Source organism: Pseudomonas sp. BS-2016, assembly GCF_001806145.1.
Classification (GTDB): domain Bacteria; phylum Pseudomonadota; class Gammaproteobacteria; order Pseudomonadales; family Pseudomonadaceae; genus Aquipseudomonas; species Aquipseudomonas lundensis.
The window spans coordinates 1-55,180 of record NZ_MLCT01000030.1; the positions used below are offsets into that span (position 1 = coordinate 1).

The window sequence follows — 55,180 nt, forward strand, 5'->3', positions numbered from 1 at the left end:
TTTTGCTCGGCAATCTGCTGGCCGTAGGCGTTTGCCTGCCACTCCCATGCGGCCCACGCGCTGCCAGCCATGAGGCAGAGCATCAGCAGCAGTGCCCCGCCCCACTTCACCGCATCGAGCTTCACGCCAACACCTTGAGGGCTCGGGCGTACAGCGCCTGACGATCGGCCGCGCCGCTCTGCCCGCCATTGATGCGCCGAGTGATGGTGTCGAACTGGCCAGCATCGGCAAAAGTGTTGAGCCTCCTACTCGCCCAAAACCACGCTGCCGACATGCACGCATGCTGCGGTTTTTCCAGCAGCTCGGGCTGGTTGATAAGGTCCAGTTCCAGCGCTTCACCGCACGCTTTGTAGTTGGCACGTCCGGTGATTTGGATCAGGCCACGGCCGCGGTATTTAGAACCGTCACCCGGCTGAGTGTTGCCAAGATCAGCGCGGCCTTCGTAGCGGGCCTGGGCAGCTGTAGGCCCCCAGATTTCTTTGACGTATTTGAGCTGGCCCGATTCGTGACCAATTTGGGCGATGAAGGCGGCGACACGCTTCAGGCCTACGATCTGGTAACGGTTCATCGCTGTGTTCAGGACAGGTGCAAAAACGCCGGCAACATGGCCGGCGTTCGGGAGGATCTGCAGCAGTTGCTGCGTGGTGATGGGCATGGCTTTCTCCGGGCAAAAAAATACCCGCACTCGGCGGGGTTCGGGATAACGGCCGGGCTTACTCTGGCGCCACCGGCCAATCAATGGCGTCTGGGTACCCAATCTGTTCAAACACACGATTAAGCGCCACGCGGTATTTCTTCCAGGCTTTGAGCCGGACGGCGTCTTCTTCTGAGGCTTCGTCGATATCGACAGCATCCTGAAGYGGGGCGATAGCGTAGTCGGCAATGGCGCGCAAGTGAGCGTATTCGCGCTGGGCCTCTTGGGCTGGATCCATGTCAGGCATCTGCTCCGGGGGTGGCATGGATGAGACTGGGAGCTCATCGACGGCCACATGCAAGGTAATGCTGTGACTCAGATCGGTAGGCTTTTCGTCCAGGGTCACACAGACGCGCAGCACCTGCTCGTCATAGGAGATGGCCACGGTTTTATCCACGTCCATCTGGTTGACGACATAGCCCCACCCCTCTGGCGCCCTGGCCATGCCCTGCGTTCCGATCAGTTGGTAAATACCAGGGCTTTCTCGCTTCGATTCGATGGTGCTCACGCCCAGCGATGTGATGTCGATGATTTCACCGGTGGAGCCGAGAATGTTGATTGCTGCACGAGTCGTCATTTAAATAGCCTTCAGTGTGCCGTCGGCGGCGCGGGTGGTGTTACCAGAGTGGTAGAACTCAACCCATGGGGAGAACGAGCCACCATATTGATTGCGCATCATGTATCGAGGATTTGGAGACGATGAAATCGCCTCTTGCGTCTGGTACCCGGGCGCGGCTGTTGTGAGCCGGACATGCGGGAACACACCAGCGGGCACGTTCTGACCCCCGTTGGAGTAGAGATAGATCCCTGAGCGCCCCAACAAATTCGCGTCACCCGATGCAGACTGGGCCAAGGAGTTACCACCGTTCCAGCCCAGGGCACCGACCTGCAACACTTTACCTGCCCCGTAATCCTCGGGAGAGCTTGTGAGGTTTGCAGTCGCTGCGGTCCCCAGCCCCAGGGCTGTACGAGCACCCGCTGCAGAGTTTGAGCCCGTGCCGCCATTGGCAATCGGAGCAATGCTTACGCTGGACAAAGGCCCCAACCCTGCCAAGGTCGCGCCCCATTGCTGAACGATCGCCCTCACCTGGTCAGCCAGGTCTTTGACATACCCCTGCATGGGCGCGAGCGCATAGCCGCCGGCAGCGACGGTGGGCCCTTGATAGTTTGGAGAAATCGACAAGGCCGTATCGCTGGCGATGTTGGTGACCTCATACCACGCACCATCCGGGCCGCGAAACGCATCACCCGTTCGTGCGTTCGCAATAAAAGCCGTGCCCGTTCCGATAATGGCGTTGCTGTTGTTGGTGGTTTTAACAGTCCCGGCTTTATACCAAGGCATAGGCTACTTCCTTAATCATTGTAGTAACGCTCAATTGGAAACTTACATACCGGTATCGAAAAGGCCGAGCCTGCTGTGCCTTGAAATAGACCGATATCGGTACGATTTAAGTTAGTTAATATTTTAATCACAGGGGCGCCGCCCTCCCTGATCCTTAGCCCCGCATAATCCACCGACCCCATGAACCATGCATTACCCCGATCCACACTGGATATACTGATAAAGTCATCGTGAGCCAAAGGTAGGTTGCTATTAAAAACAGCTACCAGCCCGTAGGCGACTTGGGGAGGCACATAGGTCCAGTTCTTCGTAAACTTACCGAACCTCACTACCCTGTCACTGGATGTATAGACTACCCCCTCTTGAGCGTCGTATATCTCAAGCCCATACTCATCAACACTCTTTTTATCAGAGTATTTACACGATACATATTCAAGGTTGAAATTTTGCACCACCCCACCGCCAAGAGCCGCACTCACTACGCTAAAGCCTGTCCAGTTACCGGGACTTCCGAGCACCCTTGTATAAAACGATAACGCCGGGTGGGATGCGGAAATGCACCTGACAAATATTTGAGGCGGCTCTTGTGTCTGGATCGGTTTTACAAATGTAACTGCCCCATACCCCTCACCATCTGAGTAGCGAGACAGTATCTGGAAATTCCCTCTCTCAGAAAACACTAAGGTTTTATAATCGCTGCTGATTACAACGGAACCGCCGTTATTTGTCGCAGACAGGCCGTAGCTCATTAAATAACCCTCACCACTTCGACAACACTTTCAACCACTTCGGACTTCCACTTGAATATCCAATCCCCCTTGTAGTCTACTTCAAAGTAATTGCCATACGTGATGATCCCTATCTGAGTTCCACCGAGGTCTTTGTAAGTCGGCACACACCCCCAGTACGCCTGCCCCGCACCTTGTGGGTACGGGGAGTACGCTTTGGGTGTAATGGTCACGAAGCATGTGGCGGGATCATAGCCATCCACATTAATGAGGATGTAATCACCCCTAATGCCAAGCCCACCACTTCGACTTGCAGGGATGGTCATGGTGGCCAGTCTCTGAATGGTGAAATCCTCCATCCCCAGCGTCTGCACGCCTTTCGCATCGAGCACTTCTAACCCATAAATCATGACTTCAGCCTCCGGCCTTCAGTAGCGTTAGATTCCCTGCCCGCAGACGAACGCTGTCATCTTCATCCTGCACAAGCAGTCCGTTGTTATTGAGCGTCGTAGAGCCGCCTGCTCCAGGGCTGCGCAGGGTCAGCATTCCTTGTGGAATATTGATTTCCAGCAACGGCAAGCCCTTGGCATTCAAAGCGCTGGATCGCAGCGTCATCCCCAGCACCAGGTTCTGAATGAACGCCGTATCAATCATGGCGTAGTTGATGAACACCTGACCGCCCTGCACCACGAACGGCGCTCTAAGCTGCCCGGTGACTTCGTCGATAATGGCGAAGCGTTGCGCAAAGGCCAGAATCTCCGAGGTGTCCCCATCAGAGCCCAGCGCAAGGCCCGCCATGACCTTGCGCCCGCCCACGATGGTTTCGGCCTTGATCGTGGTTTGGGCCGATACCCGCCCATTCACATCGACCACGGCCTTGCTGACCTGCTCCACGGAAGCCGTGGTTTGATTGAGGTTGACTTGCAGTTGCTCGGTTTTCATCGCCAAGGCTTCTTCCGCCGTGGCGCGCACCTTTTTCTCCAGCGCGAAGTTGGCTGTTGAGCTCCAGGCTTCCAAAGCACCCGCCAAATCCCCCTCGCCTGTGTCACTTCGCGCGTCTGCTCGTAGTGATTCCAGGCTGCTGGCCGTTGCTACAACCGCCCCATCTATACGAGATACTTCACCGCTGAGTGTTTCCAGCGCCTGAGTGTTACCCGCCACGCCTGAACCGACATCGCTCAGCTCGCCTTTCAGTTCCGTGATGCGCTTGGCAGCGACTGAATCATTGGTGGCCACGACCTTTTCAAGGCTCGAAAGCCCGGCCTTGTTCTCCCCGACCTGCGCACCGAACGTGGTCACACGCTCGGAAATCGCCTCGTCTTCAGTGGCCCGCACACGCTTTTCAACGGCCAACTCAGCCGTGGATTGCCAGCTCTTGAGGGCGTCAGCCAGCTCGCCCTCGCCCGTGTCGCCCCGCGCCGCTGCCCGCAAGGCTTCCAGCGATGACACAGACGCCGTGACCTTGCCGTCGAGATCTTTGATGCTGGTGGTGTTCTGGTTGACCTGAAAGGCCAGGCCATTGGCGGTTTCGAGGATCTCGCCGATGTCCTTCCAGTAGGCCGGGTTGGGCGGCGGCGTATCGAGCGGTACGTCCTGCAGCGCTTGATAGATGTGACGTCCTTCGCGGGCGTTTTCGCCGACCTTGTAGGTCAGCTTTGGATCGTAGATGAAGGTGTCGACCAGGCCTTCGACCTTGTCGCCCAGCTCTTTGACCTGCCCTGCCAACTCCTTGACCGAACCCGGCCCATCACCGGTGATGAGCTCAATGTCCTTCTTCAACTCCGGGTAAAGCGCGCCCGTGCCGATTTKCCCCGCAAAGTACTTCTCGTACTCCGTCTGGTCCGAACTCGGCTGGCCATTGACCCCGAACTTCTCCGGAAACCACGGCCCGACATTGCCGGTGCGGTCCACCAGCCGCGCCCAGAAAAACAGGCTGGTCCCGGGCACGATGTTTTGCAGTTCGTGCCGGGCCTGTGGGTAGGCGTAGTCGCCAAGCTTTATTGCGGACTGCAGGTCATTGGCCTTGTTCTGCCAGATCTCAGTGCGCTGGGTGTCTTCGGCGCCAGGTGGGAAACCCCAGTTCAGACGGATGCCGTAGACCAGGCTTTCKGTGGTCAGGTGTGTGACAGCGGGTGGTAGCCCAACTTTGCCTGTGAGCATCACCTCCGGGCTCGCGCCCCAGATCGAGGCTACGTCCATGGCGTTAACTGAGCTGACGCGCGCCACATAGCGCCCGCTGTAAATGCCTTCGACTTCAGCACCGAGATTGCCAGTGCGAGGCAGGCGTATCCAGTTGCCGCTGTCTTTGCGCCATTCGACGTTGTAGGCAACGGCGCCCGGGACGGCCTCCCAGGTGATGCGCATGCTGGTGACGGCGATCCCTTGCGACACCACGCTGCGCGACTCCAGCTTAATGCCCGTTGGAGGCGCCATTACGCTGGGCGGAATGATGCTGGTGGGCTGCGGATCGATCCGTGCGCCCGTGTCGATAGCCGTGTATTTCAAGGGCTCATGTTGGGTTGCGGCGATCTTGAACTGGTGTAGCCCTTGCGGCTCGATGGTCTGCACCCGAAACCGCATCACAGCCAAGTCAGCGCTTTCTACCGACCAGCTGCACTCAGGTTCAGGCTGCTCGGAATAGTCAGCCATAACGGTGACCAAGCGGCCCGAGACCGACTTGACGATTCGCCCTTCGGATTTGCCGCTGGGCAAGTTGAGGATCAGCCGATCTTCCTCATGCACTTCGGCATCGATGTCCAAGGTGATAACCCGCTTGGTCGCGGCACTGATGCGTCCACCGTTCGGGCGCCCCGAGAACATCTCGTCCGCCACGCAGATGATCTGCCCCGGCTCAATGTTGCGGCCTTCCATGCCGGTGGTGAAGGTGACAGACCATTCTTCGTACTGCTCGGATTTCAGTGCCCAAATACCGTGGCGAATGGCTTCGCCTTCGACCGTGCAGCCAAAGCGCGAGATATCGAGCATGCGGTGGCCAAGTGCACCGATTAAGTCGTCGTTGGTCACCGGTGCCGGTTGCGTTTTGAACTCGTTTTCCGGGTTGTCCCATGCCACCTTGGCGCGTGTGTGACGGTCCGGCAGTGCAGCGGCAACGTATTCAAATTCACCGATAATGTTGGAGCGGGTGAACACGTAGCCGTCTTCGTTGCCGGGGATGTCTGCCACCATCGTGACCTGAGAGCCGTTCCAGCAGCTGCTGCCCCGGAACACACTGGCCAAGTCAGACAGCAGTGCGTAGCCCTCGATAGAATCCTGAATGTAGACGTTGGTGGTCATGCGCGGCTGTAAGCCGCCTTTGCCATCGGGCACCATCACGTCGCAGTAGCGGCCAATCTCGTACAACGTCCAGTGATCGACCATGTCGGCGGTGATGCGCCGACCCAGCCCGTAGCGGCGATGCAACAGCAGGTCACGCCAGACCCATACCGGGTTGTTGGTGTAGGCCAGCTTGAACGTGCCGTTCCAGTCGCCTGTGTAGGTGCGGGTTGTCGGGTCATAGTTGGTGGGCACCTGTACGATGCGCCCGCGCATCAGGGCGCTGAACTTCGGCGTGTCCTGGAACTGCTTGGCATCAAATTGCAAACCGCCTAATGCCAAGTTCGGGTAGCGCAGCTTTTTGTCGATGACTTCGGTGAAGCCTTTAATTCGCATCAGGTCCGCCCAGTTCGAATCATTACGATTGGGGGTGAGCCTGCGCACGCGTACCAGCGCGCTGTTGAACCCTTCCGGCAGGTCGATGCGATGCGTACGCTCGTATTCAGTGGTGCCTTTATCGTTCAGCGTGGCAGAGAGCACGGTCTGATAGCTGCCGCCGTCGACGGAGAGGTCAATGGCGTAATCAATGCGATAGCCGACCTGATCGCTGTTGGTTTTGACCTCCCAAATCTGCGGCCATGAGAGGCGAATACGCACAGCCGACAGTTGCTGGTCGGTAATGGCGCGCGTCCAGGCGTTGTCTGACTTCAGCTCGACCGGCAGACCTTGCGAGGCTTCGTTCTCGATGGACGGAAAGCCTGCGATGTGTTCCTGATCGACCGTGCCGGCGCGAAAATCCCACACGGTGCCGGGGAAGTTTTCACTGCCATCCGGCGAAACCAAAGGCGTGCCGTTGAGCTTGATTGACCTTTTGCCATCGACCGGCCCGACAATTGGCCCTTCGCTCAGCGCGTACAACATCTTTACCGTGGCGACCGAGAGCGCAGTATCAGGCGCCTTATACGGGGTATAGGGCTTGGATTCGCCGCCCTTCGCGCCTGTAACGCGGGCAGCAGGAATCCGGCGCCGACGCTTTGCAGCGGGCGCTGTTGCAGACTTTGCCATAGTTTTTCCTTACTGCTGATCTTCCGAGAAGACGCCAGCCGAGATGAGGGCGCCGCCAATGTCGCGCTCGCCGTAAAGCAGTGGTTTGCAGCGGCCTTGAGCCATGGTGGTGACAGCGCCGCCGAACGCATAAGAAGGCCGGTTTCCGTCGCCCTCCTTGTCCAAGATGCCCGCCGGAGATGGCGACATACTCATGGCGATACCGCCGATCATCAGGCCTGCACCTGCTGCTACCAGGTAGTACTGCTGAGTGACGGCGCCAATGACCACCAGCGCGAGGCCTGCAATCGTGGCGAACAGGCCACCTCCCTTGCTGCCGATCACGATGGGCGCAATGCGGATGGGTTCGACCGTGTCCTGACGCATTCCAATTTCGCTTTCGCTGAGATTTTTCTTGCCGCGAAAAATGGCGTAATTCAAGCCGCGCTCTTCGGAAAACCGCAAGAACCGCTTAAAGCCCGGGATTTTCACGCACAGGGCGTGGATCGCCTCGGCGCCAGAGGCCACGGCTAAGTGGTGCACGCGCCCGAACCGGGAACCCAATACACCGTAAAGCATCACCAGCACCACCAGCGGTTGCGGGCGGATCATGGTTTTCATGGCCATCAGGCAACCTCCGGCATGCGTTGGTGCCGAAGAATCAGCACGGTGTAATCGGCCCACATGCTGCCGTACACATCGCGGGTGGATTTTTTGTTGTAGCGGTGGTGCAGGAAGGTACCAGGGGCCGGGTGAACATCCGGCTCGCTGGCCAGCAGGCCGTCATCCAGGTAAATGCCTGCGTGATTGGGTGCGTCAGCGTTGATCTGCATGACGATCATGTCGCCCTTGCGCGGCACCGACACAGGATAGAACCCGGCGTCTTCGTAGTACTTCTCGTAGAGGCTTTCGCCGTCATTCCACCAGCCATCCCGGCGCGGATAGTTCGGCAGTTCAATGCCGTGCTCGCGCTCGTAATAGTCCCGGCACAGGGCGTAGCAGTCGAGCAGGCCGTGGCCAAATTCGCGCCCAATCAGCGGCGCCTGATAGCCGCAGGGCTTGAACTCGAAGTACTCGCCCGACGGCCAACTGACGATGCCCCACGGTTTTTCGTGCAGCTCGCAGCTGACCCGATCGGTCATGCTCGGAAACGGTGGCACGTCCGGGTGGCTGTGAATGATCATCGTCACATCGCCGCGATCTTCGGCATCGCATTTGTCGGCCGGGTTGATGATGAAGTGTTCGCTGGGTGTTTTGGCATCGTTGCGACACGGGATGTATTTCAGGCGACCCGCCTCGCGAATCACCACCCCGCAGCTTTCTTTGGGAAATTCAGCGGCCGCGTGGGCCTGAATCTGTTTGAGCATCGTTTTGTTCATGGGTTACCTATCCAATAAGCGAAGCGCCCGGAGCACCACCAAATGGCAGCGGGTTTCCTTTCCCATGTCGCATCTCACAGGCACTCGGGAGTCCGTTGCAGCGATCCAGCGCAGGGTCAGTTACCGGATTGCCGTCGAGGTCGAACATCTTGATGCCGGTGTAATTGCAGTCCGGCCCGCGATACTCGCCCCAGAGGCACCACTCGCAGCGGTTCATGATCAGGCCACCGGGGAGCTTCTGCCCTTTCACGGCAGTGGGCGGCGCCAGCGAGAACACCACCTCTTGGCGGCCCAGGCTGGTGACCTGGTTGATGTAGGAGATATCCAGCTTTTCCATGCTGCTGGCCCCCGGGTTGCCCTCGGGAAAGTTCGCCGCATCGAGGTACTTGCCGTAGGTCTGACGCACCGTGAGCTTGACCCCGCTCATGCCCTGAAACTGGCGACACAGCGCGGTGATCGTGCCGTCGATGTTACTGATCTTGAGCATCGGGGTTGACGAGTTGCCCTCCACGCTGCGCCCAAAGCCGCCCGTTTCGTAGGGTCTGGGCACGTAGGCTTCACCCTTCCAGATAATCGGTGTCGACTGCTGATGCGCGTGAAACCGCAGAATGCCCATGCCGCGCGCTTCGCCATCCAGTTCGATTAGCTGGATCAGCGCGCCCGGCTCCAGCTTCTGGTTGTCCAAGGTGATCATGGGTTGAATACCTGCTGAAATTTGGTTGAAAGCACGAAAGTCCCGCCTCCAGCCGGCTTCAAGTTCCAGCCTCCCGACGTGATAAACATGCCAGGGTCATGCAGCGGGGGCGTCCACTTAAAATGAGTAACGCCCTTGTGCCGCCTGAAGAACTCAAGAATCGGCTTGATGTAATCCTCGCGCCCCATAAATGAAACAGGCCAAGAAGTTGATAAGTTGTTAATGCCGACCGATATGCGCTGGCTGTAACCGTTGTTGAATTTCGACTCAAGAATGCTCGGCTCTTCATCGCCCGAGCTGCCAAGTTGGGCGCGCCATGTAAAAGCCTCAGCCATTACTGATTCCTCCGGTTGCTAGGGTCGAGAAGTCCGTTTTGCCCCTTCTCTTGCTGGATGACACTGCGGGCGATCTTTGGCATTTCGGATCGAACAGTTGCCAAAACAGCAATACCCATCTGCTCGTAGCCTTCCGTTGCGCTAACAGATCCGCCTGAGCCATCACCGCCGACATAGATTTTTATTTCTGGTGCCGCCATTGCTGCGCTTGATCCGCGCACAACCGAAGCCGATACCGGCGATGTAACTGCAGACACGTCTCCCTTTCGCAGCGCCTCAACCGCAGCAACACCGCCGAACCGCTGAATGTCTTTTTGACTCCAGACAACTTCGCCTTTGTGCACAACGCCCGCTTCCTCGTGCACCCCTCCTGGTCCGGTATATCCGCCACCAGAAAAGCCGACACCCGCAATCGAGGCAACGTTCGCTGCTGCCACAACACCAGCGGAGACAGCTAAAGCCATGCCGAGTGGGTAAGGCTGGACAGCCAAGGCGTTCTGCACTGCAACAAACCCCTGCATGGTTGCTTGAGCAATAGCCGCCGCCTTGCCAACCGCCGCCAGCTTTTTGTTGCCTGACTGGCTCAGCGTTGCCATATTTCCGAAGAAGTCAGCGCTTGAAGTGATGATCGCCGCGTTTTTAGCGCCTTCGATTTTCGTTAGGCTTTCGCGTGATTGCTTATGGATATTGGCGACACGCTCGGCGTAGGTGGCTTCGTTGACACCTTTAAGATCCAGGTAAGCGCGCTGCTTCTCCAGCTCCATAGTGCGCCACGCGTCTACCTTGGCCGCCTCGTCATTCAGGCGCTTTATCTCGCCGTAAGCTCCACCTGCCGAGGTATCGAGCCCGCCAAGCTGCGGGGCTTCAGAGACGCCCTCCACCGTCCCTGGCTTCAGAGATGCTTTAAGGTTTACGTCGCGTATCTTGATCATGGTTTCAAGGCGCTTGGCGGCCTCGAAGTTGCCTTGACGCTCGTACTCGACCAACTGCGCGGCATCATCAATGCTCGACTTGAGCGTGTTGGCTGCCCGCAGCTGCCCGGTCAGGGTCAGTAGCTGAACCTGATCATTTTGCGCCTCGTTCATTGCCTTGGTGCTGGCCAGGACTGCCGCGTAATCACGCGAAGCCTGCCCCATGGCTACGCCGTACTGCTCTTGCGTGATTTTTCCTTTCGATAGCGCAAGCTGTAGTTTTTCTTGAGCCTCAGTTAAATCACGCACCGCCTGAGCTGCTGGATCTGCCTTCTTGTACAGCTCATCGAAGGCAGTCATGGCCGCGTTTAGCGCGCTTTTACCACTGTCACCTTTCGGGGTTTTCGTCTTGTTTGGCGTGGTGCCGGCAGTGATCTGGGCTGCAGCCTCATCTGCCAGCTGCTGCGGAGTTTTTCGGGGAGCAACGGGCGCTGCTGGTGCAATACCACCATTGGTCAGCAGCCCATAACCGCTAAGGTTTTGCTGCGTCACCGGCTTTTGCAATAGGGCTGCGTAAGAGGCGGCAGCCACCTTCTCGATAGCCGTGATCTGTCGCTTCGAGCTGTCTTCGGCAGATTTGGCCGCTTCTGTGTCAGCCTTCTTCTTGGCTGCTGCAAGATCCTCGGCTGCTTGCATGGCGGTATAGCTCGCCACTAGCAGAGCCTTCAGGCGCTCCTGCTCAGCCTTATTGCCGTCCCGCACCGCATCTTGATACTTGCCCAGCAAATCCGTCTGCGTAGCAATGCGCTTTGCTTCTTCGATTTGCGCGGGCGCCGCCCCCATCTTGCGAGCGGTGTATTCGGCTTCGGCAGCAGCGTTAGCGCCTATCAGGTCGCGAGCCTTGGTGAGCTGCTCGATGTACTTGTCCCAGGCGGCGGCACCAACGGCTTGCTTACCACTTGCTGCTGTTTGGGAAGCTGCCAAAGCGTTCGTATTATTATCGAGCGATTTTGAGGCTGTTGATGCTTGCGCCAGTTTTTCAGCCAGCGATTCAGACATTTCGGAGCTTGATTGATACGCTGCGGCCGTGCGTGTAAGGCCGCTAACTTGCTCATCAGCAAGGCCGGCAGTCGTTCTTGCCCACTCTGTGACGCTATCAATAGTGCGCTTTCCTTCGCGCACCTCTTGAATCATTAACTTGAACTGCTCGCGATATCCGTTGGCGCTATAACCAATCTGCAAAAATGCCTCAGATCCGTCATAACCATATTTCTTAAGCGCACTTGCAGCTTTTTCAGATTCGGCAGATTGTTTCTCAGTCCAGTTAAGCAGCTCATTTCGGCGCTGCGCTGCGTCAAGTTCATTCAGTTTTTCGATGGACTCGTCGAGCGCCAGATTCTGGTCGATGAGCGACTGCGTGCCCGAATCAGCCGAACTGCTGAAGTAGATGTAACCAGCGGCGGCGGCGGCGAGGCCAAGCGTTACTAAGCCCATTGGCCCGCCAATTGCCGCCATAGCCGCAGCCCGAACCGAAGCCCCTCGCGCCATTGAAGCAGTAAGCGCGTTCTCGGCTGCAGTTTGAGCAACCTTCGCTTCGGTAACGGCCAGCGTGGCCATGCGGTTTGCAGTCGCAGCCGCTATCTGAGCCTGAAGTGCAAATGTTTCTGCGTTTGTTCCTCGGGCAGCCAGCAATTCTACGTTTGCACGCGCCAACTTGGCGCCCGTCATTTGCTGCTCTGCCATAGCGCGGCGCGTTACTATTTGCGCTGCTTGCTGCTCAGCAACAGCCGCTATGCGCGTAGCTTCTGTTTGGCGCAGTGTTGCAACTGAATCAGCGGCTCTCGCCTTGGCCGACAAAGCCAACGAACTAACCAGGCCAACACCTAGCTTTGCTGCATATGCCCCAGTGATAGCCATGAGCACATCGACATTTGACGCTACCGCTTTTAGGCCTGAACCGCCGACCGCGACAAGACTGCCAATGCCTGATGCAACCCTTTGTATTCCGTCAATTACCTTTGGGTCAGCAAGTGATGTTGCCAGAGCATCAACAGAGCTGATTAGAGGATCAATATCCACCTGCCCAACCGCTGCAAGGAAATTGTTCTTTAGCGCGGTTGATGCCTGCTCGAAACGGCGCGGCATTCGATCCAGCTCTTCATTGAGCGAGGACAGCGAGCGCAGCAGAGCGTTAGTTACAACCTCGGCGGTGATCTTGCCCTCGACAGCCATGGCTCGAATCTGACCGTTGGTAACACCGAGATAGTCAGCAAGTGCGCGTGTGATGCGCGGACCTTGCTCCATTACGGAGTTTAATTCCTCACCGCGCAAAGCACCGGCCGCCAAGCCTTGCGAAAGCTGAATAGCTGCGTTAGACGCCTCCTGCGCAGTGGCGCCAGAAACAACAAACGCCTTGTTGATAGCATCAGTTACGTTAAGCAGCTGCTCTTGGCTGTATCCGACACCCTTCGTTGCGTTGGCAAGGCGCGTATATAGGGCCACGGTCGACTCAAGCGAGCTGCCTGTATTGTTGGCCATGCCGAGCAGTTCGCTGAATGCCTGTGAAGCTGCTCCAGTGGAAGCACTGACGAGAGCCAGCGAACCCTGCATCGACTTGAAGGCGTCGGTCAGGCGGACGATCTCCCGCGCAACCTGACCAGCACCCAGAGCTGCGAATGCACTACCCGCGGCGCGAGCAGCATTGCCTGCGCCATTCATTGAGCGGGTTGTCTGATCACCAACGACATTCAAGTTATTGAGGGTGATCCGTAATTGCTCACCATTCCGCTGGGCCAGCCTGGAATCGATGATTACATCTAAGCGGCTGGACTGCTGAGCCATTACTTTTCTCCAACCATAAAAAAACCCGCCAAATGGCGGGTTTTTAATTTGCTAAATGAATGCTTTATCTCCCTGCCGCTGCCTGCCCAGATACTGGAGCCTTGCCGCAAGAAGCGCAGTACATGCTGCCTTTGAGTATCATCGCATTGCAGTGCGGACATGGAATGGATCGACGCTTAATAGATTGCTCTCGCTCTATTTTCAGCCTCTCATCCTCTGCGAGCTTGGCCTCGGCTCTGATCTTTGACGCCTTGTCCCTCACAGCCAGCTCTGCAAGTGTTGCCGAGAAGTCAGCCTGCGGCCTTTGAACTGGAGCTACAGCCTTGGCGGCGCGCGCCCTAGCATTGGCCTGCCAAACGCTGTAGACGACTGCGCCAACGACGACAAGAGCCGCCACAGTAATGACAATGGCCCCATATGCACCGACCAGGACCACAACGAAAGCAAAAAACCACGGCGCCACGACGATGGCTATAACGGCCAGAAGCGCGACGATAATCAGGTTCATGCTTAACCCCTCCTTGTATGTACCCATACGCTACCACTAGAGGGGCGGGGCCAGCCCTACTTTTTCGGCGGCTTGTCAGCTTCCAGCGCCCATTTGGCGCGGAACTCATCATCGATAGCAAAGATGACAGCATCGAACTCACGCCGATCAATGCTCGACTGGTGAACGCTCAGGTATTCGCTGATCATCCCGACAGAGATAGGCATTGGCGAGCAGGACGCGCCTACAAACTGCCGACCACGACCGATGACGTAATAGGCCTCAATGATCTCTGACGTGACCCAGCTCATTGCGGGCGGATCGGGGATTTCGACATTCAGCCTTTCGCGGACTTGACGCTTTCTTTCGTTTTCCGCACCCGCCCACTCCGCGGCCCAACGGTAGGCGGCAACGGCTTTTCCACTGATTCAGCGATCTGCTCCTGCTGCCGCAATGCGATAGCGTTGCCGGTGCTCAGGACGAGCAAGTAAATCTCCGGCATCTGCTCGATCAGCAGGCGACCACGCTCCGGGGTGTACGGTGCGGGCGTGTCTGGGTCTTCCGCCTCGGCCACGCCTTCCCAGTCAAGGATGAGGTGCTTACAGGCCAGGTCGATAAACAGCATGTCCGGATCAGGAATGTCGTAGTCAGTCTTTTTCAGGATGTCGAAGTCGCCCGTGCCGACACCCAACTGACGCGCTGCAGCATCCAAGTGACGCTGGATCTGTCGGAAATCGCTGCTGTAACCAGGACGCGCCGTCGAACCAATCAGCAAACGCAAACCCGGCGCTGGCTCAATCCATCGCGTACTGATGGTGTCCATCACGTCTTTTTTCTTGAGAATAAATGCCATGTCGATCCTTCGCCGCCCAGTTGCAGGCGGCTACCCGTGGTTAATTTTGTACTTGGCTGGTCGGCGGACTAAGCACCGGCTGCCTTGCGAGTGATCGTTGGGGGGATGCGCCGCGCGGAGACGTTCAGGGTCACCTCGACCACATCAGTTGCTGAGCCGTCCGGCCAGTCACCGTTAACTTCCATTTCTGGCAAGGTGATGGTGTAGCTGCCTTCGCCATTCTCAATGGTGAAGCTCAGGGCGATGGCGCCGCCCGTTTGCTGCTTGATCCACAGCGCGTAAGAGGCGGCAGACCAGGCAATTGTGACGGAGCCATTCGCGGTGAAGGTTGTCGGGATCACGTTGCCAATGTAGGCGCCGTTATTGATGCAGCGCTGGGTCTGTACGTTGTTATCGAACGTCAGATCCATTGCACTGATGCAGGTGCCACTGCCGGGCGTTGCTTCAACGCCATCCAGGGTCAAGGAGGTGAAGTCCTTGAAGTTGAAGCGTTCGGTGCCTACTTCCGGAGCTGCTGCTGAGAAGTAAGGCGTAGCGTCAACCTTGCCAGCCCAGCCCGTGGCCGTCAGGTTCACAGCGACGGTAATGTCGTCGTCGGTGCCGAACGTGAAGCCCATGCTGCCGACCTGTGCGCCGCGCGCAATTGAGGACACCAGCACGTCACTTGCAAATGACGCAACCGAGTAGCTGATGCGCTCATCACCCATGGTCAGCGTATCGCCCGCCCAGCGGCTACCAAAGCAGGATTCGAGGAAGTCATCAATTGCGCCGCCGTAGCGCCACTTCATGCCGATTTCGCCCGCAACATCAACGGTGGTCGCGGTAGTGCCTTGGCTCATCCGGTTTTGCGAGATCTCATTGTTCTCGGCGGTGTTTTGTTTAGGTCCGAGACCGTAAGAGGTTCGGATCAATTCCTTCCAGCCCATGGCCGGGGTCACGCCCTGCGTCACCTCTTCGACGTAGGCCGTTCTGTTCTTGGCGCCTGAACTCATTGGGTGCTTCTCCTATCAATAGGCGTAAAAAAACCGCCTAGTGGCGGGCATGTGTATGGGTTGCCTTTCGGCGAGACTGAATTGGGCCTAGTAGGCCCGGTAAGGAATTTGAATGTTGACCTGATACCAACCGTTTCCGTCATCGCCAACCGTCGTAGCCGAGGCCGCGTAGCAGTCAAAGCCAGCTTCACTGAAGAACTCGAAGTGCTGGACGAGCGCGTCTGCGGCCCGGGTGATGGCCAGAGTGCCCTTATAACTCGGGACAAACAGTTGAACGACGATCAACCCTGTACGGCGCACCTTCGGGCTTAAGCCAATTTCAGGGGTTGAGGACAGCGCAGGAATGTCAGCCAATCGCGCCCATATCGCCCGTCTAGCAGGATTGAAGGGCTTCGGCGAGTTGGGGTAATCAACATCACTTGCAGGGATTCCAGTCCATTGAGTCATTCGCGTGGTGATGATGTTGCGGATCTGCTCAAAGGTCATTATTTGAACGCCTGTGATACGCCGTGGAATGAGGCTGCGTAGATTCCGCCTGGAGGCGCCTGCTTAGAGTGACCATCTTCAAGCCTTTGCGCGTAAGGGAGGTTGTTCTGAATGAATACCGTCGTATAAGGCTCAAGGCCGCTCATTGCAGCTGCGCCGCGGGAGATAGTCCCTGCACCAGAGGCATCAGTCTCAACCGTGGACGCATAAACGGGGCTGACGATGCTTACGATATTGTTGTTTCGGAACCGACCGGTATCAACAGGAGAACGCAGCACGATCTCTTGAAGCATTGCGAGGGCAATAGTTCGAACTCGCTTCGTTAGGTCTTCTTCAACTACGTCAGCAAATAGGCTGGGCGGCACACTCCAGCTTCCACGTATGGCCATTAGGTTGCCCTCAGCTGAATACGAAACGTCGCGGACGCCGGGTCAACCTGAACCGACTTCACCAGGTAGCTGACCAACTGAGTGCGGTCTGCCAGATCCGGAGCATTGATCGTATGGCCTTCGGCCGGGCGGTCAGTCACCTCGTTGGTGAGCGCCGTCAGCTTCAGGTCGCTCGACAAGATATTGATATTGTCGATGCGTCTGGTTTCGTACTTGCCCAGCACGCCGCGCCCGGTGTAAGTCGCCTCGACGCTGGTGTCCGTCTCGGTCACAGGGTCCCATGCGCCGGGCACTGTGTAGGTGCCCGTGAATGGCAGTACCGCGTCTGCCAAGTCTGTGCTGAATGCTTCGGCCAGATCTGCCTGTAGTTCGTCGCGCAGCCCCATGTCAGCCCCTCACGATCTTGGTCTGCCCATTGTTACCACTCAAGTAGTGGGACAGCAGCGCCATGGCGAACGACTCGCCGGCACTGATTTTGCGAGACGATGCCGAGTAAGACTTGCTGCTCGACACGCCATCAGCATCAACCGACTTGCTCAGCACGCCGGTCTCAACACTGCCGTAAATGTTGCCTGCTGCGGCCTCGCGGGCGATCTCTGCACCTGCCTGGATCACGTCACCCGGGACCGGGTCGAATTCAGGCAAGCCGAGATTGGTTAACCAGGTATTAGCCATCAGCACCGCGCGCGCTTTCTGGTCTTCTGGCACCCAGGTAGCCCCGAGCAGTTCGTTAACCTGCGCAACGGTGATGTAAATGGTCATTACTTGGCCTCGTCCAGTAGCTTTTTCAGCTCATCGAGGGTGGCTTCTGCGGTGAACTCGATGCTCTTGGCAGTCAGCGCAGACTTGACCGCTTCGACTTCTGCGGAGTGTGCGGCCTGCTTCTCTGCTTCGGTTTTCGGCTTGCTGCCACCGCTGGACTTGCCAGCTTTGATCGGCTCGGGATTCTTGTAATCAGCCGGCGCAAACTGGGCATCAATGATCTTGTAGCCCTTCTGGCGCAGCTCAGCTTTACGCTCAGCAGTGACAGGGTGTTTCTCGTAAATGACTTTCTCGCCCATGACGGACTCCTTGCAGATAGTTCAGGCGACCCGAAGGCCGCCCGCTCGATTACTTGGCAGCGTCGCCAATCGTGATTACACCCGCCGAGCCCTTGATGCTGTTCGCAACCAGATCCCAGTTGGTGCCCGTGGCCAGCTCAGCGCTGGTCGGAGATTTTCCACCGTTGGCGGTGTCCCAGGTGAAGCCCTTGAGGCCCAGGCCGAACGTGTAATCAGCCTGCATGGTGGTTTCGATGCGCTCCTTACCGTTGGAGGTTTCGATGTTGGTAATCAGGTCGGAACCGTCCATCACCACCGCCGCGCCGTCAGCCAGGCTCAACACCTTCTGCTTGTCAGGAGTGCCCGCCTCGAACAAAGCGGCCGCATCCGTAACGATCACGGCCTTGCCGAGAATATCGACCACCTGCACGCCGCTGAAGCTGAACAGGCGCTCAGCGTTGGCCAGGTTCTGACCCAGCAACTTGTGGTACATGGCGCCGGTCATAACCTGGGCGACAAGGCGCTGCGAAGCATCACCGAACAGCGCGTGCGCGTTGTTGATAGCGATGTAGTTCAAGCCGCCAGTGGCGGAAACGTCGTTGGTAGCGCCCGGCTGGTTGCCGATGGCAGCGACCAGGGCGGCGATGGCGGTGTTCAACTGATCCGACATGATGGCTTCGGACAGGTTGCGGCTGATTACTTCCAGCGCTTCTTCGGGGTTCTTCTGAACCCACGACAGTTGCGAAGGCTCCCACAGGATCGGGCCAAACCCGCCTGCGATCTTCACAGAGTCGTACTGCTTCTGAGCAAGCGGCGTTGCTGCCTGAGTGCCGTTGGCAGCGTAACGGTCTACACGACGTTGCGCGCCGTGCAGGCCAGCCCAGAAGGACTCTTGCAGGAAGTCGCCGTCGATACCTTGGGTAGTCAAGCGGATGGTGCCTGCGGAGGCAGCGTTGAACTTCGCAACGTCCTGCGTCAGGGTTTCGATGGTGACTTTCTTCAGGTAATCGTTGAATACCTTCATGTTCGACAGGGACATGGTGACTCCTTAACTGGTTGCGGTCATGGCCTTGATAGCGGCGACTCGGTCTTCTTTGCCCCCGCCAAAATTGCCCTTGGTGTTTTGGTTGTTGCCACCGCCGTTCTGAGCGCCGCCGCCATTGGCTCCGGAGCTCTTCAGGATGTGGTCGCGGTGCGGGTACTGCGAGACGAGTGTTTCGATAGCTTCGTCGAAGTCGGCCAGCTCACCAGGGCGTGCGCGACTGAAAATCTTCTGACCTTGGGCGTCGTAAGCGACCACCTTGCCGTCTTCAACTTTCAGGTTTTGCCCGAACGTGGCTTGAACCATGTCAGCCGGAACAGCCAGCTTGTCGGCGATGAACTTCGAGCGGGAGAAGCTGCCGCCGATCTTCTCGGCATACAGCTGCTGCTCGAAGGTCTGCGCCTTGCCGGTCACTTCGTCCAACTGGAGCTGGAAGGCTTTACTGATTTCGGCTTTAACCTTCTCGATTTCACCGGCATCCACCAGTGTTTTGGCGTCGAGATTGGCTACGGTTGCCAGGGCTTTTTTGGCTGCGGCCGGATCGTCGATGCCTTCAAAAGCCTTTACGGCCTTCTCAGCATTATCGGCGCGCTCGCGGTGGCCCTTGGCTTCGGAGTTCAGGCGCGTGATGGTGGCCACGGTGCCAGGAGCATCAAATGCCACCTCTTTGCCGTCCTCATGGACATAGACAGGCTTGCCATCTTGCAGAACCGCGTTGCCGTTTTCATCGAGCTTCAGCTTCATTTCGTCTCTCTAGGCCATCCGGCCAGTTGTCGGGCCATCCGGCCCAGTGCGCCCCGCTCATCCGAACAGACAGGCAATAAAAAGCCCCGGCAATGGCCGAGGCTGTGAAAGTGCGCGCTACGTTTTGCGTAATCGCGTTTCGTGGCGCGGATAACTACAAGCCCGCCCGGCCGAATGCCGCGGCGTCCTGCTCGCGTAGCTGATCAAGGGTGAGCAGCTTGCCCTTGTCGTTGTAGAACTGATCGAGGTCGAGACCACCATCACGCAGCAGCTTGCCGCGTGCCGGGCCTAACACCTGATCCTGCCTTGCCGCGCCCTGCGACTTGATCCATTCGCCATAGTTCGTTGACTGCGGCACCTGACCATCCATGCTAGCCCTGACACCTTCTGGCAGCCCCTTGGCCTGCTTCAAGGCTTCATAGCTTGCGATGATCGGGGTTGAAGTCGAGCGGCAGCACCAGTGCAGTTTGCCCGGCCCGCTGAGCCAGGGCACCTTGTGGCCAACAGGGGCGTGATCGTCGTCATTGGTGTAAATGAGGCGGTCGCGCAGCCTACAAGGGGCGCTAGTCCTACCATCCAGCGTGCTTAGCCAGCTAACCTCGGCAACAATTTCGCTGTTGGCTTTGTAGTAGGACTCCCGCACGCCCTGCGCCGTGTGGCTAATAGCCGTGCGGACCATCGACTCTACGTCGCGACGGCTGCGCTCGATGATCCCGTCAGCATAGCCCTGAGCCTTGGTGCCCATGATGCGGCGCACGATCTGGCCCGTGGTTTGTCCCTCGACCATCCCCATGCGGATGCCGTCGCGGATCTTTGCAGCCCGGCCCGCCTCAAGGTCTCCCATCCACTCCTTGAGCAAGCGCCCTTGGAATGGCCGAGCAAGCGCAATGCCACGCACTTGGGCAAGACTTACAGTGCTCAGGCGGACCTGAGCCAGTACCTGCGCTGGGATAACCTTGGCGAATAACTCGCCCTGATAGCCAGCCTCGTACTGACCAATGCTCACAACAGATTCAGCCATAGCTTCGCCAATCGAGGCGTAAACCGACTTATTCAGCTCGTACACAGAGGCCAAGACGGTGTTTAAGTGTCTGGTCGTGTATGAGTCAGGCCCAAGACGCTCAATCGCTTCTATCAGCTTTACACGCAGATCAGCGTCCACGCTATTGAGCAGCCGCATAACCTTGCGAACCTCGGCATTGCTGAGGTGTTGTAGGTCTACCGCGTGGCCGATGGATGCAGCCTGCATCTGCTCGTTGACGGTTGCCATTTACAGCTCCCCGAGCGCTGGCCCTTGTGAGTCGATCTTTTCCAGCTCATCAGCCCAGTCGTATTCATCGCTGATCACGCCGCGCCGCTGCATTTCAGTGAACAGTGTTTCCTTGGAAATCATGCCAGCGTTCGCCATGGCCACCAGCGTGGGCAGTGACACTTCGGGCATGTAATCCACGTCGAAGCTGCCGCGCATCTCAACCGTGCCACCCTCGCCCAGGCTTCGGTAGTCGGCCATGAACTGGAGCAGCTGAGCCAGGCAGTCGGCGAAGTGGTTCGCCATGCGCGACAGTGGGGAAAGATCCTGCGCAGCCTCTTCTTCGGCCTGCGTGGCCGTTTTGGTGGCAGACTTGTCAGGCGTGAGCAGCTTTGCTCCAGCCATACGCATTTCCGCAATCAGGTCTAACAAAGCCTGACGTCCGGCATCGACAGCCTTGCCGGTGTGCTCGACATACTTCATGTCGCCGTTAATGGGCAGGTCCGTAAGCGCCCCGGTGCCCACCTTGAACTCAGGCGGGATTACCTTCCCTTGATTGTCGTACTGGGCCTGCACGCCGATACGCACCAGAATAGGCACGCGGATCACATGCAGGATGTTGTCTTGGTCGCTCTGGCTCTGCCAGTGCTTGATGTTGAGGTGGGCCAGCTCCAGCAGCGGCGGCTTAGCCGTCATAAAGCCTGTGCGCCCTGTGTAGAACGTCACCCAGGGGATTACGCTAAGGTTGGTTGTCCCCTGATCGTGAATCGCCCATACGCCACCCTCTTTAGGCTTGCGGTAGGTCGTCCACTTGCCAGGCTCCAGCACGCGAATCTGTGCGACGCRTTTAGTGCCGAAGTCTCCGTCAGACTCTTCGATCATTTCGCGGTAACGCACCTGGGTCAATAAGCCATCACGCGCGCGCCACCCGCAAACCTGCTCAGGCTTCACCATGACGACGTAAGGGCGAACCCCGGCTGCCTTCTCATCGGCCTGAGTGCGAACACCTACCGCCTTCTGGTGGTCAACGAACGCGTGACACAAGCCGTGGCTGAGACCTTCCCGAAAGAAGTCCACCGACCAAGCGTTGATGTCGTTGTTCGCGTTGTCGATGTTGCTGGCCAGCTCCTTGACCTGCTCAGGCACGTCGTCACCCAGTTGCAGCGGCTCAGCGAACACGCGGGAGGTCATGTTTCCGACCGTCTCGGAGTAGGCAGGCAGCAGCGTGGAAAGGCGCAAACGCTCTTTGTAAACCTCATCGTCTTCTGCCGGGTACTTAGGCAGTAAAGCCGGAGCTGCACGCATGGCCAGCGTCCCGCCCATCAGAGGCGTAATCACGTCCCAATAGGCGCTCATCTGGTCTACGGCATCCAGTGTGATGCTTGGGTCGTTGGACATGATTACATTCTCAGAGGCTGGGTGGATGTTGTGGCAACGTGGATCGGGAAGCGCTTGGCAATAAAGTAACCGGCAGCATCGACCATGTGGTCATATCCCCCCTTCTTGTCAGGCTCGCCCTTGTCGTTGTAGATCTGTCGCTCAAGGCATTGCGTGAGCGTTGGGCACTGATCGGTGTTCACTTTTAGGCGGCGCTCGCCGTAGCTGTTAAGCAAGATGGCATTCATCGAGTTGACCCGATCCTTTACAGCCGGGTTGGACGAATCCACAACAACGGTAAAGCCAGCCTTGCGCAGTAGAGACAAGTCAGACTCGCTCGCGCTTTTGCTGCTGGTGTTCTGGCCGCTGGCATCCGGGTAAACCGCTATCGAGTGATTCGGGAAGCGAACCTTGATCTTCTCGATCATATCCGGCGTGTCGCGCCCCTCTTTGAACTCATCCAGGGCCAGCGGCAGTCCGTCACGAACAACGTAGACCACAGCGCTCATCTTCATGACGTTGAAGTCCATGCCGATGTGCAGCGCCTCGCCCGGCTTGATGCGCTCGGTTGTACGGCACTCTTCGCGATTGAAGGTGTAGTAGACGACGCCGGCATAGTTCTCGAAGCTGGCCTCGTACTCTTGCCGGAACGTGCGCGGGTCCATCTTGCGACGGGCTGCGTCCAGCTCTTCAGCAGGTACGTTTCCGCCATCCAGCGAGGTATAGAGCCAGCTCTTGTGGTCAGGCTCATGGCCCGGCTTGCCGTCGAGGAATGTGTCGTAACAGTGGTTGAAGCCCTTCGGCGTGCCAATGCGCAGTGCATGGCCGCCCTTCCGGTGCTCACCCTTCACCGTATAGGTGCAGGTAGACAGCATCGGTCGAAGCACTTCTTCCCACGCCTGATACTTGCAGTCTGCCCATTCGTCCACCAGGACAAAGAACAGGCCGGAGCCCCGCAGGTCGTCGTAGTTCTCAAGCCCCACGCAGCGCAACAAGTGCCCACTGCGAAGGGTGATAAGCATGTCTGTTTCGTTCGGCTTGCAGTCAAGCCAAGATTTAGGGATAGCCTGCTTCAGGCGGCGCCAGAATACCCGGCGGGCCTGCTTCTGAGTCGGAGCGGCGTACCAGATCTCATCCTCGACGCTCACGCCCCACTCAGCAGCCAGTCGGGCCGCTCGACGCATTTCAGCCTTGCCCAGAAAGGTTTTGCCAAACCGTCGCCCGCATACCGCATCGCGGAAACGGGCATTAGGCTGGAATCCCCACACATAAATGTTCGCCTGTTTCGGCGTCAGCTGTACCGGCGCGTCATAGGTGCGGGGAAGTTGGGACATCTTCGTCTGGGCTCAGTGTGTACTCGGCGACGGCATGATCCGGCGTGTCGTCTTTCGGAGGATTCAGCTCGCGGCGCAACTTCTCGTTTGTGAGCCTGCGCGTCTCAAGGTCTTCTTTCGTGCGCTCCAGACTCTCGACTCTGGCGGTTAGCCGGTCGATGAGACCTGAGTAGTCCCGAACCTTGCTGGTGGTCGTTGTGCCGCCATGCTCGCCGGTTTCAAGTTTCTCGCTGTCGATCTCAAGCTCATTGCCGAACTCATTCTCACGGGCCAGCGCACGCATCAAACGAATGCGCGTCAGGCGCAGCTCATCGTCCACGCGCCCCAGATCAATACTGGCAAGCACGTCGTTTTCTTCGTCAGTCAGGAACTGGCTATAGATCGAGCCTGGCTTGGCAGCGTGCTTATTCGCCTTATTGGCTTTAGACGCAGCCCCGCCGTGTAACTTGCACTTAGAGGAACCCGGAACAGCGTGTCGCTTGCATGGTTCCCCTGAGCGCGTTTTAGCGCCGCATTGGGCCATGGGCTTGCCTCATTCATGGGGTGTTTTCGCAGAACAGGTCATTCAACGTCGTTCGGACGTCATTCAACGAGTAGTTCGGCTTGATATAGTGGCGCGTTGCCGGTATTGGTGGGTGTCATTTACTTACAGAAGGAGCAATGCGCGTGACGAAATATCATGTTGTGGCATCTAGTCCAGATTGGTACAAGGGCGTGACGGGCTTGGTCTACACGATCTACGAAGGAGAAAACCGCGTTCATGGCATCCCTCACTACGATGTTGAAAGCACCGCCAAGGCAGTATGTGACGCACTAATCAATGGCGATCAACTCATTGCTGAGCTGAGTTACAGGCACAAGCACATACCGAAAACAGCCGAAATTTTGACTGTATTCACCCCAGCAGAAGAAGTTCTCTTCTACCACGTTCAGGATCAGTTGCTTGCAACCGTATCAATGCAGAGTGACTCGGCAACGCACAGAGCCCAGGCGCTCAGAGAGGCGGGCTACGATGAGCCGGTTGTGTCATGGACGCCAGTAAAGGATCGGTAACGCGCTACTCATGTGCCGCACTCACCTGCGGCACACTTACCCCGCGCGCACGATGGAGGAACAAATGGAACTGGACCACAACGAAGCTCTGGCCATTGTTGCCGAACTACAGCGATGGCATGACGAAGCCCGGAGCCTGATCGATGATGCCGCTGATAAATCAAGACTCTCGCCGAACAGTACCGACCTTTTAAAAACCCGGCTGACCAAACTGAAGGATGAGATCAAAGACGCGGCCAAGTACGAAACGCTATCGCGCAGGAAAGCCCCAAAAACGGACTTGGAGCAGTTCTTCTTTGGCCCAGCTGTTAGGAGCACGTCCGCGAACTTTCGAATGAGGACCGATACGAATCCACATAGCGAAAAGTGGAACCAGGGACTTCACGAGGTAGAGCACGAGCTTTCGTACGCGCTTCACAATATTCAGGGATCACTCAAGAAAAACGCTTAGCTTAAGAACTGCACCACAATCTGGCGCATTCCAAAAATGTGGGGTGGATTACTTGCTCCGGCCCTCGACACCATCAGTCGCCTTGTCGCAGTGCAGGCAGTGCTCGCAGCTCAGCGTCCTGCATAACCAAATCTTAGTCTGTGGCCAGTACATGACCATGAACCAATGTCGGGCGCCAGCTAGTGCCAGCGACACATACAGCGTGGTTCCAGCAATCGTGGGCGCAAAGAAGATCCGCTCACTGCGAGCCAGGATCGCGTAGCCGCTCAAGGCAATCACCGCGTAGATAATCTTGCCCAGCACCCCATCGCGAACCTTCCCGCTTAAGACGCACCAAGTCGCCCACAGCGCAATGACGCCAGCTGAGTAGGCATTGATGTATTCGAGAATCATGGACTACCTCCCCCAAACCGTTGGCGGATAAGCGCCCACAGATCAGCAGCTTTGATAGCTCGGGTAATCGCAGCAATCAGCGATCCACCGAAGGTTCCCAGCAGGAAGCCGACACCGGCAACGCTGCGAGGCTCATCGATACCGAAGTACGCACTGACCAGGCCCGTCAGGTAATGAGCACAGACCGCACCCGAAAAGATGAACACCGCCCAAGCCTTGCGGTTGATTAAATCGTCCCGATGCCACCATGCCGCGGCTACAGACCCGAGAAGTCCAGCTATTGCCCAGTCGAGTTTGTCGAGCAAGCGGTGAAAGAACTCCATGCGCTCGACTCCGTGGGGCATGTTTAAACAAAAAAGCCCCGCACGAAGGCGAGGCTTGAGAAATTACTAGCAATAAAACCCTTGCGAGGGCCGGACTGCTTCAGTCAAAGCTATGCAGATTTGCGCGCTTCTCCTGCATGGTTAGATCACCCTGCTTGCGCGGATTGCCGCACATCCAACAGGAGCAGACCTTGCCGTGGTTGGCGAATAGCCCGGCATTGCGCTGGTTAGTCACCCAGCAGGCATGAAGTCGCTGCTTTCTATAGAAGCGAGCCTTGACGCGTGATGTGTCGTGTCGACGCTGTGCTCTTGGCATAAATCCTCCTAGGCCGAAGACGACTAAGCCCCGGCAGATTTCTCTGGCGAGGCTTTTTCGGCTCACTCCTACACACGCAGGAATGACAGGATGGGTAAATAATGCGACATAGCGACATGATCTTGCAAGCCCTTTTGAGGGGCTATTTCACGCCGCCTCGCACTCCAGCACTCCAACCGCCTCAAGCATGTGTTGCGCATCGACCAAAGCCTCATCCACCATCGATTCCAATGCCCCCTTGATGGTCTTGTTCCAGCGCTGATAGGTACGCTCCGTCAGGCCCTGGGAATCCCAGTTGGTCATGTCGTAGTTCGACCCAGTGAGGACAATCATCTCTCCCGGCTTCGTTTCGGCCACTGACTTGGCGTGCTTGTTGGCTCGGTCTACGTCCGCGTCAGCCGCAGCGTTGCGCCAATCCCACTGCCCTTTTTCTTTGTTCTCCCGGTGCTTCGGTGCTTTGACCTCGACCGCCGTACGCTGTATGCCCTTTGACTGCTGCGGCACAGCCCAGACCAACACCGCCTGCTGAGTAAAGCGCAGTGGCGCAGGCGAAGACACAACTGCGACAAGCCGACCGATGGAGTCGATCTTGCGTCCACGGTGGGTGCTGTACTTGGCCACCAATGCGTTCCAGTGGCGCGGACTGAGCTGGGCATGCAGAAGCTTGTGCACGATGCAGTCAGCAAGCAGAGCCGCCTCTTTGCCTACGATCTCCCCCTTCTGCTTAGCGCACTGCACCTTAGGCTCCAAGTCGCAGCCGCCAGCAGAGTTGATGGTTTCCGCTGCCAGAGCGCGGACAACTGCAGAAATGACGTTTTGATAGTTCATGCTGCCGCCCTCTTCAATTCTCTGGTCTTTGCTCGGTATTCGGCCTTAATGACCTTGATCTCATCTACGGTGTACTTGCGGGCCGAATGAGGCCCTTCCAGCCAATTAACCTTGTCGACACCGACGCGCTGTACCAGGCGAATGCGATACTCCACAGCATTGCCCGACAGGTTGCGGTTGCACCTTACGCACTGCCGATGGATGTTTAGCGGCTCAAATCGCAGCTCAGGGCAGGCACCCACAGATCGGTAATGCCCGGCATCCCAACGGCTGCCGGTCATAAGGTCGTTATCGTTCGGCGTCGAATCGCAACTGATGCACGGCAGGTGCGCGTCACGCAGGCGCACATACTCGTTCACTGCGGCCTGAGCCTCGCGCAGGTGATCCGCCCTGCTCTTCAGCTTCTCCTTGCGGACCTTGATCTCGCGGCGCTCAACCAGGGCCAGCGACTTGCGCTTTTTCTCCTGCTTGCCGCGAGCAATGACGACAGCGCAGTCCGGCGAACACCAGGTCTGGAAGCTCTCCCGGGGGACGAATGAGGCCCTGCACTGTGGAACGCTGCATTTCTTGGGGCGAGGCTGCTTGACTGCGAGACTCATGCATAGCCCCCGATCTGATCAGCAGCACTCAAGGCGTCCTGCTCCGTTTCGAAGTGAGCTGACAGCACCAGCCGCCAACAGACGTTGAAAACGTCGCGGTAAAGCGGCTCAAAGGCCAAGTCATCCATACTCGACCAACTGATCGACTTGGCCTCTTTGCGGATGCCCTCAGGGGTATGCACCAGGTGGAAATGCCCTGCTTCGATGGTTACCCACTCACGAAAGGCTTCCCGGCTTTTATCAACTGCCGGGAAGCGCTCAGCCCGGGCAAACTCAAGACCTGAGATATACGCCGCCACTGCATCCGATAACTGCCCGGGCTTTCCACTCTGCGCTTCGAAGAACTTGGCCAGCCCTTGGATACCGCGAAGCTCCTGCCGCGGAATCAGCCCTCCGACAGGCTCCCAGTACTCCCAAGCCAGATCGAGCATCGAGAAGAACTTCCCGTGAAATTTGGCGTTGCGCATTTTTGTGAACCGTCCATGGATGACTTGGCCAAGTTTCCACTTCTGGGTCAGTTCGCGGTCCGCCTCGGTTGCCGGTACCAGCCCTTGCGCAGTGCGGATCAATGCGACCTCAGCCACGGCGAACACCCCGCAACCTCAACGCCGAAAGCTCAGCACAAGTGATGCAATCACGAACACCTGGAACTGCGAGACGGCGTCCTTCGGAGATTTCCTCCCCGCACTCACATTCAAGGGCGCTCTCACCGCTGTAAATCACACGAGAAGCAAGAGCTGACGCCAGCTCTTTTTCAATATGTGCATCTGCAAAATCGACATCATCGGCCATGAGCGGCCTCCTTGGATTGGATGGCAGCCGCTTGGCTGATCAAATGGGTTTTACGAAGATTAAGCTCAGTCAGAACTCGGCAACGCTCTGCTTCACTAGCATCCGCCTTTTTTTTTCGCTTCCGGGCCAAGTCGGCGCGAATCGCATCCAGCTTGGCGCGGACCTCACCGGTCGGCTGGCAAGGTGAACCCGTCAGCAACCCAGCAATGGCACGCCCATCCTCGCTGACAGGCTCGTGTGTCAGGTCGGCTAGATACAATTGGCCGCGCTCCTGGGGAATACGCTGCATCTGCACAGCTCGGGTGACGGCCTGAATACGGCGGTCGGCGTCGAAGCCCACGGATACGTGCCAGTTGACCGGCTTTGTGTCTTCGCGGGCCTGCCTCACAAATCGCTCATAAGCGCTGATAAATGCCATGCGGGCACCGACCTTGTCGCCAGCATCGAGAACCGGTTTTGCAGCGGCCAGCGCTAGCTGGATTTCGTCAGTCAGCACCACGGTTTCAAATTCATCGTTGGTGGTCATGGCGATGGCCCATGCCTCATCCTTGCCGGGGCGGCCGTCTGCTGCTTGCACCCACTGAAGAATGTCGGCCATGACCAACTTACCTTTCACCTCAAAGCGGCAAGCCTTCAGCGCAGCTTTGACCACAGGCACCGAGTACACACAAAGATCCTCGGCCATCATTGCTGCAGTACCCGGGTTCATTTCCTGCCCCATGGCCTCTGCAGTCGCGCAAATTGCGGCAGCGAGCCCGGCGACTTGCTGATCGTTCATTTCAGAGGTATTCATTGCGGTCACCTGCTTGTCGCTTGGCCAGCACCATTTGCGCAGCCTGCTCAGCAGCGGAGACGTTCGCCTCGGTGCGTTCCATCTGGCGGGCGGTGGTCCCGTTAATGCGCTGACCGGTCACCCACTGGGTGTGGTAACTCTCAGCGTTGGACAACAGCTCGTTGAGGCTATGGCACTTGCGCAGCACAGCGGCATCGCTGGTTTTCAGGAAGTGGGCGGCGACGTGGTGGGCGACGTCGGCGCCGAGACGGTCTACCAGTTGGCCGAGCTGGCCGCCGATCTTGGCATTCCACACCGGCCAGGCGCTGTAGCGTTTGCGGTAAGCCATGGCGTAGTTCGCCCAGACCTTGAAGGTTTTGCAGGTTTGGTCTTTGGGGCCCGGCATGTCAGCGGGGATCTCGACCCGTGGGGCATCGGTGCGATCAACCACCAGCACCAAGCCGCGGGACTGAGCCGGCTTGCCGGTGGCGTCCTGCAAGTCCTGACTGGTTTCCTGATTGGTACCCTGATGATTGGTATCCTGATTTGTCGGAGATTTATCCGACCCCTGCCCGGATTTTTTTCCGACCTTGCTCGGAGATTTATCCGAGGTAGATCGGATTTTTTTCCGACCATTATTGTTTGGTGGGGTCGGATATTTTTCCGACCCGTCGAGCTTCTGGTTCCACTCGATCGCTTTCTCTGTGAGGCGGAAAAGCGTGATGTTCGAAGTGCTGGAAAGCTCAATCAAACCGGCCTCTTCCAGGGCTTTCAGCATGCGGTAAGCGGTGTCTGGCTTGTCAGTGAGCAGCGGTAGCTCCTCAGTGATCTTGGCCTTGCTCAGCGCAAAGAAGATCCCGTCATCAGTCTTGATTGGCTTGGCCCAGCTCGGGCAACCGTAGACGAAAGCGAACAGCAGGGCCTGCTGAGAATTCAGCCCCCATTCCAGCGCCTTCACCTGGTTAATCGTGACGGTGTACTGCATGTCAGACCTTCCCGACCAATGCGGCCAGTTCAAGAAAGCGATCCACATACCAGTGAGGCTGGGTCTCGCGTGGGCACTGAGGGCTTGTGAGGTTCTTGCCGAACTTAAGGCCTTTGTCAGTCACACCCCAAAACTCCACCGTTTCGCGCTTCGAGTTCACGCGTGTCAATGGTTTCAGGAAGCCGTGAGCTGCCAATGCGCGATTGAAAGCGGCGGCGGTGCTGCTGATGCCGTTTTCTTTGATCAATGCGGTAACGGCCTTGGTCGGCATAGAGCTGCCACCAGTTGCGTCTGAGGCAGCATCAATGGCATAGCCCGGCAGAAACTTGGCGTCGAGCCCATTGTTTGCGGCGATCTGAGCCAACATCATCATTTTGCAGGAGGGTGCAGGTTTCAGCAGGCGGTCAAAGCATTCAAGGATTGCCAGCTCGCCGACGATCTTCGGGTTGCTGGGTAGCGCACGTGCGCGCTCACGATCCTCAAGAGCCGTCATGCGATCAAAGACAAGCGCTTGAAGCTCATAGCTGTAAGACATTGCAATAAGGCAGGCTTCGCGCTTGGGGAAGAAGAAGCACTTTTGAATGCGACTACGAGTGTCGAGGTAATCGGCTGAAAATTTAGCCGATTGATCCGACCCGAGAACACGCGGAACCTTTGCGATCAAGTTCTTGTGCGTCAGGGTAGGTTCGCTCTTATCGCGCTTCGAATTAATGAAGTGGACCAGCTCAAGGCTGGACATAGAAACACCCCGCGCCACGTTTTCAGATTGCGAAAAATGTGGCGCAGGAGTGTTAGGGGGATTGCTGGTATTAAGCGAGCTGTGCATAATTGGCCTCACAGTATTTTTGTAAGTGCAGTTGGAAAAGCCGGGATTGCGCCCCGGCTTTTTTGTGTCTGTTATTTGGTTGTGAGATTTGTCATCCGATCCTTTTGAGTCCCTCGGGGACTTATGAGCCCTTACGAAACGGCCGAATATTGCTTCTGGATGGATCTGTTCGGGTCATTCGATCGAGTGCCTTTTTTATGATTTTTGCTGCCAGCTCTTCGGGGGTGATGCCTACATTTCTGGCCAATACTTCCAGATCGCTGACACCTCTCCCGTCAAGCTGAACTTCCAGCTCTTTTGTTTCGGGCACAGGCCCTCCTCGGCCACTTCAGGCCACTTCAGTTTTCGAGGTAAGCTCTTCCATCATTTGGTTCAGGCCGCGCTCAAGGATTTCTCGGGCCAACACTGCTTTTTGTGTCCGCTGATACCGCGCCATAGCTGTCAGCAAGCCATCGGCAGCATCATCAAGGCGAACCTTTGTTGGCTTGTCATGCAGGTGGGTGGGGTCGATGTACATGCTTAGACGCTCCTGGCTGTTGATATTGGTTATGCGGCTGCTTTTCGAGCCGGAATGGGGCGAACTTCGTTAGCCTCAATCGTCCCGTCATCCATCAAGCTGATGCTGATCGTGCGTTTCGAGCGATACATCTGAGAAACCGCACTCTGTTGAATGCCCAAAGCCTTGGCGAGATCGCTCTGGGTGCCGTGCGATGACAAGTACTCCCCAAGGGTTACGGTCTTCATCGGGTAAATCTCGCGGTGAATTTAAACAGATATTAGCACTGCTACTTTGACCAAAACAAGGGATTGATTAGCAGTGCTGTTTGCAGAATTATCAGCTCTGCTACTAAATCAACGACATGAAGAAACCGATCAGAACACCACTTAGCGCAGAGCAGCTTGCAGACGCTAAGAGGCTCACAGAAATCTACAAAGCCAGGGTTCGGGAATCAAAAGCTCGAGGCGATGCTCATCCTCTTAATCAGGCCGAGGTAGGGGAGCGCTGCGAATGGAAATCCCCCCAAAGTACCGTCAGTCAATATATGACTGGCAAAGTAGCGCTGAATCTTGAAGCTCTAGTAAAGCTTTCAAAAGCCTTAGATTTTGAGCCTTATGAAGTTAGCCCTACCCTTGCAGCGGGCATAAGGCGAGCCAGCTCGGGGCAATCAACGCTTAATCAGTCTACAGCTTCCGCCAATACCCCCTTCCCAGAAGGCGATGACGTTGTAGCTATAGACGATAAGTACGCCTTCATTCCTCAGTACGATGCAAAAGCTGCTGCAGGCCTAGGCAGTGAAAACCCGTACGTTGAAATCCGCACCACGCTTGCATTCAAGCGTGATTGGCTGCGCGTGAAGGGAGCTAGTCCTCAGAATCTGATTGTCATCTACGCCGACGGCGATAGTATGTGGCCCACAATTAATGATCATGACGTACTACTCATTGATAGGTCAAAAGTTGAGCCCGCCCATAAACAGATTTACGTAATGGTGAGTGCTGATAAAGGTGCAATCGTCAAGCGGCTGATACAGACAGCCACTGGAAGCTGGATCATCCGCAGCGACAACACTGACAACGACGAGTATCCAGATCAGATTCTTTCACGCTGCGAATTCAACGAACATCGCATATTAGGGCGGGTCATTTGGCGCGGTGGCGACCTTTGAGCTGTATCGCAGTTGCGCTGCAGGCGTATTGATGATGGGCGAGAAGCCTGGTCAGGCTGCGACGGTAACCGCGGCCGATATTGAGAAATCTATTCAAGAGCTGAACAAAATGGCTGAGCGCCTTTGGGGCGATGGGCGGGAGGCGGAGGCGAAAGCCCTCCTCAATGCTTTGGATGCTCTAAACCGGGCGTTGGATAGGATCAGGATTGGCGAAAGTCGGTGGGCTAAGACCCTTCACTAGCAGCAGCTAAAGCCGTAACCACCGAGTGATCTGGCTTGTTGTAAAAGCAAGACTTCTATTAATAACAGGATGTTAAAAATGAAAATTATCACTTTGGTACTGGCTGCTGCACTGGCAATCACCTCTGTATCTGCTATTGCCCACGGAGGCCGCACCGACAAGCAGGGATGTCATAACGACAAAAAGGCAGGCACTCGGCACTGCCATTAACTCATCCTGATTTCAGAAACTAGAAGGCCTATCCATACCCCTTACCAAGCCATCCAGGAACAGGCGGATGCGCAGACAGTGCAGAAGATGTGCACCGTTTTTCAGGCTGGGGAAGATCGGTTGGCGGGGTATGCGGATGAGGTGACGCCATTGCCGAGCTGCTGGTCGATTTACTAGCTCGATGGGTGCCAGAGAATGAAATCGCCACCCGAAGACTGAGCCCGCCGCCCCCTCCCTGCCCACACACAAGCAGAAGCCTTTACTTTTCATGCCTACGGGACCGATCCGATGAATGCTACAGTCTCGCGGAGTATTGAAGGTTTTAGGGGCAGGAGCTTTGTTTGTGCAGGGAATTCTGGCTCTATGGGCAAAGTACTGGCAAGGCGCTTGCCTTAGGCTTTCCTTACGTAAACAAACGATATCATTTCAATCATAATTTCTGACACGACAACCATTTACCTGAAATTTGGAACCTTATGAAAGAGATAACTCAACGCTTGAGAGAAGAACGCGTGCGCCTAAAACTCACTCAGGCTGAACTTGCCACTTATGGAGGGGTACGAGTGAATGCACAGACAACGTATGAGGGAGGTGGGCGAGTACCGAATGCGATTTACCTTGCTGGAGTAGCTAAAGCCGGCGTCGATGTACTTTACGTGGTTACAGGTCGTCGCAATCCAGCGCAGACAGCAGATCGCATTAACTAACCGGCAGCGGCCACATACCCGAACCCAGGTCTATAAGAATTTCCATGTCCAAACTCGGAATTGAAAACATGTCCGCGCTCTACTCTAAAAAGAGTCTTGCCGCAGCATAAGCAATACCTATACAGAAGCAACTCGCACATATGAGTCAAGCCTAATGCCGGGCTTCTCATATCTGGCGATCCCCTACCCTGCTATGGTGATGCCCGCTAATCACAATGGACGCATCGAAGAATGGACTTACGGAAGACATTGGCAGCTGCCCTACTAATATCGGTTAGTACGCAGGCTGTGTCAGGTGACGACGCCAACCCTATCGCTGCCGCGATATTTATCACAATCTCCGCGCCAACCATTTTAATTGGGGCGACCACATCCCTCACCACTGAGCCGCCTAAGATTTTCAAATCGGCGAAGAGCGACGCTCTTGCGTTCATTGGTTCGGACGGAGAGATTCGCGGGGCCCAGTTTGAGCAGGCCTCCAGATACTACCGCTCGACCAGCGCACCGCCGCTGATGTCAGACACGCAACTGGCCCTGGCAATTGCAGTACTCCCTGAGCCTTCCTTGGCGGCGGAAGTGCCATAGCGGCCCATCCCTGCCATTCAATAGTGGGCGCACGCCGCGGATGGAAAAGTCCGGACTTAATTTAGGGGGGATTCAATAAAAGGCTTCGGTACATTTGCCCTGATAGTCGGTAGCTGACAAGGCGATAAGCCAGATGGCGCAATGATTCCTATGAAGAAAGACAAGGTGACGCAGAAGTTCTTAAGAATTTAAGAATCAGTCATTCAATTTTCGGGGAGCTCTCCCACAGAGCTTAAACCGGAAAATCCCTTTTTGAGCCACTACTAGGCCCGCCACTGAGCGGTTTTTTTGTGCCATCCCAAAAATAGCAGCACTGCTGTTGACTGCAAATATCAGCAGTGCTACTTTTAGTTCATCGCAGCAACAGACACGCAGCGACAGGGACTCAAGAGTTCCGCCGCTCTTTACACAACCTGACGTGACCCCGCGACGTACCGGCTAACCCGGTGGTGAGAAAGCTAAACCGTCGCCCATGCAGCCTCTGGTAGCTGCCGTGCTTCCACATGCAAGCACGCGAAACTACGCACACAAACTGGCAATGCATCGAACACGAAATGTGCGGCGCCGGTGAGAGATGACTCGCACCGATGCGTGGTGGAGAACAAATACCCATAGGAGGAACCAGTCAAAGAAGTAAAAAGCCCAGCCGGAACACGGACCGGCAACCCACGACGGACTACCCCACTCAATGGGCCGCAGAGCTGCAGTTGGCAGTCGTGTAGCGAACACCTGACCCCATGACCACCCCGCCGAGGCCGATCTACGCGAGGTGATAGGGAAGCTCAAGGCCAACCGAACTGAGAGCAGGGCCGTCGGCGGCTGAGCTCGAGCGATCACCGCTGACGCATTACCCCGGTCTGTCGCCAGTAGCGAGGCTGGGATTTCACCAGGTGCCATTCCATGAGTGGCATCCGGGAAATCAACCGGAGGGATTCACGATGTTCAACATGGCAACCATGGCGGCTGATGAAGGCCGCATCGACGCTCAAGAGCGCGCTTACTTCCGCTGGATCGACAAGGCTTCCGAGCTGCTTGGCCACCAGGTAGGCCTGGGCTCGCGAGAAGAAAGTGATCTGCATGACTTCTACGCCGATGGCTGCACCCCGGCCGAGGCTGTAGCGGAACTGCTGGCACAGGCTGAACTGGCTCGCGCTGCCTGATTTCACCGACTGGCCTTGGCAACAGGGCCAGATGGGAAAACAATCAACAAGGAGTAGGACCATGCTGATACTCACCCGCCGCGTAGGCGAAATCATCCGCATCAACGACGACATCAGCATCCAGGTGCTGATCGTTTGCGGACAGCAAGTGAAGCTTGGAATTGTCGCGCCGGCTGATGTTGCGGTTCACCGGGATGAGATTTATCAGCGGATTCAGGCCGAACGCGAAATAAGTTCAGCCTTGGCTGCAAGCGACTAGCCCTAGCGTTGACTTATCATAACTACCTTGCCTTCCCCGGAACGTATCAGCCGGGTTATAAAAAATTTGAATTAGATAGCTGTCTTCCCGGTCAAGAATTATGAACGCAGTAAATCTGACGAGGTAACAGCAATGACTATCCAAGCAGAGACACTCGTACAGCTGACCGAAGCGCTTAAAGAGCGAGGCCTAAATCTGATTTCAGATATCCACTTCACTCGCGCTCCTTATCGGCACAATCATCTCTGGATCTGCACCGTGGAGTAATGTTCCTGTTTGCTTAGGGTTAGCCGTTAAAGCTAACCCTTGGCGCCTCTCGCGATACGTTTCTAATCCGCACCACCCCTTCCTCTCGCACTCAGCCTTCCGCGCCATTGGCGATCAGCGGAATGATGGGATGCATCCCTGTGTATCTGAATTGACGACCTCGTCTGCCTGGAGGCGACCATGAACCCAAGTCACCGCGCTTACTGTGATGTAGCGCTCGCAATGCACCAGCGCCGAAACATGTCTGTAGCAATCAGCCTCGGACTGGTCGGCTCCACCCAGCCTAAACGTGCCCCGCGCTACCGGGTGATCCCAGTGAGCGGCGAGTTCTTCCACATCGTCGATGCCCGCACCAATAAGGTGAAGGGTTTTCGCCGCGACCACAACGCCGCCTGCGCTTATGCACGCAAACTTGAGCAGGAGTAGCTGCAATGCCTGACTTTCTCGATACCGTCGAAGGCCCGGACTGGCTTCACGATGCAATCAACACCCTGATCTGTGGCGATAACGTCACCGCCCCGCGCCCTTTCGGCAAGTCGGTTGCTCTGGTCACACCGCAATCGCTGTACGAGGCATTAGCGGAACACCTGGGCGCTCAAGAGCAAATCGCCCCACTGCTGGCTGACAACCGCGAATACCCGATTGAGCAGATGATTTGCGAAATCGTTGCCGGCGGGCGCCGCGTTCACGGCAAGGCCTACGACCTTGCTTGTTCTGCTCTCGGCGCGCCCAAAGTCAAACATCACCCGACAGCGCTGCACGATGTAGCCGAAGCCCTGATTCGGCCTTGGGCCAATGATTACGGTCGGGCTCGCGCTGAAGAGCTGGCAGCAGATGCCGCGGCTTACCGGTTTGAGCAGCGAGAGGATGCGGCTTGAGTTCACGCCAACGCCAGCGCCGTTTCGCTCTATGGCGCGGATCAGCTCCAGTCCTCGCCCTGCTCACCTTCCTGATGTTACTCAGCATCCTCGCTGATAGCGCCAGCCAGTAACTCAAAACCTTTTTGAACGCTGCGAGCATCGCGGCAAGGATTCCCCATGTCCGCAGTAATGAAACAGGACGACAACACGCCTGCGATGTCGGAGGCCGCGCTCGTTGAAGTGCTGAGCAGCAGCCTCTACCCCGGCGCAGAAAAGAACTCTGTAGTGATGGTGTTGGCTTACTGCCAGGCCGCGCACTTGGACCCAATGTTGAAGCCGGTGCACATCGTCCCGATCTGGAATTCGAAGACGAAAAAGATGCAGGACACGGTGATGCCGGGCATCGGCCTGTACCGCATTCAAGCGGCACGCACCGGCCAGTACGCCGGAATCAGCGAGCCTGAATATGGCCCTCCAGTAACGGCGAAGTTGAGCGGCGTAGAAGTCACGTATCCCGAATGGTGCCGCGTGACCGTCAAGCGGCAGATGAGCAACGGGCTGGTGGCCGAGTACACCGCCAACGAGCGCTGGCTTGAGAACTACGCGACTTCGAGCAAGGACACCGCGGCGCCCAACGCCATGTGGAAGCGTCGAGCATTTGCCCAGCTCGCCAAATGCGCCGAGGCCCAGGCCCTGCGCAAAGCGTTTCCTGAAGTTGGATCGGCGCCAACGGCTGACGAGATGGAAGGCAAGGCCTTCGAGGAGCCGGCACGCGATGTCAGCCCACGACAGCAAGCCCAACCTGAGCCAGAAGCGCTGACCGCCTACTCCGACGAACTGCTGACCGAGAACATCGTGAAGTGGCAGCCACTTATAGACTCGAACCGCACGAGCCCTGAACACCTCATTGCGACCATCAGCAGCAAGTACACGCTGAGCCCGGCGCAGATTGAAAAAATCACCAACCTCAAAGCCCTCGATGGAGATTCAGCATGAAAATTCACAACGTAGCTCAAGGCTCCGCCGAGTGGCTTGCCCTTCGCGCCAGGTTCCGTACAGCCTCCGAAGCCCCGGCAATGATGGGCGCCTCGAAGTACCAAACCCGCACGGACCTGCTGGCAGCCAAAAAGACCGGCATCACGCCGGACATCACGCCCTCTCAGCAGTTTATCTTCGACAAAGGTCACGCTACTGAAGCCCTGGCCCGCCCACTGACTGAAGCGCTGATCGGCGAAGAGCTTTATCCGATCGTTGCTACCGAGGGCAACCTGCTGGCATCCATGGATGGCGCCACGATGCTCGGCGAGACGCTGTTCGAACACAAGCTGTGGAATGAGTCGGTCGTGGCCCAGGTGAAAGCCGGCGACCTGGCTCCGCATTACTACTGGCAGCTTGAGCAGCAACTGCTGGTGAGCGGCGCTGAGCGGGTCATATTTGTTTGCTCGGACGGCACGCCGGAGAACTTCGCGCACATGGAGTACCGGCCCGTCGCCGGGCGCGCGGCCCAGTTGGTCGAAGGCTGGAAACAGTTCGAGGCAGACCTGGCCAACTTCAAGATGGCCGACGCGCCTTCAATAGTCGTCGGCAAGGCACCTGACGAGCTGCCAGCGCTGCGCATCGAGCTGACCGGCATGGTAACGGCCAGCAACCTGAAGATGTTTGAAGATTCGGCCCTGGCTGTCATCGATTCGGTGAAAACCACGCTCTCCACCGACCAGGACTTCGCCGACGCCAAGAAGGCGGTCAAATGGTGCGGCGATGTTGAAGAGGCTGTCGCGGTCGCCAAGAAACAAGCCCTGTCGCAGACCCAAAGCATCGACGAACTGTTTTCCTCGCTGGATCGCATCAGCGCCCATGCCCGCGAGACTCGCCTGAAGGTCGACAAGCTGGTGAAGGCTCAAGAGCTGTTGGTGAAGACCACCATCAAGCAAAAGGCCGAACTGGCGCTTGCCGAACACGTCGCCGGGATCAATAGGACCTTGGGCCAGGTGGCGCTGCCTAATGTGCACGTCGACTTCGCCGGCGCCATGAAGAACAAGCGCACCATCGCCAGCCTTCAGGACGCAGTTGATACCGAACTGGCCCGGGCAAAAATTGACGCAAGTCAGGCAGCGGACAGCATTCGCTTAAACCTGAACAGTCTGGCGGAACTCGCTGTTGATCACGCCTTCTTGTTCAGTGATGTGCAGCAGCTGGTAACCAAGGCCAACGACGACCTGGTAACGCTGATCAAATTCCGGATATCCGAGCATCAGAAGGCGGAGCAGGAAAAGGCTGACGCGAAGCGCATCGCCGAAGAGCAGGAAGCCCAGCGCCTGGCGGCTATCAAGCCAGAACCGGTCGTGGAGAAAGTGGCGACACCAGAGCCTGTCCGCGCCGCGCCGGTCCAGACGGCGGCACAAGTCACCAAGGCCGCAAAGCCAGTGACTAGCCAGGCGGTCGAGCAGGTAGCGCTTCAGGCCAGCGTGACGGACTTCGAGGCACTGGTGAAGGCCGTAGCAAATGGTCAGGTGCCGATCACGCTGCTTTTGGTCAACTGGGAGGCTCTCGACGCAATGGTCGCGGCGCAGGGTTCAACCTTCAGCATGGCCGGGGTGACACTCGGCAAGGCGGCAGCATGATCAGCAACCTCCGCAACGAAGTGGAACGGCTGCGCCCGCTATCCAACGAATTGGCTGTCGCAGTCGAGCAGTTTAAGGCGGCTGGCGGGCAGATCGAAGAAGGACCGGCCAGCGGCTACATCCCCAAGCCGATCACCTACAGCAGCCAGATGCCGCCTGCGCCAAAGCCGTTTGTTCGGCGTCGAGTTGAGCCAATCGAGCCTCCCCCACCTACCAAGCTTGAGGCGCAGATCGAGGCGCGCAATCAGCGAGTAGCGCGCGTCATGGAGCTGGCACCCACCCACACGCAAAAGGAAGTCGCCATGGCAACAGGAATCGGCAGGCGAACCCTGCTGAGCATGTCCAAGGAATTCGATTTCAGCTTCAAGCGTGTAAACCAGACCCCCTACTCCAGCCCGGAACATAAGGCAGCAATTGCCAAGCACGAACTGATCCTGGTTGAACGTATCAAGGCCTACAAAGAGCTTGGTATCAGCCGGCGGCAGGTGTGCGAAAAGCTGCACATCACCAATAACACGCTGAAGCGCCTGCTCGACGAGCACGAGATTGATTACCCGTTATCGCGGGCCGGGGGCAATCGATGCGCCGCATAGCCCGCATCCAGCAACGCAAACGTCAAACCTGGCTCGCACTGCCGGCCAGCGGAATAGAAGAGGTAGGCCATGGCAGCAGTACCGCAGAAAGAACGCTCGGCCAAGTCTGCCAGGAAGCGTGTGGAACTTGCCGAAGAGGAATTGAGGCTCAGGGTTCGCCCTGGCACCCGACAGGCACTGGCCGACCTGATGCAGTGGTCAGGCATTTCTGAGCAGGGCGAGGCAATGACGCTGATGATTCATCACCTGCATGCAATGGGCGCTGCGAAATGCCAGCCTCTGCTGAATCCGCCGCGCCACGAAATCGAGATATCGCAAAACGTGGCGCGGGAATTTCGCAATAAAAGCCTTCTCGCGATACAGAAAGACCCGGGCGACGAAATCATCGAACCCGCATAACCCACCCTACTCGCTGCATCCGGTCACGCGGAGGGCGGCGCCTGACTGGAGATAATCCATGAACGCAGTAGCTGCCCCGGCATACGGGGAGATTGTTGATGATGTCGCTGAGTTCTTCGCGCCGATGTCTGGCGATGCAATTGACGGCCTGTTGGGTCGCTACGACTCAGCCCGGAGGAACATCGAAGCGCTTCATGATTTCGTGATAGCTGGCGGGAAAGCTGGTGCGCTGAACTACTTTCTCGAAGGCAATGGCGACAACGGGAGACACGGAACAATATCGGTAGAACGCTTATTCCAGCTTCCAGGCGCGATAGCATCGCTCAACTCGTCATATTGGGGCGAAGCCCTGGCGCTGACAGATGTTTACGACGCAATGCCTCAAAAGCGCCGCAACGAATGGAACGAGCAGATTCGCGAGCACAAAGCACCAGACTTTGAAGAAAGCACGGTGCGGGCAACACTGAGCGAATTGCTTGCAGCCCGCGCTAAGTTCTTCGCTGAGCGGGTAGACGGGATATTCCAGGCGCTTTCAGGCGAGCACGTAACGAACTCACCCTCGGCTTTCGGTAAGCGAATGATCGTCGCCCGTATGCTGACCTACTACGACACTGTGGACCACGACCGTGCGGGTTATCTGAATGACTTGCGTTGCATCATTGCAAAGTTCATGGGTCGAGAAGAGCCGGGCCACAACAGCACCGGCCCTCTTCTGGAGATCCTTCGCCGCAACACCGGCCAGTGGCATTCGGTAGATGGGCATGCGCTTAAGATCCGGCTTTACAAGAAGGGCACGGCGCACATCGAGATTCATCCGGACATGGCCTGGCGTCTTAATTCGGTGCTGGCCAGCATCTACCCTTCTGCAATTCCTGCCAGTTTCCGCACGAAGCCTGCGCGCCGAACCAAAGTATTTCAGATGGTTGGCCGCCCACTACCCTTCACGGTAGTCAACGCACTGGCGGGCATGAAGCCGCAACCTTGCAGGCCTGTTCAGGTGGACCGCTGGAGTCCACCGCGCGAGCCGCTTACAGATAACGTCAACGCCCTGCAGTTTGGAGTTGACCGACACAGCGCGATCACCCAGGCAGAAGCTGAGAAGGTTCTGGCTATGATCGGCGGAGTAAAGCGCACGGCCGGTGGGCACTCTTGGTTCGAGTTCGATTTCAACCCGCGCTCTGCTCTGGACGAAATCATCTCGAGCGGGTGCATTCCCGATCAGAAAGCTCACCAGTTCTACCCGACCCCTGAAAACGTTGCCGCAGCAGCCGTTGAAATGGCGCAGATCGAGCCCGAGCATAGCTGCCTTGAGCCTAGCGCCGGTATGGGTGGATTGGCCGACCTGATGCCAAAAGCGAAGACGGTTTGCATCGAAATCAGCGACCTTCACTGCGAAGTATTGAAAGCCAAGGGTTACTACGTCGAGTGCGCCGACTTTCTGAAATGGCAGATCACCGGCAAGTACGACCGCATCGTTATGAACCCGCCATACAGCGAAGGTCGCTGGCAGGCTCACATTGAGCGTGCAGCATCCATGCTCAAGCTCGGTGGGCGGTTAGTCGCAGTTTTGCCGGCTAGCGCGAAAGGTAAAGACGTGCTGCCAGGTCTGAAGCATGAGTGGTCACAGATCTACAACAACGAATTTGCCGGCACCAGCGTATCGGTTGTGATCCTCTCCGCCTCAGCCGCATAACTCCCACACTCCACCGCCCGGGCATGCCCGGCAAGGAAACAGCTGTGTCCGAAGTAAAGCGTTACCACGTAACCGAAACAGGGCTTGTAGAGGGTGAATCACTGGGGAGGCTCAGTGTTGTGCTGGCGGCTGACTTCGACCGCGTAACCGCCGAGCGTGACGCGGCGCTGGCTGAGCTTGGGCGCTATCAGTCACTTTTCAATCAGGCGCAGAAGGCAATCGACCGCCTGAACGAACTTCATCGTAAGCGCATGGCTGAAATTGGACGGCGCCTGACCGCAGCGGATGAGCGGGCGGATGTGCTGGATGGGTTGTTGCGTGAGGTCCAGAAGTCGGCGCGCAAGCAAGACTGGGCAAACGGCTATCCGACCCTGTTCGCAAGTGTCGACGCCGCACTCAAGCCAGCAGAGGGTGTTGGCGATGACACCACCCTTGAAGAAGATCGCGAGGACTTTAAAAAGGTATTCGTTCGAATCAATACCAAACAGGGCCAGAGCATCAGCTTGGCTGACATGATCGCCCGTTACGAGAAGAAGCCATGAAAGCCCAACTCCCCGCCTACTGCTGGTGCCTGCTGGCACTGGCACAACTGATTTGCTGAAACATCTGTAACCCCTCCCCCTTCAAAGTCAGCCGCTATAGCGGCAAGGAAAAGTGTTGCCGATGAATACGAAACTCAAAGCTGCATGGGCAGCCGCCCGGATAGCCGCCCGGCGCGATCTGGGGCTCTTCTTCGTGATGATGATCCTTGCGGTGGTAGCCCTAGTGATCGCGGTGCCGGTGATCCTGATGCTGGGGTTGATGCCTGAATGGGCTTGGCCAGTCGTTGGTGTCGGGCTCGTTATTTGGTTTGTTTTTGGCGACACCATCAGCGCGACTGTTCGGGCTTTCCGGAGCGAGAAGCCATGATCGCCACCCTCTGGTTCGCCTACCGGCCCACATTGAGGCTCAGGCGATCTTACTTATCTCACACTGAGCGTCACGCTTCGGATGCTTGGCTATGCAAAGAAGGTATGAGCGCCAAGCCTTGAATGCTAACTGCTGCCTATCAAAAGCTGCCTGCCATTGCTCACCGCCGACAAGCTCGATGGGAATGGACATCATTAGCTCAGTCGCAAGATCAAGCTCCTCGACGAGCGCGCGCCCATTAGGCATATCAAGAATTAGAGATCGCATAGCTGCCTATCTATTTTAGGTTATTGATCGACCTTCCAAAGCAGTAAAAGTTCTTGGAAGCCCAGCAAGGGGCGCGATCGAAATATGGTTTTGTGATCTAGAACCACTTTTCGCAGGCAAAACCCTACTCCCAATCCCCCTACATGCCTGCCGGTGAGCGGCGGGCGAGGTATTCCTATGTCAGCAGTTCAGCGATTCCACGAAGCAGCCAACGACGCCCTGGTCAAACTCAGCGAGTACTGCCTGCCAGGCGCGAAGCTTGCCCTGGTCATTGTCACCCCGGGCGAGCCGGAGCGAGACATCATCCTGGAAGACCAGGGCCTGGATAGAAACGAAGTGGTCAGCGCGCTGCGCCGGCGCGGCCTGAGCATCGACGGCGACAACGCCTACAAGCGCGACCTGTGCGACACGATTGTAGGGGCACTGGCTTTGGGTGCCCAGAACTCCAGCCCGCCGCCGGTGGATCACTGGGCGCAGCAGTTCTGGCAGATAGGCAGAGAGGAGCGTGCCGGGTGCGAAGAGTTGGTCGCGGCACTGACCCTTGCAGTCGAGCGCTGGACCCTGCTGGCAAACGAGTTCAAGCACACCACCCCGGAGCATGAGCGAGAACTCGCCGTGATCTCGCAAGCCAGGGACGCCATCTCCAAGGCCACCCGCTAACCCACCTTCTGCTGCCCAGCGCGGCAAGGAGCATCACCATGGCGACAGCCGAGAAGCTGGGCGATGAGTCCGGCCATGACAAGGTCACCGAAAAGCGGATGGCCGAACTGCTGGGCACCACGCCGAAAGCCCTGCAGCGCAAACGAGAACGTAACATCATCCCAGCCGGCGTCTGGTCGAAAATCGACGGGCGAATCATGTACAGCAAATGGAGGTATGACGAATGGCTAGAGAGCCAATGGAGCTGCCCACCGGAGTTGAGCTTGTCGGGAAGTCGATCAGGATCAGGTTCTCCTGGAACAAGAAGCGGCACTGCGAAACGCTCACTCTCCCGCAAACCGCTCGGGGAATCGCAGCAGCCGAGGCTTTACGTTCTCAAGTAATACAGCTGGCCAAGCTGGGCGCGCTTACACCGGAGAAATACAGGGAGTTGTTCCCTAATAGTCGGAGCGACTCCACTGGGCAAATGCCCATATTTTTCGATTACGCCCAGGACTGGCTGAACAGCCTCCAGATCGAAGACAGCACGCGCAAGAACTACAGAAGCACCATGCAAAACTACTGGGTACCGCACCTGGCCACGTACCCGCTCGACAAGATCACGCCGGTGCTCATGCGGAAAATCGTCAATGGTATTACGTGGACTTCGCCAATCCGCAGGAAGGGCGCCATACGGCTGGTGACCGGCCTGCTGACCCAGGCCGTGAATGATGAGTTGATTCTGAGGAACCCGGCCAACTCGATCCCGCCGACGCGTGTCACCAAGCGCGAGATCGACCCGTTCAGTCGCGAAGAGGCTGACGAATTGATCGAGAAGCTGTACGAAGTGACGAGCGGCTTGCAGGCTATTTACGCGTGTTTTTTTGAGTTTTCTTTCTATACAGGAATGCGTCCAGGCGAGGCGATGGCCCTGCGCTGGAGCGAGGTTGATACGCGCTCTCGGCGCGCCAAGGTGTGCCGTATCAGGCTGTACGGCAAGATCAAGGAGAGGACCAAAACGAAGGTCTCGCGGGAAGTTTTATTGAACGATCGAGCCTTGCAGGCACTCGAAAAAGCCAGACTACTTACGGCGGCGCGCTCTGATTACGTTTTCGCGCCGGAAGGCTCGGGTGAAAGATCAGAGCTGTACATCCGATCCGAAACTGGGGCTAAGCGTTATTGGTTGTCAGCCCTGCGCAAGAGCGGAATACGGTATCGCCGGATGTACGACACCAGGCACACCTACGCAACAATGTGCCTGATGTCCGGAATGAATCCCGCATTCATCGCTGCGCAACTTGGACACAGCGTCCAGGTACTGCTTTCGACCTATGCCAAGTGGATCAGCTCTTCGAGCGATTTCGCGGAGCTTGAAAAGCTGGATTTACCGAAAAACGGTACAAAATTGGTACTTGAATCACGGTAGATACGCCTAGGCCCAGCAAATACAAGGCCCAATGGAATATGTGCGGATTAGCTGGAGAGTTACGTTTTGATCAACAACCTGCCGACCTGGCAGCCATCGAACGCATCACCCACCACCTTGCACCCCGTGGTCCCGATGCCTGGGGATTTCACAGTCAAGGGCCGATAGCCCTCGGTCATCGCCGCCTGAAAATCATGGACCTGTCCGATGGTTCTGCGCAGCCCATGATCGACAGCCAATTGGGCCTTTCCCTGGCGTTCAACGGGGCGATCTACAACTTCCCTGAACTCCGCGCCGAACTGGAAGCCTTGGGGTATGCCTTTTATTCCGGGGGCGACACCGAAGTGCTGCTCAAGGGGTATCACGCGTGGGGCGAGGCGTTGCTGCCCAAGCTCAATGGCATGTTTGCCTTTGCCATTTGGGAGCGGGACGCCAAGCGCCTGTTCATTGCCCGCGACCGTTTGGGCGTCAAGCCGCTGTACCTGTCGCGCACCGGCGAACGGTTGCGCTTCGCCTCAACCCTGCCAGCCCTGCTCAAGGGTGGCGATATCAGCCCGATGCTCGACCCGGTTGCGCTTAACCATTACCTGAATTTTCATGCGGTGGTGCCGGCCCCGCGCACGCTGGTTGCGGGTATTGAAAAGCTGCCGCCTGCGACGTGGCTACGCATCGATGCCCAAGGCAATACGGAGCAGAAAACCTGGTGGACCTTGCCCTATGGCCCCCACGCCGACGAGGCTCACTTCACACTCGAAGACTGGCGCGACCGCGTACTCGACAGCACCCGTGAAGCCGTGGCCATTCGTCAACGCGCGGCGGTGGATGTCGGCGTGCTGCTCTCCGGCGGTGTGGACTCCAGCTTGTTGGTAGGGTTACTGCGCGAGGTTGGCGTACAAGACTTGTCGACCTTTTCCATCGGTTTTGAGGACGCAGGCGGTGAACGGGGTGATGAATTCCAGTATTCAGACCTGATTGCCAAGCATTACGGCACCCGTCATCACCAGCTGCGCATTGGCGAACACGAAATCATCGAGCAATTGCCTGCGGCTTTCCGCGCCATGAGCGAGCCGATGGTCAGCCATGACTGCATCGCCTTTTACCTGCTGTCGCGCGAAGTCGCCAAGCATTGCAAAGTGGTGCAGAGCGGTCAGGGCGCCGATGAGCTTTTCGCCGGTTATCACTGGTATCCGCAGGTCGATGGCGCCAGCGATCCGTATACGGCCTATCGCGAGGCGTTCTTTGATCGCAGCTACGACGAATACAAAGCCACCGTGCAGCCACAATGGCTCACGGCCAATGACGCTGCCGGGGACTTTGTGCGCGAGCACTTCGCCCAGCCGGGTGCCGACGCAGGCGTGGACAAGGCGCTGCGCCTGGACAGCACGGTGATGCTGGTGGATGACCCGGTCAAACGGGTCGACAACATGACCATGGCCTGGGGCCTTGAGGCACGTACGCCGTTTCTTGACTACCGCCTGGCCGAACTCTCGGCGCGTATCCCGGCACGTTTCAAGCTGCCCGATGGCGGCAAGCAGGTGCTTAAAGAAGCCGCCCGGCGGGTGATCCCCAGCGAGGTGATCGACCGTAAAAAAGGGTACTTCCCGGTCCCCGGTCTGAAACATTTACAGGGCGACACCCTGAACTGGGTGCGTGACTTGCTGCTCGATCCGAGCCAAGACCGCGGCCTGTTCCAGCCCGCGATGCTGGACCGCTTGCTGACCCACCCGCAAAGCCAGTTAACGCCGCTCAATGGCTCCAAACTGTGGCAACTGGCAGCCCTGAACCTGTGGCTGAGCGAACAAGGAATCTGACCCATGAAACCCCTCGCCACCGCTTACAGCCAACGCTTGCTGCGCGGACAAGCACCCTCCTACGAACGCCTGCAAGCGCGCTTCGCCGAAGACGGCAGCGCACTGGATACCCAACCGGTTGCTGTGCACTGCGGATGGGGACGCCTGCTGATCGGGCACACCTTTCCCGACCCGGCCAGCCTGGCCAACGAACTGCTGAATGAGCAAACCGGCGAGCGTGACATCGCCCTGTATGTGGCCGCGCCGCAACAGGTGCTGGCGCAGTCGCCGCAACAGTTGTTTCTCGACCCCTCGGACACTTTGCGCCTGTGGTTTACCGATTACCGCCAGGCCACCCGCGTGTTTCGCGGCTTCCGCATTCGCCGGGCGCAAACCGATGCTGACTGGGAGGCCATCAATTCGCTGTACATCGCCCGCAGCATGTTGCCGATTGACCCGACCCTGCTCACGGCCCGCCATCAGGGCGGCCCGGTGTACTGGATTGCGGAAGATGAGGACAGCGGCGCCGTGATCGGCAGCGTCATGGGCTTGAATCACCACACCGCGTTTCACGACCCGGAAAACGGCAGCAGCCTGTGGTGCCTGGCGGTCGATCCGCTGTGCCCGCGACCTGGCGTAGGCGAGGTGCTGGTGCGCCATCTGGTGGAGCATTTCATGAGCCGTGGCCTGAGCTACCTCGACCTGTCGGTGCTGCACGACAACCAACAGGCGAAGAATCTCTACAACAAGCTGGGGTTTCGCACCCTGTCGACCTTTGCCATCAAGCGCAAGAACGGCATCAATCAGCCTCTGTTCCTGGGCCCCGGCCCTGAAGCCGGGCTCAATCCTTATGCGCGGATTTTGGTGGAAGAAGCCTACAAGCGCGGGATTGACGTGCAGATTGATGACGCCAGCGCCGGTCTGTTTACCCTGAGCCACGGCGGGCGGCGCATTCGGTGCCGCGAGTCGCTGTCGGACCTGACCAGCGCCATCAGCATGAGTTTGTGTCAGGACAAAAGCCTGACCCACAAGGTGTTGAGTGCCGCGGGCCTGAGCTTGCCTACGCAACAACTGGCGGGCGAAGCCGATGACAACCTGGCGTTTCTGGAGCAACACGCACGCATCGTGGTCAAACCGCTGGACGGCGAGCAAGGCAATGGCGTGGCCGTTGACTTGAGCGACATTCAGCAGGTGCAGCAGGCCATTGAAGCCGCACGGTCGTTTGACAGTCGCGTGCTGCTTGAGAGTTTCCACGAAGGCCTCGACCTGCGCATTGTGGTGATCGGCTTTGAAGTGGTGGCCGCCGCTATCCGGCGCCCAGCCCAAGTGGTGGGCGATGGTCATCACAGCATCCTGCAATTGATCCAAGCGCAGAGCCGCCGACGGCAGGCCGCCACCGATGGGGAGAGTCGTATTCCGGTCGACGCGGAAACCGAGCGCACGGTTCAGGCTGCCGGGTATGAATACGCCAGTGTGCTGCCCGCGGGCGAAACGCTGGCGGTGCGCCGCGCTGCCAACCTGCACACCGGCGGCTGCCTGGAAGATGTCACCGACATCTTGCACCCGGTGCTCGCGGATGCCGCTGTGCGGGCCGCGCGCGCACTGGATATCCCGGTGGTCGGGCTCGACTTGATGGTCCCCGCCGCCGATCAACCCGAGTACGTGTTTATCGAAGCCAATGAGCGGGTCGGGCTGGCCAACCACGAACCGCAACCCACCGCCGAGCGCTTCATCGACTTGTTGTTCCCTCACCGTCAGCCTGCGCCTTAGGCCAGTCGCTGAACATCCCGTCAGGCCCGCCGCACGCCGTGCGCGCGGTGGGCCTCGTTTCAGGAGTCTTTATGAACCGCACTGTTCCCGAACCCGACCTCGATTACCTGCAACGGGTATTGCTGGAAATGCTCGCCATCCCCAGCCCCACCGGTTTCACCGACACCATTGTGCGTTACGTAGCAGAGCGCCTTGAGGAGCTGGGTATTCCCTTTGAACTGACCCGTCGCGGCACTTTGCGCGCCACCCTCAAGGGGCAGAAAAACAGCCCGGATCGCGCCGTGTCTGCGCATTTGGACACCATTGGCGCCAGCGTGCGTGCGATCAAGGACAACGGCCGTCTGGTGCTGGCCCCGGTAGGCTGCTGGTCCAGCCGTTTTGCCGAAGGCAGCCGCGTGAGCCTGTTTACCGACAACGGCGTGATCCGTGGCAGCGTGTTGCCTTTAATGGCATCAGGGCATGCCTTCAACACCGGCGTCGATGAACTGCCGATCAGTTGGGACCACATCGAGCTGCGCCTTGATGCGTACTGCGCGACCCGCGCCGACTGCGATTCGCTGGGGGTCAACGTGGGGGACTTCGTGGCGTTCGACCCATTGCCGGAATTCACCGAAAGCGGCCACATCAGCGCCCGGCATCTGGATGACAAAGCCGGGGTGGCCGCATTGCTGGCCGCGTTGAAGGCGATTGTAGAAAGTGGCGAACAGCCGCAAATCGACTGTCACCCGCTGTTCACCATCACCGAAGAAACCGGCAGCGGGGCTGCTGCCGCCCTGCCTTGGGACGTGAGTGAGTTTGTCGGGATCGACATTGCCCCGGTAGCACCCGGCCAGCATTCCAGCGAACACGCGGTGAGCGTGGCGATGCAGGATTCAGGCGGCCCGTATGACTATCACCTGTCGCGGCATTTGCTGCGCCTGGGCGCGGAGAACGAATTGCCGGTACGCCGGGACATGTTTCGCTACTACTTCAGCGATGCGCATTCAGCGGTCACGGCGGGGCACGATATTCGCTGTGCGCTGCTGGCATTTGGCTGTGATGCCACGCATGGCTATGAACGCACCCACATCGACAGTCTGGCGGCGTTAAGTCGCTTGCTTGGGGCGTACATGATGAGCCCGCCGGTGTTTGCCAGCGATGCGCAGCCGGCGCAGGGCTCGCTGGACAGGTTCAGTCACCAGCTGGAGCACGACACGCAAATGGAGAGCGACACACGGGTGCCGTCAGTGGATAGCCTGGTGGGCGATAACCGCACGTGATAAAAGCCCCTCACCCAGGCCAGGGTGAGGGGTGGAACTTAGACCTCGGCCTGCGCCCCTTCAAACCACGCAAGTTTCTCACGCAGCAGTACGACTTCGCCTACGATCACCAAGGTAGGTGCATGGACTTCGTGCTCAGCGACCAGCGTGGCCAGATTGCCCAGCGTGCCGGTGAATACCCGCTGATTGGTGGTCGTGCCCTGCTGGATCAAGGCGGCCGGGGTGTCCGCAGAACGACCATGGCGGATCAACTGTTCGCAGATGATCGGCAACCCCACCAGCCCCATGTAAAACACCAGGGTTTGCGCCGGGGCGACCAGATCGCTCCACGGCAAGTTGCTGGTGCCGTCTTTCAGGTGACCGGTGACGAATCGCACAGACTGCGCGTGGTCACGATGGGTCAGCGGAATACCGGCATACGCCGCACACCCGCTGGCGGCCGTAATGCCCGGCACCACTTGGAACGGAATCCCGTGGGCGGCCAGTTCTTCGATTTCCTCCCCCCCGCGACCAAAGATGAACGGGTCGCCCCCTTTGAGGCGCACCACACGCTTGCCCTGCTTGGCCAGATCCACCAACTGCTGGTTGATCTGGTCTTGCGGGACCGCATGATCGGCACGGCGCTTACCGACATAAATACGTTCGGCATCACGGCGGCACAGTTCCAGAATCGCAGGCGCCACAAGGCGGTCGTACAGCACCACATCGGCCTGTTGCATCAAGCGCAGTGCGCGGAAGGTCAGCAAGTCCGGATCGCCCGGCCCGGCTCCCACAAGGTAAACCTCGCCGGTGGCCAGCGTCGCTTCGCCATTGATTTTGGCGAGCAACAGACGCTCGGCTTCTGCGCCCTGCCCGGCCAGTTGGCGGTCAGCAATCGGCCCCTGAAACACGTCTTCCCAAAACGCTCGACGCTGTTGCACGTCAGGGAACAGGCCTTTGACCTGGGCACGAAAACGCGCAGCCAGACCCGCCAGTTGACCGTAGGTCGAAGGAATCCAGGTTTCGAGCTTGGCGCGGATCAAGCGGGCCAGCACGGGCGCATCGCCCCCGCTGGACACCGCAATCACCAACGGCGAGCGATCGACGATCGCCGGGAATATCACACTGCACAACGCAGGCGCATCCACCACATTGACCGGCACGCAACGCCGATGAGCATCGGCGCTGACTTGGGCATTGAGTGGTTCGTCGTCCGTTGCGGCAATGATCAGTACACACCCTTGCAGGTCTGCCTCCTCATAGCCGCGCAAGACTTGCTCACCACCGCTGCTGTCGATCAACGCGCACAACTGCGGCTCAATGGCGGGTGCAACCACCCGCAACACCGCGCCGGCGTCTGCCAGCAGGCGGGACTTGCGCAAGGCAATCTCCCCGCCGCCGACCACCAGGACACGGCTGCCACGCAGGTTATGAAACAGCGGCAGAAACTCCATTTAGCCGATGACCTCGATGCCGCCCATGTAAGGCTTGAGCACGTCCGGTACACGGATCGAACCGTCTGCCTGCTGGTAGTTTTCCAGCACCGCCACCAGCGTACGGCCCACCGCCAGACCCGAACCGTTCAAGGTATGCACCAGCTCCGGCTTGCCGGTTTCCGGGTTACGGAAACGCGCCTGCATGCGGCGCGCCTGGAAATCGCCACAGTTGGAGCACGAGGAAATTTCGCGGTATTTTTCCTGGCTCGGAATCCACACTTCCAGATCGTAGGTCTTGACCGCACTGAACCCCATGTCCCCGGTGCACAGCGCCAGGGTGCGGTACGGCAGTTCAAGCAGTTGCAGCACTTTTTCCGCGTTACCCACCAGGCCTTCCAGCGCATCCATCGAGGTGGACGGCTCGACGATCTGCACCATTTCAACCTTGTCGAACTGGTGTTGGCGGATCATGCCGCGTGTATCGCGACCCGACGCACCGGCTTCACTGCGGAAACACGGGGTGTGAGCCACGAACTTGATCGGCAGGTTTTTGTGGTCGACGATTTCGCCGGACACGATATTGGTCAACGACACTTCAGCGGTCGGGATCAGGTACAGATCCGCTTCGCCTTCGCGGCTGATCTTGAACAGGTCTTCTTCGAACTTGGGCAACTGGCCAGTCCCCTGCAACGCCGGGGCCTGAACCAGGTAAGGCGTGTAGGCCTCTTCATAGCCGTGTTCATTGATGTGCAGGTTCAACATGAACTGCGCCAGGGCGCGGTGCAGGCGGGCAATCGGGCCACGCAACAAGGCAAAACGTGCTCCGGACAATTTGGCGGCCGTTTCGAAATCCAGCCAGCCGTGTTGCTCGCCGAGCGCGACGTGGTCCTTGATATCGAAATCGAACGCAGCCGGTGTACCCCAGCGACGGATCTCGACGTTGTCGTCTTCGTCCGCGCCCACAGGCACAGAAGCGTCGGGCAGGTTAGGCAGGCTCAGCAGGATCGAATCCAGTTCAGTCTGGATGGCGTCCAGCTCAACCTTGCCGTTGGCCAGATCGCTGCCCATGGTTTCTACGCTGGCCATCAGCGGCGCGATGTCTTCGCCGCGCGCCTTGGCTTGACCGATACTTTTGGAGATCGCATTACGCTCTGCCTGCAGCTTCTCGGTCAGGGTCTGGACTTCCTTGCGCTTGGCTTCGAGCGCGTCAATGCGCGCCACGTCCAGCGTGAAGCCTCGGGATGCCAGGCGGTCCGCTACGTCCTGAAGGTTGCTACGTAACAGTTTGGAATCGAGCATGTCGGTTTCTCGTTTATCAAAGTTTGGTCAGGGACAGGCCAGCCCAGGTTGCGAGCAGCCCGCCGAATACGCTGAGAGCCGCATAGCCCAGTGCCAGTGGCACTTGCCCGCTTTCAAGCAGGCGCACCGTATCCAGTGAAAAGGATGAAAAGGTGGTCAAACCGCCCAGGAAACCCACCAGGAGTCCGGCACGGACCTCGATCGGTACTTCCGGGCGGATCAGGAAAAGTCCGTAAAGAATGCCAATCAGCAGGCAGCCCACGATATTAACGGCCAATGTCGCGGTATAGAAGTGCCGCGGCCAATTGGCGTTGATCCAGTTTCCGGTCGCAAAGCGCAACAACGTGCCGGCGACACCGCCGATAGAAACAGCTGCGACCAATGGAATCAAGGTTTTCTCCGCTGCAAGGGGCTGGCACGGTCCAGTGCGGCCAAGTGCTTGAGCTTCTCGCCGATTTTAAGCTCAAGGCCGCGCGGCACCGGTTGATAGAGCGGCAAAGGCTCCAGTTCATCGGGGAAATAATCCTCCCCCGCTGCGTAGGCATCCGGCTCATCGTGGGCGTAACGGTACTCGTCGCCATAACCGAGCTGCTTCATCAGTTTGGTCGGCGCATTGCGTAAGTGCAGCGGCACTTCAAGCGAGCCATATTCCGACGCACTGCGCAGCGCAGCTTTGAACCCCATGTACACCGCATTGCTTTTAGGCGCGCAGGCCAAGTAGGTAATGGCCTGCGCCACAGCTAGTTCGCCTTCAGGGCTGCCGAGACGCTCTTGTACGTCCCAGGCGGCCAGACACAGGCTCAGGGCCCGTGGATCCGCGTTACCGATGTCTTCACTGGCCATGCGCACCACCCGGCGCGCGATGTACAGCGGGTCGCAGCCGCCATCGATCATCCGCGCGAACCAGTACAGCGCGCCGTCGGGATTGGAGCCGCGCACCGATTTGTGCAGGGCCGATATCTGGTCGTAGAACGCTTCGCCGCCTTTGTCGAAACGTCGCTGGGTATCGCCGAGCAAGCTTTGCAGCAGGTCAGTCCCGATTTCGCTGTGGTCTTCAGCCAGGTCAGCCGCGTTTTCAAGCAGGTTGAGCAGGCGCCGACCGTCGCCGTCGGCAGCCCTGAGCAGCACGTGAAAGCCCTCATCGCTGAGGGTCAGCCCCCGCTTGCCCAAGCCCTTTTCTTCGGTCAGGGCGCGTTGCACCAACTTGAGCAAGGCCGCTTCATCCAGACTTTTGAGTACGTACACCCGCGCCCGCGACAGCAGTGCGTTGTTGAGCTCGAAAGACGGGTTTTCGGTGGTAGCGCCGATAAAAATCAGTGTGCCGTCTTCAACATACGGCAGGAACGCGTCCTGCTGCGACTTGTTGAAACGGTGGACTTCATCGACGAACAGGATGGTGCGACGGCCATATTGACCGGCCTGTTGCTTGGCCACTTCCACGGCCTGGCGAATCTCTTTAACCCCCGCCAGCACCGCTGACACGGTTTCAAAGTGCGCGTCAGACACTTGCGCCAGCAACCGCGCCAACGTGGTTTTGCCCACGCCCGGCGGGCCCCAGAAGATCATCGAGTGCAACGCGCCCTGTTCCAGCGCTTCACGCAGGGGCTTGCCGCGGGCCAACAGATGTTGCTGGCCCACGTACTCATCCAGATTGGCGGCGCGCAAACGGGCTGCCAGAGGCTGAGCGATTGGTGCACTTCGAAACAGGTCCATCACTGTTTAAACAACCTCACGTGTGTGCTGCGGGCCAATGCCATGGCGATGCTCACGCCCTGCCACGGGGGCGCTGACTGCGCGAAAAAACCGCTCTGGCACGGCCAGAAAAATACTAGCCGCGCGTCACCGCCCGATCGGCACAGTGAGTTACTCCTGGATGACATCAGCACCTTTGGGCACGACAAACTTGAATGTGCTGGCAGGAATGTCTTCATTCACCTTCACCCCGCTGAACAGGATATTGGTGCGCTGACCGACACTGTCGATCAATTGCATATCGTTGATCTTGCCGTTGCGGAAAGACAACCTGAGCGAGTCGAACAGGGTGTCTTTGGTTTTGGGTTTCAACATGAACTCCAACACCTCTCCCGACGGCTTGGAGGTGACGTCAAAACTCTGATCAATTTTTGAGACGTCTCCCGACAACAGCAAAGCAGGGGTCTGGTTCAAACGCTCATCCAGCTTCTTGATGGTCACCTGCTCCAGGTCCGGGTCCCAAAGAGTGACTTTATTGCCATCCGAGATCATGGTCTGTTCTTGAGGCGCATCGGTGTGCCAGTAGAACAGCCCCGGGCGCTTGACCGACATGACACCGGCCGTTTCCTGCAATTGAGTGCCGCTGCCATCCAGCGTCAACTGACTGAAACGGGCCGAGATGGTATTGGACTGTCCCAACAGTTGGCCTAACCGTTTTACGTCCTGTTCGCCGGCATGAGCCGCAAGAGAAGACATAGCCAGAACCGGTAGCAACAGCATGCTGAAAAAACGCATGAAAACCCTCTTTGATTAGTTAAACCCAGCCCGCGAGTGCGCCGCGGGCCGATCAGTCGCGTAGTGGGGCCGGCGCCAGAACTTC

The 55,180-nt window shown here is 57.8% G+C and carries 67 protein-coding genes (1 of these 67 cut by a window edge); 23 read left to right on the top strand and 44 right to left on the bottom strand.

Annotated elements, in window-relative coordinates; all coding sequences use genetic code 11:
* Positions 1-121: 121 nt before the first annotated feature.
* From BKD70_RS15315 to BKD70_RS15440, 26 genes are all read right to left on the bottom strand, one after another.
* Entirely contained in the window at positions 122-655 is a 534-nt protein-coding gene (locus BKD70_RS15315; protein ID WP_047274462.1) for a glycoside hydrolase family 19 protein, read from the bottom strand.
* Between the two features lie 58 nt (positions 656-713).
* The gene (locus BKD70_RS15320) at positions 714-1,271 is read right to left on the bottom strand and encodes a tail fiber assembly protein (RefSeq protein ID WP_070415374.1); all 558 of its coding nucleotides are present in this window, start codon (positions 1,269-1,271) and stop codon (positions 714-716) included.
* The gene (locus BKD70_RS25690; RefSeq protein ID WP_053069984.1) at positions 1,272-2,036 is read right to left on the bottom strand and encodes a hypothetical protein; all 765 of its coding nucleotides are present in this window, start codon (positions 2,034-2,036) and stop codon (positions 1,272-1,274) included.
* Positions 2,037-2,047: 11 nt separating this feature from the next.
* A complete protein-coding gene (locus BKD70_RS15330; protein WP_047274458.1) occupies positions 2,048-2,785 on the bottom strand; it encodes a hypothetical protein in 738 nt (245 codons plus the stop codon).
* Positions 2,785-3,174 carry a hypothetical protein gene (locus BKD70_RS15335; protein WP_047274455.1) on the bottom strand — a complete coding sequence of 130 codons (390 nt, stop codon included), beginning with the start codon at positions 3,172-3,174 and terminating at the stop codon, positions 2,785-2,787. Before BKD70_RS15335 ends, BKD70_RS15330 begins: the two co-directional genes overlap by 1 nt.
* A gap of 4 nt (positions 3,175-3,178) precedes the next feature.
* Positions 3,179-7,102: a phage tail protein gene (locus BKD70_RS15340; protein ID WP_070415375.1), complete on the bottom strand. Its 3,924-nt coding sequence runs from the start codon at positions 7,100-7,102 to the stop codon at positions 3,179-3,181.
* Between the two features lie 9 nt (positions 7,103-7,111).
* Positions 7,112-7,708 (bottom strand): tail assembly protein, encoded by a 597-nt coding sequence (locus BKD70_RS15345; protein WP_256542809.1) that lies wholly within the window; start codon positions 7,706-7,708, stop codon positions 7,112-7,114.
* Entirely contained in the window at positions 7,708-8,460 is a 753-nt protein-coding gene (locus tag BKD70_RS15350; protein WP_047280505.1) for a C40 family peptidase, read from the bottom strand. Before BKD70_RS15350 ends, BKD70_RS15345 begins: the two co-directional genes overlap by 1 nt.
* Before the next feature lie 7 nt (positions 8,461-8,467).
* Complete coding sequence (locus tag BKD70_RS15355; RefSeq protein WP_070415376.1) at positions 8,468-9,154, bottom strand: phage minor tail protein L; 687 nt, start codon at positions 9,152-9,154, stop codon at positions 8,468-8,470.
* The gene (locus tag BKD70_RS15360; RefSeq protein WP_047282156.1) at positions 9,151-9,489 is read right to left on the bottom strand and encodes a phage tail protein; all 339 of its coding nucleotides are present in this window, start codon (positions 9,487-9,489) and stop codon (positions 9,151-9,153) included. The genes BKD70_RS15355 and BKD70_RS15360 overlap by 4 nt, the downstream gene beginning before the upstream one ends.
* Positions 9,489-13,241, bottom strand: a complete 3,753-nt coding sequence (locus BKD70_RS15365) for a tape measure protein (RefSeq protein ID WP_070415377.1) — start codon at positions 13,239-13,241, stop codon at positions 9,489-9,491. The genes BKD70_RS15360 and BKD70_RS15365 overlap by 1 nt, the downstream gene beginning before the upstream one ends.
* 64 nt (positions 13,242-13,305) lie before the next feature.
* Positions 13,306-13,749, bottom strand: coding sequence for a zinc ribbon domain-containing protein (locus tag BKD70_RS15370; RefSeq protein ID WP_047279320.1), 444 nt, complete (start codon positions 13,747-13,749; stop codon positions 13,306-13,308).
* 56 nt (positions 13,750-13,805) lie between these two features.
* On the bottom strand, positions 13,806-14,039 hold the full coding sequence (locus tag BKD70_RS15375; RefSeq protein ID WP_047300190.1) for a hypothetical protein: 234 nt from the start codon (positions 14,037-14,039) through the stop codon (positions 13,806-13,808).
* Between the two features lie 26 nt (positions 14,040-14,065).
* Entirely contained in the window at positions 14,066-14,581 is a 516-nt protein-coding gene (locus BKD70_RS15380; RefSeq protein WP_052892156.1) for a hypothetical protein, read from the bottom strand.
* 68 nt (positions 14,582-14,649) lie between these two features.
* Positions 14,650-15,573, bottom strand: a complete 924-nt coding sequence (locus BKD70_RS15385; RefSeq protein ID WP_070415378.1) for a phage tail tube protein — start codon at positions 15,571-15,573, stop codon at positions 14,650-14,652.
* An 87-nt stretch (positions 15,574-15,660) separates the two neighbouring features.
* Entirely contained in the window at positions 15,661-16,059 is a 399-nt protein-coding gene (locus BKD70_RS15390; protein ID WP_047274436.1) for a phage tail terminator-like protein, read from the bottom strand.
* Entirely contained in the window at positions 16,059-16,352 is a 294-nt protein-coding gene (locus BKD70_RS15395; RefSeq protein WP_371913999.1) for an HK97 gp10 family phage protein, read from the bottom strand. Before BKD70_RS15395 ends, BKD70_RS15390 begins: the two co-directional genes overlap by 1 nt.
* A 95-nt stretch (positions 16,353-16,447) precedes the next feature.
* A complete protein-coding gene (locus BKD70_RS15400; protein ID WP_070415379.1) occupies positions 16,448-16,834 on the bottom strand; it encodes a glutamate 5-kinase in 387 nt (128 codons plus the stop codon).
* 1 nt (position 16,835) lies between these two features.
* Positions 16,836-17,210, bottom strand: coding sequence for a hypothetical protein (locus tag BKD70_RS15405; protein ID WP_047275949.1), 375 nt, complete (start codon positions 17,208-17,210; stop codon positions 16,836-16,838).
* On the bottom strand, positions 17,210-17,509 hold the full coding sequence (locus tag BKD70_RS15410; protein WP_070415380.1) for a hypothetical protein: 300 nt from the start codon (positions 17,507-17,509) through the stop codon (positions 17,210-17,212). The genes BKD70_RS15405 and BKD70_RS15410 overlap by 1 nt, the downstream gene beginning before the upstream one ends.
* A gap of 49 nt (positions 17,510-17,558) precedes the next feature.
* Entirely contained in the window at positions 17,559-18,527 is a 969-nt protein-coding gene (locus tag BKD70_RS15415; RefSeq protein ID WP_047275945.1) for a major capsid protein, read from the bottom strand.
* A gap of 9 nt (positions 18,528-18,536) precedes the next feature.
* Positions 18,537-19,274 (bottom strand): DUF6651 domain-containing protein, encoded by a 738-nt coding sequence (locus BKD70_RS15420; protein ID WP_047274425.1) that lies wholly within the window; start codon positions 19,272-19,274, stop codon positions 18,537-18,539.
* A 154-nt stretch (positions 19,275-19,428) separates the two neighbouring features.
* Positions 19,429-20,544: a hypothetical protein gene (locus BKD70_RS15425; protein ID WP_070415381.1), complete on the bottom strand. Its 1,116-nt coding sequence runs from the start codon at positions 20,542-20,544 to the stop codon at positions 19,429-19,431.
* Positions 20,545-21,921 (bottom strand): DUF4055 domain-containing protein, encoded by a 1,377-nt coding sequence (locus BKD70_RS15430; RefSeq protein WP_070415382.1) that lies wholly within the window; start codon positions 21,919-21,921, stop codon positions 20,545-20,547.
* Positions 21,922-21,923: 2 nt separating this feature from the next.
* A complete protein-coding gene (locus BKD70_RS15435; protein ID WP_047273745.1) occupies positions 21,924-23,234 on the bottom strand; it encodes a terminase in 1,311 nt (436 codons plus the stop codon).
* Positions 23,209-23,757, bottom strand: coding sequence for an HGGxSTG domain-containing protein (locus BKD70_RS15440; protein ID WP_175299700.1), 549 nt, complete (start codon positions 23,755-23,757; stop codon positions 23,209-23,211). Before BKD70_RS15440 ends, BKD70_RS15435 begins: the two co-directional genes overlap by 26 nt.
* A 143-nt stretch (positions 23,758-23,900) precedes the next feature.
* Between BKD70_RS15440 and BKD70_RS15445 the strand changes: the two genes are divergently transcribed.
* Both BKD70_RS15445 and BKD70_RS15450 read left to right on the top strand, forming a co-directional pair.
* Positions 23,901-24,287: a hypothetical protein gene (locus BKD70_RS15445; RefSeq protein ID WP_139047484.1), complete on the top strand. Its 387-nt coding sequence runs from the start codon at positions 23,901-23,903 to the stop codon at positions 24,285-24,287.
* Between the two features lie 64 nt (positions 24,288-24,351).
* The gene (locus BKD70_RS15450; protein ID WP_047273741.1) at positions 24,352-24,738 is read left to right on the top strand and encodes a hypothetical protein; all 387 of its coding nucleotides are present in this window, start codon (positions 24,352-24,354) and stop codon (positions 24,736-24,738) included.
* Positions 24,739-24,786: 48 nt separating this feature from the next.
* On the opposite strand, the gene BKD70_RS15455 is transcribed toward BKD70_RS15450, so the two are convergent.
* From BKD70_RS15455 to BKD70_RS15505, 12 genes are all read right to left on the bottom strand, one after another.
* Positions 24,787-25,131, bottom strand: a complete 345-nt coding sequence (locus BKD70_RS15455) for a hypothetical protein (protein WP_047273739.1) — start codon at positions 25,129-25,131, stop codon at positions 24,787-24,789.
* A complete protein-coding gene (locus tag BKD70_RS15460; protein ID WP_047273737.1) occupies positions 25,128-25,454 on the bottom strand; it encodes a hypothetical protein in 327 nt (108 codons plus the stop codon). Before BKD70_RS15460 ends, BKD70_RS15455 begins: the two co-directional genes overlap by 4 nt.
* A gap of 463 nt (positions 25,455-25,917) precedes the next feature.
* Positions 25,918-26,598 (bottom strand): hypothetical protein, encoded by a 681-nt coding sequence (locus BKD70_RS15465; RefSeq protein WP_047273735.1) that lies wholly within the window; start codon positions 26,596-26,598, stop codon positions 25,918-25,920.
* Entirely contained in the window at positions 26,595-27,197 is a 603-nt protein-coding gene (locus tag BKD70_RS15470) for a recombination protein NinG (RefSeq protein ID WP_047273732.1), read from the bottom strand. The genes BKD70_RS15465 and BKD70_RS15470 overlap by 4 nt, the downstream gene beginning before the upstream one ends.
* Complete coding sequence (locus BKD70_RS15475; RefSeq protein ID WP_047273762.1) at positions 27,194-27,781, bottom strand: DUF1367 family protein; 588 nt, start codon at positions 27,779-27,781, stop codon at positions 27,194-27,196. Before BKD70_RS15475 ends, BKD70_RS15470 begins: the two co-directional genes overlap by 4 nt.
* Positions 27,774-27,989: a TraR/DksA C4-type zinc finger protein gene (locus tag BKD70_RS15480; protein WP_047273730.1), complete on the bottom strand. Its 216-nt coding sequence runs from the start codon at positions 27,987-27,989 to the stop codon at positions 27,774-27,776. Before BKD70_RS15480 ends, BKD70_RS15475 begins: the two co-directional genes overlap by 8 nt.
* Positions 27,979-28,782, bottom strand: a complete 804-nt coding sequence (locus BKD70_RS15485) for a hypothetical protein (protein WP_047273728.1) — start codon at positions 28,780-28,782, stop codon at positions 27,979-27,981. The genes BKD70_RS15480 and BKD70_RS15485 overlap by 11 nt, the downstream gene beginning before the upstream one ends.
* The gene (locus BKD70_RS15490) at positions 28,769-29,746 is read right to left on the bottom strand and encodes a prophage PssSM-02, phage replication protein (protein ID WP_047273726.1); all 978 of its coding nucleotides are present in this window, start codon (positions 29,744-29,746) and stop codon (positions 28,769-28,771) included. The genes BKD70_RS15485 and BKD70_RS15490 overlap by 14 nt, the downstream gene beginning before the upstream one ends.
* A 1-nt stretch (position 29,747) precedes the next feature.
* Positions 29,748-30,485 carry a hypothetical protein gene (locus BKD70_RS15495; RefSeq protein WP_047273724.1) on the bottom strand — a complete coding sequence of 246 codons (738 nt, stop codon included), beginning with the start codon at positions 30,483-30,485 and terminating at the stop codon, positions 29,748-29,750.
* A gap of 208 nt (positions 30,486-30,693) precedes the next feature.
* On the bottom strand, positions 30,694-30,882 hold the full coding sequence (locus BKD70_RS24360) for a hypothetical protein (RefSeq protein ID WP_080960353.1): 189 nt from the start codon (positions 30,880-30,882) through the stop codon (positions 30,694-30,696).
* 18 nt (positions 30,883-30,900) lie between these two features.
* Positions 30,901-31,089 carry a hypothetical protein gene (locus BKD70_RS15500; protein ID WP_047273722.1) on the bottom strand — a complete coding sequence of 63 codons (189 nt, stop codon included), beginning with the start codon at positions 31,087-31,089 and terminating at the stop codon, positions 30,901-30,903.
* A 29-nt stretch (positions 31,090-31,118) separates the two neighbouring features.
* Entirely contained in the window at positions 31,119-31,316 is a 198-nt protein-coding gene (locus BKD70_RS15505) for a Cro/CI family transcriptional regulator (protein WP_047273720.1), read from the bottom strand.
* Between the two features lie 116 nt (positions 31,317-31,432).
* Here BKD70_RS15505 and BKD70_RS15510 point away from each other — a divergent pair, with 116 nt between their 5' ends.
* The 21 genes from BKD70_RS15510 to BKD70_RS15605 all read left to right on the top strand — a co-directional run bounded on the left by BKD70_RS15510 (position 31,433) and on the right by BKD70_RS15605 (position 49,894).
* Complete coding sequence (locus BKD70_RS15510) at positions 31,433-32,239, top strand: LexA family transcriptional regulator (protein WP_047273718.1); 807 nt, start codon at positions 31,433-31,435, stop codon at positions 32,237-32,239.
* 34 nt (positions 32,240-32,273) lie between these two features.
* A complete protein-coding gene (locus BKD70_RS25405; RefSeq protein ID WP_047273760.1) occupies positions 32,274-32,480 on the top strand; it encodes a hypothetical protein in 207 nt (68 codons plus the stop codon).
* Between the two features lie 78 nt (positions 32,481-32,558).
* Entirely contained in the window at positions 32,559-32,690 is a 132-nt protein-coding gene (locus tag BKD70_RS24810) for a YHYH domain-containing protein (protein ID WP_095008981.1), read from the top strand.
* A gap of 938 nt (positions 32,691-33,628) precedes the next feature.
* Entirely contained in the window at positions 33,629-33,982 is a 354-nt protein-coding gene (locus tag BKD70_RS15520) for a DUF2388 domain-containing protein (protein ID WP_047273715.1), read from the top strand.
* A 938-nt stretch (positions 33,983-34,920) separates the two neighbouring features.
* The gene (locus tag BKD70_RS15525; RefSeq protein WP_047273713.1) at positions 34,921-35,142 is read left to right on the top strand and encodes a hypothetical protein; all 222 of its coding nucleotides are present in this window, start codon (positions 34,921-34,923) and stop codon (positions 35,140-35,142) included.
* Between the two features lie 61 nt (positions 35,143-35,203).
* Entirely contained in the window at positions 35,204-35,401 is a 198-nt protein-coding gene (csrA, locus tag BKD70_RS15530) for a carbon storage regulator CsrA (protein ID WP_047273712.1), read from the top strand.
* 507 nt (positions 35,402-35,908) lie between these two features.
* A complete protein-coding gene (locus BKD70_RS15535; RefSeq protein ID WP_047273758.1) occupies positions 35,909-36,094 on the top strand; it encodes a hypothetical protein in 186 nt (61 codons plus the stop codon).
* A 5-nt stretch (positions 36,095-36,099) separates the two neighbouring features.
* Positions 36,100-36,546, top strand: a complete 447-nt coding sequence (locus BKD70_RS15540) for a hypothetical protein (protein ID WP_047273709.1) — start codon at positions 36,100-36,102, stop codon at positions 36,544-36,546.
* Positions 36,547-36,717: 171 nt separating this feature from the next.
* Positions 36,718-37,524: a phage recombination protein Bet gene (gene bet, locus BKD70_RS15545; RefSeq protein ID WP_047273707.1), complete on the top strand. Its 807-nt coding sequence runs from the start codon at positions 36,718-36,720 to the stop codon at positions 37,522-37,524.
* Positions 37,521-39,149: a YqaJ viral recombinase family protein gene (locus tag BKD70_RS15550; RefSeq protein WP_070415383.1), complete on the top strand. Its 1,629-nt coding sequence runs from the start codon at positions 37,521-37,523 to the stop codon at positions 39,147-39,149. Before bet ends, BKD70_RS15550 begins: the two co-directional genes overlap by 4 nt.
* Complete coding sequence (locus BKD70_RS15555) at positions 39,146-39,742, top strand: hypothetical protein (RefSeq protein ID WP_047274353.1); 597 nt, start codon at positions 39,146-39,148, stop codon at positions 39,740-39,742. Before BKD70_RS15550 ends, BKD70_RS15555 begins: the two co-directional genes overlap by 4 nt.
* Before the next feature lie 69 nt (positions 39,743-39,811).
* Entirely contained in the window at positions 39,812-40,141 is a 330-nt protein-coding gene (locus BKD70_RS15560) for a hypothetical protein (RefSeq protein ID WP_047274350.1), read from the top strand.
* A gap of 58 nt (positions 40,142-40,199) precedes the next feature.
* Entirely contained in the window at positions 40,200-41,834 is a 1,635-nt protein-coding gene (locus BKD70_RS15565) for a class I SAM-dependent methyltransferase (protein WP_047274348.1), read from the top strand.
* Positions 41,835-41,878: 44 nt separating this feature from the next.
* Positions 41,879-42,376, top strand: a complete 498-nt coding sequence (locus BKD70_RS15570) for a hypothetical protein (protein ID WP_047274346.1) — start codon at positions 41,879-41,881, stop codon at positions 42,374-42,376.
* 121 nt (positions 42,377-42,497) lie between these two features.
* Positions 42,498-42,743: a hypothetical protein gene (locus BKD70_RS15575; protein WP_047274345.1), complete on the top strand. Its 246-nt coding sequence runs from the start codon at positions 42,498-42,500 to the stop codon at positions 42,741-42,743.
* Between the two features lie 444 nt (positions 42,744-43,187).
* On the top strand, positions 43,188-43,670 hold the full coding sequence (locus BKD70_RS15585) for a hypothetical protein (RefSeq protein ID WP_047274342.1): 483 nt from the start codon (positions 43,188-43,190) through the stop codon (positions 43,668-43,670).
* Between the two features lie 38 nt (positions 43,671-43,708).
* Entirely contained in the window at positions 43,709-44,053 is a 345-nt protein-coding gene (locus tag BKD70_RS25410) for a helix-turn-helix domain-containing protein (protein WP_240478008.1), read from the top strand.
* Positions 43,954-45,075: a tyrosine-type recombinase/integrase gene (locus tag BKD70_RS15590; protein ID WP_249275325.1), complete on the top strand. Its 1,122-nt coding sequence runs from the start codon at positions 43,954-43,956 to the stop codon at positions 45,073-45,075. Before BKD70_RS25410 ends, BKD70_RS15590 begins: the two co-directional genes overlap by 100 nt.
* 38 nt (positions 45,076-45,113) lie before the next feature.
* Positions 45,114-46,886, top strand: a complete 1,773-nt coding sequence (locus tag BKD70_RS15595; RefSeq protein WP_047274340.1) for an N-acetylglutaminylglutamine amidotransferase — start codon at positions 45,114-45,116, stop codon at positions 46,884-46,886.
* Positions 46,887-46,889: 3 nt separating this feature from the next.
* Entirely contained in the window at positions 46,890-48,635 is a 1,746-nt protein-coding gene (gene ngg, locus BKD70_RS15600; RefSeq protein ID WP_047274339.1) for an N-acetylglutaminylglutamine synthetase, read from the top strand.
* Between the two features lie 71 nt (positions 48,636-48,706).
* Positions 48,707-49,894, top strand: coding sequence for an osmoprotectant NAGGN system M42 family peptidase (locus tag BKD70_RS15605; protein ID WP_047274338.1), 1,188 nt, complete (start codon positions 48,707-48,709; stop codon positions 49,892-49,894).
* 38 nt (positions 49,895-49,932) lie between these two features.
* On the opposite strand, the gene cysG is transcribed toward BKD70_RS15605, so the two are convergent.
* The 6 genes from cysG to BKD70_RS15635 all read right to left on the bottom strand — a co-directional run.
* Entirely contained in the window at positions 49,933-51,327 is a 1,395-nt protein-coding gene (cysG, locus tag BKD70_RS15610) for a siroheme synthase CysG (RefSeq protein ID WP_047274337.1), read from the bottom strand.
* Complete coding sequence (gene serS, locus BKD70_RS15615) at positions 51,328-52,608, bottom strand: serine--tRNA ligase (RefSeq protein ID WP_047274336.1); 1,281 nt, start codon at positions 52,606-52,608, stop codon at positions 51,328-51,330.
* Positions 52,609-52,624: 16 nt separating this feature from the next.
* Positions 52,625-52,999 (bottom strand): fluoride efflux transporter CrcB, encoded by a 375-nt coding sequence (gene crcB, locus BKD70_RS15620; protein ID WP_047274335.1) that lies wholly within the window; start codon positions 52,997-52,999, stop codon positions 52,625-52,627.
* Positions 52,996-54,321, bottom strand: coding sequence for a replication-associated recombination protein A (locus BKD70_RS15625; RefSeq protein WP_047274334.1), 1,326 nt, complete (start codon positions 54,319-54,321; stop codon positions 52,996-52,998). Before BKD70_RS15625 ends, crcB begins: the two co-directional genes overlap by 4 nt.
* Before the next feature lie 150 nt (positions 54,322-54,471).
* Positions 54,472-55,095 (bottom strand): outer membrane lipoprotein chaperone LolA, encoded by a 624-nt coding sequence (lolA, locus tag BKD70_RS15630; RefSeq protein WP_047274333.1) that lies wholly within the window; start codon positions 55,093-55,095, stop codon positions 54,472-54,474.
* 52 nt (positions 55,096-55,147) lie between these two features.
* Positions 55,148-55,180, bottom strand: the end of a protein-coding gene (locus BKD70_RS15635) for a DNA translocase FtsK (protein ID WP_047274332.1). Its footprint extends 2,370 nt past the window's final position; the window shows 33 of its 2,403 coding nt (coding positions 2,371-2,403); its start codon lies beyond the right edge, outside the window — the gene reads right to left on this strand; the stop codon is at positions 55,148-55,150.

Bases quoted from the DNA above. Each gene is read 5' to 3' on its own strand.
- BKD70_RS15505 (WP_047273720.1), bottom strand. From the start codon at position 31,316: ATGAAGACCGTAACCCTTGGGGAGTACTTGTCATCGCACGGCACCCAG.
- BKD70_RS15425 (WP_070415381.1), bottom strand. From the start codon at position 20,544: ATGGCAACCGTCAACGAGCAGATGCAGGCTGCATCCATCGGCCACGCG.
- BKD70_RS15350 (WP_047280505.1), bottom strand. From the start codon at position 8,460: ATGAACAAAACGATGCTCAAACAGATTCAGGCCCACGCGGCCGCTGAA.
- cysG (WP_047274337.1), bottom strand. From the start codon at position 51,327: ATGGAGTTTCTGCCGCTGTTTCATAACCTGCGTGGCAGCCGTGTCCTG.
- BKD70_RS15605 (WP_047274338.1), top strand. From the start codon at position 48,707: ATGAACCGCACTGTTCCCGAACCCGACCTCGATTACCTGCAACGGGTA.
- BKD70_RS25690 (WP_053069984.1), bottom strand. From the start codon at position 2,036: ATGCCTTGGTATAAAGCCGGGACTGTTAAAACCACCAACAACAGCAAC.
- BKD70_RS15555 (WP_047274353.1), top strand. From the start codon at position 39,146: ATGATCAGCAACCTCCGCAACGAAGTGGAACGGCTGCGCCCGCTATCC.
- BKD70_RS15395 (WP_371913999.1), bottom strand. From the start codon at position 16,352: ATGCTTCAAGAGATCGTGCTGCGTTCTCCTGTTGATACCGGTCGGTTC.
- BKD70_RS15375 (WP_047300190.1), bottom strand. From the start codon at position 14,039: ATGAGCTGGGTCACGTCAGAGATCATTGAGGCCTATTACGTCATCGGT.
- BKD70_RS15575 (WP_047274345.1), top strand. From the start codon at position 42,498: ATGAATACGAAACTCAAAGCTGCATGGGCAGCCGCCCGGATAGCCGCC.
- BKD70_RS15535 (WP_047273758.1), top strand. From the start codon at position 35,909: ATGTCTGTAGCAATCAGCCTCGGACTGGTCGGCTCCACCCAGCCTAAA.
- lolA (WP_047274333.1), bottom strand. From the start codon at position 55,095: ATGCGTTTTTTCAGCATGCTGTTGCTACCGGTTCTGGCTATGTCTTCT.
- BKD70_RS15420 (WP_047274425.1), bottom strand. From the start codon at position 19,274: ATGAAGCTGAAGCTCGATGAAAACGGCAACGCGGTTCTGCAAGATGGC.
- bet (WP_047273707.1), top strand. From the start codon at position 36,718: ATGAAACAGGACGACAACACGCCTGCGATGTCGGAGGCCGCGCTCGTT.
- BKD70_RS15460 (WP_047273737.1), bottom strand. From the start codon at position 25,454: ATGGAGTTCTTTCACCGCTTGCTCGACAAACTCGACTGGGCAATAGCT.
- BKD70_RS15485 (WP_047273728.1), bottom strand. From the start codon at position 28,782: ATGAATACCTCTGAAATGAACGATCAGCAAGTCGCCGGGCTCGCTGCC.
- csrA (WP_047273712.1), top strand. From the start codon at position 35,204: ATGCTGATACTCACCCGCCGCGTAGGCGAAATCATCCGCATCAACGAC.
- BKD70_RS15410 (WP_070415380.1), bottom strand. From the start codon at position 17,509: ATGGGCGAGAAAGTCATTTACGAGAAACACCCTGTCACTGCTGAGCGT.
- BKD70_RS15550 (WP_070415383.1), top strand. From the start codon at position 37,521: ATGAAAATTCACAACGTAGCTCAAGGCTCCGCCGAGTGGCTTGCCCTT.
- BKD70_RS15405 (WP_047275949.1), bottom strand. From the start codon at position 17,210: ATGACCATTTACATCACCGTTGCGCAGGTTAACGAACTGCTCGGGGCT.
- BKD70_RS15540 (WP_047273709.1), top strand. From the start codon at position 36,100: ATGCCTGACTTTCTCGATACCGTCGAAGGCCCGGACTGGCTTCACGAT.
- BKD70_RS15490 (WP_047273726.1), bottom strand. From the start codon at position 29,746: ATGCAGTACACCGTCACGATTAACCAGGTGAAGGCGCTGGAATGGGGG.
- BKD70_RS15585 (WP_047274342.1), top strand. From the start codon at position 43,188: ATGTCAGCAGTTCAGCGATTCCACGAAGCAGCCAACGACGCCCTGGTC.
- BKD70_RS15360 (WP_047282156.1), bottom strand. From the start codon at position 9,489: ATGGCTGAGGCTTTTACATGGCGCGCCCAACTTGGCAGCTCGGGCGAT.
- BKD70_RS15520 (WP_047273715.1), top strand. From the start codon at position 33,629: ATGGACTTACGGAAGACATTGGCAGCTGCCCTACTAATATCGGTTAGT.
- BKD70_RS15380 (WP_052892156.1), bottom strand. From the start codon at position 14,581: ATGGCATTTATTCTCAAGAAAAAAGACGTGATGGACACCATCAGTACG.
- BKD70_RS15500 (WP_047273722.1), bottom strand. From the start codon at position 31,089: ATGTACATCGACCCCACCCACCTGCATGACAAGCCAACAAAGGTTCGC.
- BKD70_RS15335 (WP_047274455.1), bottom strand. From the start codon at position 3,174: ATGATTTATGGGTTAGAAGTGCTCGATGCGAAAGGCGTGCAGACGCTG.
- BKD70_RS15560 (WP_047274350.1), top strand. From the start codon at position 39,812: ATGGCAGCAGTACCGCAGAAAGAACGCTCGGCCAAGTCTGCCAGGAAG.
- BKD70_RS15385 (WP_070415378.1), bottom strand. From the start codon at position 15,573: ATGAGTTCAGGCGCCAAGAACAGAACGGCCTACGTCGAAGAGGTGACG.
- BKD70_RS25410 (WP_240478008.1), top strand. From the start codon at position 43,709: ATGGCGACAGCCGAGAAGCTGGGCGATGAGTCCGGCCATGACAAGGTC.
- BKD70_RS15365 (WP_070415377.1), bottom strand. From the start codon at position 13,241: ATGGCTCAGCAGTCCAGCCGCTTAGATGTAATCATCGATTCCAGGCTG.
- BKD70_RS25405 (WP_047273760.1), top strand. From the start codon at position 32,274: ATGGGCGAGAAGCCTGGTCAGGCTGCGACGGTAACCGCGGCCGATATT.
- BKD70_RS15355 (WP_070415376.1), bottom strand. From the start codon at position 9,154: ATGATCACCTTGGACAACCAGAAGCTGGAGCCGGGCGCGCTGATCCAG.
- BKD70_RS15470 (WP_047273732.1), bottom strand. From the start codon at position 27,197: ATGAGTCTCGCAGTCAAGCAGCCTCGCCCCAAGAAATGCAGCGTTCCA.
- BKD70_RS15565 (WP_047274348.1), top strand. From the start codon at position 40,200: ATGAACGCAGTAGCTGCCCCGGCATACGGGGAGATTGTTGATGATGTC.
- BKD70_RS15400 (WP_070415379.1), bottom strand. From the start codon at position 16,834: ATGGGGCTGCGCGACGAACTACAGGCAGATCTGGCCGAAGCATTCAGC.
- BKD70_RS15440 (WP_175299700.1), bottom strand. From the start codon at position 23,757: ATGGCCCAATGCGGCGCTAAAACGCGCTCAGGGGAACCATGCAAGCGA.
- BKD70_RS15495 (WP_047273724.1), bottom strand. From the start codon at position 30,485: ATGTCCAGCCTTGAGCTGGTCCACTTCATTAATTCGAAGCGCGATAAG.
- BKD70_RS15370 (WP_047279320.1), bottom strand. From the start codon at position 13,749: ATGAACCTGATTATCGTCGCGCTTCTGGCCGTTATAGCCATCGTCGTG.
- BKD70_RS15435 (WP_047273745.1), bottom strand. From the start codon at position 23,234: ATGTCCCAACTTCCCCGCACCTATGACGCGCCGGTACAGCTGACGCCG.
- BKD70_RS15480 (WP_047273730.1), bottom strand. From the start codon at position 27,989: ATGGCCGATGATGTCGATTTTGCAGATGCACATATTGAAAAAGAGCTG.
- BKD70_RS15345 (WP_256542809.1), bottom strand. From the start codon at position 7,708: ATGGCCATGAAAACCATGATCCGCCCGCAACCGCTGGTGGTGCTGGTG.
- BKD70_RS15315 (WP_047274462.1), bottom strand. From the start codon at position 655: ATGCCCATCACCACGCAGCAACTGCTGCAGATCCTCCCGAACGCCGGC.
- BKD70_RS15525 (WP_047273713.1), top strand. From the start codon at position 34,921: ATGTTCAACATGGCAACCATGGCGGCTGATGAAGGCCGCATCGACGCT.
- BKD70_RS15390 (WP_047274436.1), bottom strand. From the start codon at position 16,059: ATGACCTTTGAGCAGATCCGCAACATCATCACCACGCGAATGACTCAA.
- BKD70_RS15595 (WP_047274340.1), top strand. From the start codon at position 45,114: ATGTGCGGATTAGCTGGAGAGTTACGTTTTGATCAACAACCTGCCGAC.
- BKD70_RS15465 (WP_047273735.1), bottom strand. From the start codon at position 26,598: ATGAACTATCAAAACGTCATTTCTGCAGTTGTCCGCGCTCTGGCAGCG.
- BKD70_RS15625 (WP_047274334.1), bottom strand. From the start codon at position 54,321: ATGGACCTGTTTCGAAGTGCACCAATCGCTCAGCCTCTGGCAGCCCGT.
- BKD70_RS24810 (WP_095008981.1), top strand. From the start codon at position 32,559: ATGAAAATTATCACTTTGGTACTGGCTGCTGCACTGGCAATCACCTCT.
- BKD70_RS15330 (WP_047274458.1), bottom strand. From the start codon at position 2,785: ATGAGCTACGGCCTGTCTGCGACAAATAACGGCGGTTCCGTTGTAATC.
- ngg (WP_047274339.1), top strand. From the start codon at position 46,890: ATGAAACCCCTCGCCACCGCTTACAGCCAACGCTTGCTGCGCGGACAA.
- serS (WP_047274336.1), bottom strand. From the start codon at position 52,608: ATGCTCGATTCCAAACTGTTACGTAGCAACCTTCAGGACGTAGCGGAC.
- BKD70_RS15450 (WP_047273741.1), top strand. From the start codon at position 24,352: ATGGAACTGGACCACAACGAAGCTCTGGCCATTGTTGCCGAACTACAG.
- BKD70_RS15510 (WP_047273718.1), top strand. From the start codon at position 31,433: ATGAAGAAACCGATCAGAACACCACTTAGCGCAGAGCAGCTTGCAGAC.
- BKD70_RS15415 (WP_047275945.1), bottom strand. From the start codon at position 18,527: ATGTCCCTGTCGAACATGAAGGTATTCAACGATTACCTGAAGAAAGTC.
- BKD70_RS15455 (WP_047273739.1), bottom strand. From the start codon at position 25,131: ATGATTCTCGAATACATCAATGCCTACTCAGCTGGCGTCATTGCGCTG.